Genomic DNA, 57,671 nt, shown 5'->3' with positions numbered 1-57,671 from the left:
CGCTCCCACCTGCCGGCAAATTGCGCAAAGATTTTCCGGACAATCACCAGCGGGGCGACGGCGGCTTCACGAGCCCGCGCATGTACAACACTATCGAGGATAGCCAGAGCTGTAGAGTTTCGGCGAAGCAAGCCTGAGAATCTTATCAAGACCAAGAATTTGCTGTCGAATGGGAGAGTCATCAACATGAATCTAATTTACGACATGAGTGAGGAAGACTTCGAGGCTTGGTGCGCCAACATGGCGGCCAGCAATCCCGAGGATATCGAATGATGAAGCTGAAGGGTTCGTTCCAGATCAAAATCGCGCGAAGATTTTACCGCCCTAGTTAGCCGAGCAGGTCCGGCCTCACCAACGCATGAATTTCCGTTGCGCTCGTCGAAAAAGAGAGGACGAACGATTGCACTATCCACGAATTTATTTTCGATGCAATGAAGCTGCGAGATCAGCCCTCATATGACTAGCTGCCGCGACGAATTGAGCAAGACCCGTCCTTGGATATTAGCTCTTCATCGGTACCAGGATGAGCGCATCGATCTCTGATCTCCTTGAGGTCATTGAAAAAGCCCAACACTGAAGCTCGGCTTGCGTTGTCAACCAGCCTCAGTTTCCAGATCATCGTGGCTTTATCAATCAGGAACGTGCATCCAATCAGCGTCGAGACATCGGAAGCAACCGCGTCGCCATTCAAAATCCGAAAACCACGCTCATCCGCTTGAGCCTTCTCGAAGCTAGGGAGCCGCCCGTGCCGTCGTTTGAAGAGCTCCATGCCAGCCGTTTTCTGCCGTCTGGAAGCGCTTGCCAGGCTTCGTCTCTGTTAGCAGCCGAGCGGCAAAGCGAAAGAGCCAGGTCCTCGATCTCCAAGGCGAGTGCAAGAAACGCTAGCCGACCGAGCGGCTTAAACAAATCCCTATAGAACAACACCCCAATGATCTCATTGACATGAACAACGTAGAAATATCTATTCGATGTGGATCTCGCAAAAAGCCCAACCGCTTCTAGTACCGTAGTATCCGAACTCAACAATTCGTTTGGCTCCAAGTGTTCCATAACCTCGTCAACAGTATGGGCGTCCGAATTCTCAATTCGAGCATAGTTCTCAAACCAGACTATGCCTTTAGCGCTCCCATTCGAATTTACGACCCTCGACGGGTTATTGAACGGGTCAAGGTCGGGATCACAGTACATTTCCAAGAGGTCGTCGTCGGTACTCCCGGTAGGGATGTCTGGGCCGAGCTGTGAACAGATCGAGCGCACTGTAAGAGCCGACGAGACTTCTTCAAAGATTTGCCAGTTCATGGCACGCTTGGTCTCGTTTTCCATAGATCTAACACTCGAGGCTAGTGCTCGGGAAAGGCAGAAACTGTTCGCGACAAAAGGTCAGCGAGCGGACATGGCAGTGCTCGCTGAAAGATTTCGCTCAACTCTCTATAGTACCAGATTGTACCCTGGCGCTTCCCGGTAAATCGGTCCCACAAAGCCTCGCCGATCTGTTGGTAATCACTCAATATCGCCTCTGCGTTATCCACCTTATCGGCCAGTGAAACCAGTAAAGAGGTCGCAGGCTTGTTTGGTAAAGCTCTCAAGTATGCTTCCTTTCGCGCCCGCCACTCGGGTTTTGGCTCGACCCACGAATCTGTGCAGTCCGAAACGATCCTAGCGACATCATCACCGAACCTTTTGCAGATGATTGCTAACGTGGGTTCGCCTCCTTGATCTTCTGCAGCATCATGCAGCAGACCCGCGATAGCTTGGACCTCAGTTCCACCAGCCGACAACACACGGCTTGAGACGCTCATTAGATGAGCGATGTACGGGACGCCGCTACCCTTTCTAATCTGGTCACGGTGAAGACTAGCCCGATCTATTCACGAGAGCACGGTCGTTCTTGACGTCTGACGGGGGCTGGCGGCTGGCGTGGGTGACCGTCCGGCCTTTTCTCACCGGGTTCTACATCAAGCTGTTTTGTAGGCGATGGAGGAGTGGGGCGGGTGAGCGGGCGCAGGCCCGGTCGGTTACGGACCGAGCGGGAGCAGCGCGCCGGGCAAGCCGCGGATCAGGTCGGCTTCGGGACATGCCGCGGCAAACGCAAGGCGAATGCGGCTCGTGGTCTCGACCACACGGGCAGCGAGTTTCAAGAGACGAAGACGCAGCGTCGCGAACTCGGCAGTGGCCAATTCCCGGGCTTTGGGAATGGCGTCGCGCACGGTCAGCATCAGCCAATAAGCGGCCGTATGGAGCACGAGACGGACCTGGTTGGCGAGCGCCGAACGGCAGCTGGTGCGGTCGGAGGCGAGCTGTGTCTTATGCAGCTTGATCAGATTCTCTGCTTGGCCGCGCGCGCAATACAGGCTGTCGTAGATCCACTCGGCCGAGCCGACATCGAGGCTGGTGACGACGAAACGGATGTCGAGGCCGAGCATCGTCGCCTCAATACGGGCGACGGTGCGCCGTTCGCGATCCCAGGACTTTGCCTTGTGGCGGGTCTCGGTATAGCCACGCAGAACCGGCAGGTTCTCGATGGCGCGTCGGGTGCGGATGTCGTCGGCGACCTCGTCGACTTTTCTGGCGAGAGGCTTGGTGCCGGACAGACCGAAGATGTAGTCGATGCCGTTGGTCTCGCACCACGCCATGGCCTCCGGCCGGGCATAGTGCCCGTCGCCACGGAACGTAATTCGCGTGTTGTGCCATCGCGTGCGGATATGCCGTACCAGGCGGCGCAGATGGGCACGCACCTCGACGCCGCCCGGCGTCTTGCCGGGCCGCAGCACGACGGCCACGGGCCGGCTCTTCTCCGTGTCGTAGACGTGGATCGGCAGAAAGCAGCGTTCGTCATAATGAGCGTTGAACAGCGAGAGCTGCTGATGGCCGTGGACGACGTCGCAGGTATCATCGATGTCGAGCGTGACGGATGCCGGCTCGTGGGGGTAGCTATCCATCCATGCGTCGACCAAAATGTAGGTCAGTCGGATCACGTCGCGCAGGCGCGGAGCATTCTCCAGCCGCGACAGCGTCGGCTGGGAACACAGATCCCGGCCCGTGTCCGGTAGGCGACCGCAGGCCAGCTTGAATGCCGGATCGGACCGCAGATGATCGAGGTCGTCGGCGTCCTCGTAGCCGCAGCAGATCGCGAACATGCGCGCGCGGAACATATCGACCAGGCTGTGCACGACCCGCGTCGGATCGCGCCGATCCGGGAACACCCGGGCCAGATTGTCGGCCAAGCCGAGACGCCGCTCGGCCATCGCCAGAAGCATCACGCCCCCGTTCGAGGTTAGGCGCCCACCATCGAAGGCAGCTGTGACTTTCTTGGCGTGAATGGCTGGAAACGAGAAGGGCGGAATCGTATCGTCGGTCATGGCGGGCGTGGCGTTCGCGGTTGGAGGTGATGGGGTTGGCTTCACAACCGAATCCTACGCCGTATCAGCGCTTTACACCACGCTCGCCAGCCTCTCGGGCGCCTCTTACGAATAAGACAGGCTAGCGGCAAAAACCAGAGCGTCGTCGAATGCTTTAGATAGTGGCATCTGGGCTCCACTTCCTGTTGAGTTCTAGGGCGACGTGACCTGTTCGAAACACCGTCGATACTCGAATTAGGCCGTACCTCTCGGTTAATTTCCCATTCTGCGACTATTCTTCTCCAAAAAACGTTGCATCGGTTTTGCGGCCATCAATGATAGAAAATCCTTTGTTTGAAGGTCTATCCGCAGTCCACCCGATATAGAGGTCCACGCCTTCACGGTTAATAGGGCCAACCAGGCGGGTCGCAGCGGCTCCGACAAATCCCAATGCGGCGCCAAATCTCGCAAAATCCTCAAACCCTGTGTCTTTCGGGTCGAAGGAGTGAACCATCATAATCGCCACCTGGGCGTGGTAGCGTCGCGCCTCGTACAGCGCTGATGCGGTACGGTGCAGAAGCTGATAGCGTAGGTTCTCACGGTCAGATACTTTGATGCCTAGGGTTTGTGAGAGGCGCGTGAGGCGAGCCGCCTTCTTAGAATTGGGCATAGCCTCGCGAAGCCATTCACTTACTAGTGGGCCGAAGCTCTCGTTTACTTTTCCCTCAACGGCCATAATAGCTAATTCATTCGGCAGTCGGAGAACGGCTAACACATCGGTTTGTGATGGCGTCGAACCGTCTCCGAGCTCAATGGTTCGCTCTAAGAAAGCATCCACGAGTTCGGCTTCTGCAAAACGAGACGCCTGGTCCGGTGGACACCGACCCAGGGTAACACGGACCATTTCTGGCAAACCATGTAGTTCCGGACGATCCTTTGCCGAAAACCAGCCTTCAGCGACAAGCTTGGCAGAGCGTCCGTCTCGCCAGTGAGCCGCAGAGCCAAGATACGGAATAACGTCCTCCGGACTTCTCATCGGCAGATGTAGTTGGGAAATCCCACGCATGGCGCCTACCCTCTGGCGCGCGTTAACTTGGTCTGGCTTGCCTTCGCGCATCGTCCTGCTCCTTACATGCAGGCATTTGCCCTTTAGTGTGATGTAGAGACAGCCTTACGTCCTCGCGACCACGACGCAGCCGCTAGCAAGCGCGGCGTTGAAAACTTCCCTTCATTCGTGGGTTTGCCAAAATCTCATCCGCCACGCTGAACGGGCTGACAAGACACCATTCCATACGCGGGGCTGGCTCGGGCAGACGATCCGTGACGAGGGCATAAGCGACACGTCCCGGCCCCTCACCGTAAGCGCCGCGTTCTTCAAATTTGCTCAACCGGTTCATTTTCCCAGCCCCACACTCCCGGACGGACGCTGGCTAAAAATAGCGCAGTCTCAATTTGATCAGGATCGACGGGCCTCTTCAATCCTTCCGAAAGCCGCGCCGCAAGCGCGGTGGCTTCCTTCACGTAGACGGAATAGGCCGACGCGGCCTTATCGTAGCTCTTGCCGCTTCCCAAACAAGCTTTCGTGCTCTCGAAGCCTAAAGAAGCAATGCCCGTCCCGGCGACGAGCGTTTTGATGACGTTGGCGTCGAAGATGAGTGCCGGACCTTCCTGAAAGCTCACACCAGCGAAGTAGACAATCTTACTAGTCGTCGCGAAGCCAACGCCCTCAGACTTGATCGCTTCGAGTCCTTCGGCGGCAGATCGCGGTCGCGAACGCAATTCTTCTAATTCGAGCGCCAGGTCCCCCGCGCGATCGAATAGTCGCACAAAGTCTAAATACTTGCCGCCTGGCCGGCCACCCCGGGGAAAGCCCCAGACCACAGATGCGATCACGGCCCGCGCCAGGCTAACCTCAGCGATTTCAACCACGTGCTTTCGTTTGAAAAAATTCACCCGCTGCACTGCAATCGTCCAGCACTTGATTGAGTAGCTCTGAATTCCCGAGTGCTCGGCCGTGCTTGTCCCAAACGACGGGATTGTGCTTCGAGCCAAATTCTAGGACCTGCTCGCGAGTAGGGACGCTGATGCCACTCATTTGATCACACGAAAGCTTTCAATCACTCCCCTTCAAAGCCAAAGTCCGCAATCCGCAAGCTTGCAGCATTGTCGCGTATCACGCTCTCGACATCCTCCGGGAAACCCTCAGTGGTTTCTGCATCGATATCGAGCGTCAGCGTCACTCGGGTGCCTCGAACGCGATCCAATTCGCTCAGGATTGACTGGGCGATGCTGCTAACCTGGGGTGTCGGCCGGTTGGGATCGAGCACGATTTTCGCGTAGAAGCGGCGGGGACGCCGCGGGGCGGATTGAGGCGGGGTCTGTACAATGATCTCCGGCCTAGGCCCGACGGCCGTCTTGCCGTCCTCGGATCCCACTGAACGGGGCGGTTGAAGGTGCTCGGTCAATTGTGCATCAGCGGCCTCGCGACTGACCAATACCGCATCCGAGTTGAGATCGACGCTAACCAACTGGGCGAGCCTTAGGCCGACATACTCCCCCTTAGCGTCGTCAAACCGATCCGCGATGGCGTATTTGGCGTCTGAGCGCGCCAACGCCTCGCTGATGGCCTTCGCAAGTACCTGCGGCTCGCGCAGCTTTGAGAGATAGGGGAACTGGGCGAACCAATCGCGCAACTGCCGAACCCCGACGTGCCGCTGGTTCGACTGCCACACCCTTGCCGAGGTCATTGTCCAGGACGCCGAGGCGCGCGACGATCAGGCCGTCGTCGTCACATTTTTTCCAGGCCAGTTGGGCCAATGGCGCCGGATCGCTGCCGCGATTAGTCAATGCCACGGGTTCGAGATCAAAACCACGCGCTGCGTTCGAGCTTCCTGGCTGAGGGTCCTGGGGCAACAGCAAGTGCCTCCATCCGCGACGCACGGCATTTACGACGGCGGCATCCTGCTCGGCGAGCTTCTTTTTGGCGTCATCCTCCTGTGCGGGTGGCAGCTGCAAAATGCCTCGTGCATCCCGAACGATGGAGGCCCACGCGAGCTTCTTGCGGACAATATTCTGGATGTCTTCGAGCGCAGCCTGGTCGGCGGCCAGGAAAGCGAGCCGGTTGCGATTGCGACGCTGACCGGGACCCTTGTGTTCAACAATGTCGGCGGCAAGCTTCATGGCAGGCGTATCTTCGTCACGCCCCCGCTGCCATGCAGACGGCGGCAGCAGCACGAGCGCGGCTTCGTAGGCATCGTCTATGCCGAGAGGATCGTCCGGAGCGCCGTGCACACGCAGGAAGCCGGTGCCCTTGTGCCGCTCCTCTCCGCGGATCAGGGTGATTATCTCGGCTTCAACGTCTGCGCCGGATAGTCCTTTGGCACGGTCCTCCGCTTCCTGGTTGAGGGATGCGATCGGCGAGAACCAATAATTCTCGCCGGCGCTGTAGAGATAGGCCGCATTCTCGCCAAGCCGGCGCAGGGCCTCGGAGAACTGGGACGGTTGCTCGCCTGGGACGGCGCAGGCCAACCGGAGACGCGCCACTTCCATTCCCTTGTTGGTTGATCCGTGGGGCGCGGTCGCCATGAACAACGCGGTCGCCGCGCGCGTCACGGCCTTGTTCTTGCCGATGGAGGGGGACCGCGCCTCAATCTGCGCGGGCTTTGAAAGATCGCCCGCAACTTCCTTCGAAAGCACAGCATCATAGCCGCTCGGAAGCGGCACAAGCGCGTTCGTCCGCACCCTGTCGTCGATCAGCGGCACATCGCCCGGCAGGATCATCGGCGCCGCATGGCCGTCTCGCCAAAGCCGGTAGACGATCTGCGCCATCATCTTGAGTACGCCGCGGGTCTTCTGGAATTTTTCGAGCCCGCCCCAATCGCCCTGCAACGTCAGGAACAGTTCAGGGTGGACAGGGTAAGCGGCCAGAAGCTGCGCCTCGTAGGCTCGGTCGCGCACGCCGCTCGGAAACTCGCCCGCGTTGTTTTTGTAATAGCTCGTGAACGCCTTCACGGCCTGCTCGCGCGCCTTCTCGCCGTCGGGGTCTAACTCCTGGAACAGGCGGCGGCGGATGATCTCGAACGTTTCGGTCCCCTGCGCCGGGGCCCAGGCGGATTGCACGCGACCGAACACTTTTTCCAGCGCCAACAGGGCCTCTCGACCGCGCAGATTACCGACCTCGGCGGCGCTCTCAGGGAGCGAGCCCACCACCAAGACGCCAGGCACCGCAGCGGCGGCCTCGGTGAGCGACTGCAAGAACGAGACGAAACCATCGTAGGGAACACCTTCGAGGTTACGAGCGTAGGCGACCACTTCGTCCAACAGGATGAGGCAGGGTGCAGCCTGTTTCAAAATCGCGATCATGGCCTCGGAGCCAGGATTAGTCCGCGCCTCGTCCGATGACTTGATGGTCTCATAGGCTTTCCAGCCCCCGAGCTTCACCGCGATTACGCCCCAGAGGCTCTTCACCGTTCGAGCGCCTTCAACCGTGAACGGCTGGTTGGCGCCGGCAGCCGTTCCGACGAACACCACAGGCTTCGAACGCTTCGGCAGCGTTGTCACGCCCGCGTCCTTGAAGATGTCGGCAAGGCCCGGCAAAGTCTCTGGGTTTGCGGCGCTCGCAAGGTGGTAAAGTGCCAACATGGTGTGGGTCTTACCGCCGCCGAACGAAGTCTGTAATCCAATGACGGGATCGCCCCCTTTGCCCGCCATCCGCTCGATTGCGCTTTGCAGAACCTTTCTCAGGCCACCAGTGATGTAAGTGATGCGGTAGAACTCGCGGGGGTCGCGATAGGTCTCTGCCCCCTCGCCGCGGCTCACGGTCGAGAGGTCGGCCGCAAACTCGGCTTCCTGGAAACGGGCGGCCATGACGTCAGCATGGGGCGGCGCCACCTCCCGCCAAGGCTTCCACGTGTATTTGCTGTCAGCAAGATCAAGCGTCTGCTGCGCCGGGGCAGCGATCGTCTTGGCGGCAACCTCGGTCGAGACACCCATGGCCTCGGCCATCGCTTTGGTCTGATCATCGAGCAATGCCTTGATACCGGCGGCCGACTTGGGTTCGATCGCCTCGACGACGGCCTGGATCGAGCGGAGATAGGAGATCGCGTCGGTGTCCAATATCGTTCCGCCGGCATGCGCCGCGTCGTTGCGCGCAGCGAGAGCCAGCGAGACGTGATTGCGCACGATCGGCTTCAGCCCGTCACGGAAAGCGGTCTGCCAGTTGTCGACCATGGTCTTCAACAGCGCGTAGGCGTCCAGGGGCTTCGACAGGTCAGTGCCGGCGGCTACCGAAAGGCTCTGCTGCCAATTGCCGCGATAGGCATCGCGCATGCGCCGCTCGACATAGGGCTGCAGCACCTTGGTCAGCATCAGAAGTGCTTGATTGATGCGCTGGTTCGATCCGAAGCCACTCATGGTATTCCCCCAGATCAATTCGAGAAGAGATCGCTGCGGTTGCCTGTCTCGGCCAACTCAACGGCGCGCTTCTCAATCACATCCCACTCCTGGTGCAGCTGATTGTAGACACGCCCCTCGGTAGCCCACTGCCTCTGCTCGCAGATGTCGTACAGCCGGCGTGCGAGCGCATGGGCGGGATCGGCCAGCGCCCCAAGGCGATTGTAGAGCGCGGCGGCAGATTCGATGCCACCGTCTTCCGCGGTTAGGCGCTTTACAAGGTGCTGGCAGGCTTCCCAGATCGTGCCATTCTTGGCCGCGTCCCAAACTTCAGGCAGCTCACTCCGGGTGAGGAGCCGGGCAGACCCACCGCTGGCCTCGAAGAAGCCAGATACAACCATGGCACCGAGCGAAATGTTGATAGCGTTGGTCATGTTGATCGCCTCGCCAGAGCGGCCTTTATCGAACCCCTTGGCCGCAAACCAATCAAGAGCAAAGCGGGTCTCACTGTCGTAGTCGGCGTCCGCATGGGAGGTAATTTCTTCGCGGACCTGATTGATGAGCTTCAGAGCATCCTTGACGAGCATCAGCGTCCCGTCGGTGTTGAGCACACTTGCGTGTCGCGTGAAGACACCGATGCCCGGGCCAATGGCAGCCTGTTGTATATCTGTCGGTCCGACGCCCGCTCGACCGATTTCGGCGAGTGCCTCCGGCATCTCGCGACGCAGCGCACGCAGAAAATCGGCGCGGGTGATGATCGAGACTTCAGGGGTGCGCCGTCGACAGATCAGGACGATGGAGGAAGCGAGGGCATTCATGTCTTTCTTTAGGGCATTCGTTGCTTCCGTGCGCATCGGCCATGTGCCATCGACTGCTAGTCCGCTATCGGTAACTGCCTGAAGAAACGTGGCCCATCCGGCCGATGTAACACCATCAGCCGCGATCTCGGATTGCTTGAAAGCATAAAAAATTGACGTGGGTGTATCCGTCGTTGCTTTCGCAATGCTACTGAGAGCCAGCTTCATGCCGTCCATAAAGAACGCTTCAGCTCGATCCGCGGCACTTAATTGAGCCCAACTCTCGTCAGACTGCCCAATAGCTCGGCGGGCGCGATAAGGAGTTGCTACCAACTCCTCCTTCTTGGGGGTAGTTACCCGCCTGAACAAATCAGGATGGATCGTCGAAAGAGTGCGCCGCAGCCAGACATAAAAAAAATCTGATAAATCTGAATAACCGATGTTGTCGTAGTACGGCGGGTCGGTCGAGATTACGACATGTTCGGGGTACTGATTGTCCTGGGCGCCGGCCTCGCGGATCGAACCGACCGAACCAATACCGAGATTGTCGAGGTTCTCGGCTACAGACACCGCGGTCCCCCCAATATCTCCGCCAGCACCGGCAAGCGGGTTGGTCTCAGCAAAAGACCAGACCATCGGCATGGCCTGTCGTCCCATAGCGCCGGCCAAGCGGCCCATACCTGGCTCCCAGATCGTGAGCGAACACGATCGAGTGGTCGCCTTGCTAACCGCAAACCCCAAATAAGTGGCTACGGCATCGGCGTAGGCTAAGGGGCCGAGGCCACCCTCCGCGAGACGCCTGGCGTCGTCAACGTACTCACCGGACCAATGCATCTTGGCTTCGGTGAGCACTTGCTCCCTTGCTGTCGTCACAAGATCCGAGAAAGTGGTTAGTGCCACAGCTGCCGCGAAGTGAAGAGGTCTTTCCACTGCGACATGCCATAGTTCGGGGTCTTGAAGTCCCGTGGATTGTTCGGGAGGTCTTGCTCCAACTCGGGCAAGTCGGGTGGCGGAGCTTGCGCGATCTTCACGTGTTTCTCATCGGGAGGAAGATAGACACGCCCGGTCTGGCCCTCCGCCACGATGGCCATAAGTCGTACACCGATGCGCCCGGCCTTTCCTTCGGTCCGGATGTGCGTGAAGGGCATCGGCGCGCCCGTCAGCAGACATACGCCGCCCCTGCGATTGACCGTTCCTTCCTTCGCCGCTTCAATATCCGTTTTGCTGGGCTTGTCGTCGATCTCGAACGTCCACGTCATTTTGGCACGGTCGACCACTGGGCGGACGATCACCTCCTTGCCAGCCTTTGCCGAGAGCATAAACGACGAGGCGAGCGGCACGTGCGCGCCTTTCGCGCGTGGATCGGGGCTCGACACTGTTCGCGCCCAGAGCCATGCGACTACAGTGGCGTCCGTCTTGCCGTCCGACAGCTTGACCCTCGGATATAGGTGACCGATCCTTTTCTCGGCCTCAGCCCGCATCCATCGACCGTAGTAACGAACATCGTCAGCGAGGCCTTGCGCTCCCTTCCATTGGTGCAGCTCGTTGACCTCTGGGTTTACTGGCTTGCGCCCCGCGAACTTCGGCGGGAACTCAATAAGCGCCTTGCCGATCAGCACGGCCACGGGGTTCAAGTCCGATCCCATAGCCTTGAGCCCAAGCCGCTGCGCTTCGAGCGGGATCGAGCCGCCGCCCGAAAACGGGTCGTAGACCGCCGGGGCGTTTTTCTGCAGGTAGTCAATGATTGCCTTCGGCTTCATCTGCGCCAAAGTCGGCAGGATCTCACCTCGCCCCCGCGCTACAGATCGGGCGATCTCATAGCGAGCCTCCGTAAGGATTGTCTCATTGGTGGACGCCTCCCACGGCACTAGACGCTCAATCAGCCGGTGCAGCCGATCACGCTCGGCCTTTTGGAGCTCGGCGGTCGGAAACTCTTCCGGGCACGCACTCGGGTCATCGACGAACTGCGCGAACAGCACCGCCCGGCATGCCGCCAGCGGCCGCCGCGCCCACCACAGATGCAACGTCGATGGATGGCCATGTCGGATTGACTTTTCTCGCGCACTTTCCCGGTTGATGGCCTCCAGCGGGATCGAAACTTCAATCAGCTTTTTGCGGGTAACCGCTGCAGTCATCGAGTCTGTCCTTCGTGCGGTCTTGGTGATCGGTAGCGAATGCACCGTCCGACTGCAATCAATGGTAAAATCGTGCGTTCTCGTCTCAGCATGGGGAGGTCCCACGCCCTACCAGCTTGTCGAGGTGAAAGATCGTAGCGCAGGCATCCCTGACCGGCGCACCATCGAATGGCTTGCGTACGTAGACAGGCTCATTCGCGAACCCGCCTACCGTGATAGGAACGATCGCCAAAACGAAATTATCTTCGGCATTCAACGCCACAATCATCTCATTGGTCGTGACGGTTATCGTATCGCCGGTTTCGATGCGGCCCTTGACCTCGAGGAAATGCAAGTGCCCGGTGACGGGGTCGCGGCTCTCGATATCGTAACCGATCTTTGCGGCTGAGACGTCCCGCGGCTCTCGGCCCAGCGCGCGTTCGGCCGCGAATACCGCCTGCATCGCGAGCCGCTCCACTTCGGCGCGCGCCAGCGCATCTTCGGCGAAGCCCGTGAAAGGTTGACTTGACCTCGGTCGCAGCAATCCTATTGGCACGACTAACGCCGCGCCCTTCACCTGCGGTGGCAGAGCCTGGATGTCACGTTCCTCGACGAGCTGGCGCAGCCGGCGGTCTAACCGCTCGGTTAGTGTTTGGGCATAGGCGCGCGCGTTGCCGGAATTGAGGCGACCACCCTTGCCGGCCTGCTCCTTCAGGGCAAGTTCCTCGGCACGACCATCCCAATAGTTGATCTCGCGCTTGAGCCGCGCCTTGACCTCGCCCTCGACTCGATCGACCTCTGCAAGCCTGCGCTCCCGCGTCTCCCTGAGATGCTGCGGAACGAGATCAGCGATAGCAAAGTGCATCGCCACCTTTTCGATGTCGCCCTTGAGCCAATCGGCGTCCAGTAGCTCATGCGCTGTGGCTGTCTCTTCAGGCAGGAGAGAGCGAAAATCGAGATAAGGCGCAGGACCCGCATCCTGAGCGTTGCCCTGGCTATCGAGCATCACGAACTGCATCCGGCGCGACACCACGCTTGGCTGCCCATTCCGGCCCGGCCGCCCGTCACGGATCGTGTGCTCCAGCGTCACCAGAACACGGGGAGCAACGCCAAATTCATCGGCCTCGTTCACAAGGATGGCGCCCTGCTTCAGGACATCCCCGGCGTCCTCCAGCGTGACGGCAATCGTCATATCGAGCAGCCCTTGACCCGGGGTGATGATCGCTGCCTGCGGCTTGTGTGTGTCGCGATGAGCCTTGTCGAAGCAAACACGCTCGTAACGTTCAGCGATGGGAACAACGCCACCGGCGAACCGCTGCCGGTCACGCAGGCGTCCCGGTACGCGCGTGATCTCGTAACGTCCGGCTTCCCGTCTTCTTAGTTGCCCGCCAAGCCGCACGAAAGCCTTCTCGAAAAAGGCACGGATGTAGTACGGCTGCAGCCGCCGCGCCGCAGCACGCTCCATCTTCTCCCTGATCTCTATAACAGTGAGTGGATCAAGCCCTTCGGAGGTCAGCTTGCGCTCCCGGATCAAGGTCTCGATCTTCTTCTGGTCGACCACACCATCCACGGCGGTAAGAAGTCTCTGCTTGTGCTTGGGGTCATCGCCATAAAGTACGGCTTCCATCAGCAGCTCGCGCAGTGGCTTGTCCTGGAATAGCTCGCCAAGCACATCATAGACGCTGTCGCGACCTCCCAGGGCATCACGCGCTCGTTCCAGCTTCTCGAGCAGTCGGGCATATACCTCGCCTTCTCGCGTGTCGGCAGAAACCAAATTCCAGAGATGGCAGACTTCCGTTTGGCCGATTCGGTGGATGCGGCCGAAACGTTGTTCCAGACGGTTCGGGTTCCAAGGCAGGTCGTAGTTCACCATCAGGTGAGCGCCGCGTTGCAGATTGACACCCTCTCCGGCGGCATCGTTTGCGACTAGGATACGGACCTCGGGGTCGTCGTTGAAGGCTGCAATGTTGGCCTTCCTCACATCACGTGGCACCCCGCCATGGATGACAGCCACAGCTTCGGATTTGCCAATACGTTGCCTGATTTTGTCGGCCAGATATTCCAGCGTGTCGCGCGGTTCGGTGAAGATCAAAAGCTTGCGGCGTTGGCCGGTCGCCTCATCCACCATCGGTGGCTTATCAAGGATTTCACCGAGCTGACGCCATTTGGCATCCTGGCCTGATTTGCGCAGTTGATCAGCCAGCTTTTCGAGATCACGAAGAACGATCAGTTCCGCTTCAAGTTCGGGGATGGTCTGGGCCGCAGTAGCACGATCCGCAATCTGCTGCTCGGCCTCCTCCAGCTCGGCACCACCTGCCTCGTCCAGGTCACGATCTTCGTCGTCATCATAGAGGGCCGGCAGCTGCTCCTGGTTCGGCAACTTGCCACCGCGGGCAATGATGCGCTCTTCGGCCAATCGAGCTTCGAGGCGTTCACGACGGCGCAGCAGCGAGCGATAGATCGCAGCCGGCGAAGATGCGAGCCGCCGCTGCAATATTTGCAACGCGAACCCGACGTTATTTTTCCGCTTGTCATCACCGAGATTGTTGAGGTTGCGCATCTCGTTGCGCACATATTGCGTGACTGCGGCATAGAGCTGGGCTTCAAGATCAGACAGCTGATACTGAATCGTGGACGCCTTGCGCTCCGGGAACAACGGCGCTCCGTCGAATTTTTTCAATTCCTCTTTTGTGAGGCGGCGCATCAGATCAGACACGTCGATCTTGCGGGCGCCTTCCCGTTGACGTCCCTCGAAACGGTCAGCGTCAAGTAACCCCATGAACAGCTGGAAATCTGCGTCGCTACCATTGTGCGGCGTCGCCGACATAAGCAGGAAGTGGCGCGTCCGGCCGCCGACCAACTGCCCGAGCTTGTAACGCTTGGTGTACTTGACCTCGTTGCCGAACAGGCTCGCAGACATGCGATGGGCTTCGTCGCAGATAATAAGGTCCCAATCTGGCGCGGCCTGCAGTTTCGCCTGCAGCGTCTCCGACCGGGAAGCCATGTCCAGCCGCATGATGAGGTGATTGCGCTCGACGAAGGGGTTGCCGGTGACCGAGGTCTCGATCTGCTCTCGCGAAACGATATCGAAGGTAAGATCGAATTTTTCCTTCAACTCGTCCTGCCACTGCTCGACAAGACTGCCCGGCGCGATGATGAGACAGCGCTCCAGATCGCCGCGAATGATCAATTCCTTGATCAGAAGTCCAGCCATGATGGTTTTGCCGGCGCCAGGATCATCGGCAAGCAGGAACCGCAAAGGCTGACGGGGTAGCATTTCGCCATAGACGGCCGTGATCTGGTGCGGCAGCGGCTCGATCCGCGAGCTGTGGACAGCAAGGTAGGGATCGAATAGATGCGCTAGCCGAATGCGCTGCGCTTCAGATGCGATCCGATAGGCCTCTCCGTCGCCGTCGAAACTGAATGCACGGCTCTCCTGGACCAGTTCGAGACGAGGCTCGACGTCACGGAAGAGCAGCACCTCAGCTGGACCATCGGGGCCACGATAAACCACGTTTAGGGCATCAGAGCCGATCCACTCGGTGCGCACGATCTCTACGGGCGAGGCACCGGCCAGACCGCGCACCTTCGCGCCTGCAATAACTTGGTTCAAGGAAAGCATGGAGACCGGCTAGCACAATTTTCGTAGCAAAAACATCACTCCCTTAGATGCATGAACGAAATCTACACTCCCTGAAGTTGCCGTCCAGAGCTATGCCGGCTTCCAGCCCGCTTAAAACCCAAGCGGTCTCCAGCACTCGCAACCAATTTCGCGAAGTGTTCTCTTTGCCTCGGCCGGAGAGAAGCATCGTCACCGTGTGCCGGCGACCCCGCTACGCCGTCTGCAGGCGATCTTCCAGCCCCGACCGATGGCGCTACGGCCCGCCCATGGCCCGGTGTTTCCGAATGGGCGTGTCATCCTTTATCCACGCCCAATGATTGAACTACACAGGATACCGCCTACATCTGCTGCATAAGGCAGGGGGGCTGATTGGTTCAGCAAATCGGGCAGTGCTGTATCTGTGGAGCGAAGGGTGTGCCGCTCTCCTTCGAGCACGTGCCTCCTCGCGCAGCATTCAACGACCAACGCGTCTTCGAGACGAACATCCAGAAGATGTTGGCAGGTGAGTGGGACGGAAAGCCTCAGCCGCCTCAGGGCAAGTGGGTACAGGCTGGCGCGGGCAAACACACTCTCTGCGAAAAGTGCAACAACGATACTGGCAGCTGGTATGGCTCCGCGTATGTCGCGATGGCACGGCAAGCGCTAGAACTCGTTACGAGGTCAGGCGGCACTGCCTCGCTTGCGTATCCCTATCGCATCTTCCCGCTTCGAGTGTTGAAGCAAGTGATGGCCATGTTCTGCAGCGCCTGTGGTCCATCACTTCAAGAACGGTTTCCAGACATTCCGCGGTTCGTACTCCATAGGGAGCGGCGGTACATGCCGCACGATCTGAGGGTGTTTGCCTATCTGATCGACCCGAGCAAGTCTGTCGGCAATCGGCAAGCACCGATGTCGGGGGTGTTGATCAACGGTAAGCAGCACGTGTTTGCGGAAATCGCTTTCGCGCCCTTAGGGTTTGTGCTGACTGGTGATGTCGATCCGATCAACTTCAGTTTGTTGGACATCACGCCCTTCGGACATTCAGCCTTTCACCATCGAGAGACCGCGTTTCTCAAGCTGCCTGTGGTGCAGATCAGCACGTGGCTGCCGGGCGACTTCCGCTCGAAAGAGCAGGTTGCCCGCGATGTTGCGTCGAATGAAGTGATGGGTCGGGTTGATCTCAATGTCTTCTGAAAAAATCCCGGCGCATCCGACTGCCTCTGTGTTGGGGCGACCTCGACCCGGCCGGAGCCGAGCGGCCAGAGGAGTTGGGCTGCTTAGGCGGCCAGCTCTGGGTGCATCTTGCCGGCCCGATCAGTGTTTTTGCATCTGCTCACTAACCAGCGTAATGGAGCGTTTACCTTCGCTAAACCAATATGAGCGCCGCGACAGGGGTGATTTGGATGACGACGCTGTACACCATTGGCTACGAAGGCACCGACATCGACCGCTTTGTGGCCACGCTGAAGAGCGTCAAGGTGCAGCTCTTGGCCGATGTCCGCGCCGTGCCGATCTCCCGGAAGAAGGGGTTCTCGAAGAACAAGCTCCGCGATCGCGTTGAGCGGGAGGGCATTCGGTACGTTCACCTCGCGGCACTCGGCGACCCGAAGCCCGGCCGGGATGCCGCAAGGGCGGGCCACTTCGACCAATTTCGGAAGATTTACGGTAAGCACCTCGCTCAGTGCGGGCCGCAGCAAAGCCTCCAAGAGCTGGCCAAGCTGGTGGACGAGCAGACCACCTGCCTGATGTGCTTCGAGCGTGATCCCAGTGAATGCCACAGGTTGATTGTTGCAACGGCACTACCGACTCAGGTCACTATGTTCCACCTCTACGGTGATGAACCTGATCGCTATGTCCGTAACGCCGCAAAGCTCCCGAGCAGTCGTTCTGGTCAAGGCGCTGCCGCAGCCCAGTAGAACCTACGGGGAGACCGTCTGCTGTGCCGGCGTGACCGCTGACGGCCATTGGAAACGGCTCTTCCCTATACGCTTCCGGCACCTTCGCGGCGACAGCAGTTTCTCCCGATGGAATTGGGTGAAGTTCTCCTACCGGCCACCGACACGGGACAAGCGAAGCGAGAGCTGTCACGTCTACGAGGATAGCATCGCCATCGACGGCCAATTGCCGCAAGACGAGCGGACGCGGCTGCTTACACCGCTCATCACCGGCTCAGCCAAGGAGGCAATGGCCCTCGGAAGATCGCTAACTCTCATCCGGCCTCGAAACACGAAGTTCATCGCCAAACGCAAGTCAGCGGCTGATCTTGTGGAGGAACGAGAGGCATACAAGGCTGCCGCTCAGCAAACATCGATTTTCGACAAGGAGCTGGCTGAGCTTGAGCCGTCTCCCTTCGATTTCAGATTTCAGTTCGAGGACGACGACGGCCGCCACGACTACCAGAACGGGGACTGGGAAACACATGCGATGTTCTGGCGCTGGCAAGCCGAGTACGGCGAGGCAGGTGCGCTGGATCGCATGCGAGCTGTCTACGACGAACAGTATCCCAGCAAAGGCATGGCTTTCGCACTCGGAAACCAAGCCAAGAGGCCGCAGACCTGGCAATTGCTGGGCGTCATCCGGTTGGATGAGATGACCCAGCCTGATCTCTTCGGATAGTCAGGCCGCGACGGATAGTCAGGCCCGACATTGATTAACACATTGATTAACGACGGAAGCTATCTACCGGAAAACCGCGTAAGCTATTGAAATAGTTGGTGCCGCAAGAGGGATTCGAACCCCCGACCCCGTCATTACGAATGACGTGCTCTACCGACTGAGCTATTGCGGCGAACCCTGCCGGGCTCGGACGATGCCGGTCCCGATACGCGCGCTCCTGATATCGGGCATGGCCCGAATTGGCAAGAACAAGCCGGGTGCGAAATGCGGCTTAGGCGCCCCAGCGGGACCAGAATCCGCGCCAGCCGCCGGCCTGGGCCTTGGGCGTGCCGATTTGTTCCGTAAATTCATCGCTCGGGCCCTCGTCATCGATCCCGGGATCATCCGGGGCGCGGACGATCGGGATGACGGCGGGGATCGGGACGGGTGCGGGCTTGCCGAGGTCGGCACGGGTCCGGAACACCGGCGTTGCCGCCGCCGGCGATGATTCGGCCGGCTCGGGGGCCGGCGTGACCGGCTCCGCAGACGTCATCGCAGGCTCTTCCTTCGGCTCTTCCTTGGCCGCCGGAGGCGAATTGTCCTGCTCCGCCGGGACCGATGCAGCCGGAGCCGGTTCCATCAGGGTGTCATTCGCAGGCGCCGTCACCCGCTTCGGCGGCGGGGCCGCCAGCATGGCTTCCTCGAAGGCCGAGGATTCGATCAAGTCGCCCTTGTCGGAAGGAAGGCTCGCGACCGGCGTCTGCCACTGGAAGGCGTCGAGGCGGCCGGTGACCGGGGAAACCGGGCGCCAGCGATCGCTGACATAGCCGTCGGCGGTCCAGGCCGGATCGTGGCGAGCGCGCACCGCGCGCAAGGTCCAGGCGCGGGCGCGGCCGCCGTCGCCGTGCTCGGTGCGCTCGATCTCGGCCATCAGCAGTGCGACCCGCTGGGTCGGATCGTTGACATAAGGCGCCAGCACCGCCCGTGCGCGGCTGAATTCGGAGGCATCGATCGCGGCGCGTGCGAGCGCGAGCTGGCCTTCAATATGGCCGGCCTTGTCGGCAGGCGTCTTGGCCGCAAGCGTCTCGACCCGCTGCAAGCGCTGCCGCGCGGAATCGCCGAGCTTCACATGTGCATAGGCCTCGGCGAGATCCGGATGCGGATTGGCGAGCCAGGCGGCCTCGACCAGCTTCATGGCGCGGCGCACCTGATGCGCCTCGCTCTCGAACTTTGCGGCGAGCACCGCAGCCGGCACCAGGGTCGGTGCGAGCTTGATCGCCTCCATCACGCTCTCGCGTGCGACGTCGCGATCCATCGTTTGCAATTCCAGCGCGCGTGCGGTGAGCAGCACGCCGCGCTGGCGACGATAGGCCGGCTTGTCGATCAGGCCCGCGGACAGGTTCGAATCGAGGATCGCCAGCGCGCCGCTCCAGTCGCCGCGCGCGCAGCGGAAGCCGAGCACCGCATGCGAGGCCCAGGTCGACGACGGCGACAGCTTGATCGCTTCCTCCGCGATCATGACGGCGCCGACCGCATCGTCGGCGCGCTGCGCCTCGATGAACAGGCCGCGCAGGCCGAGCAGCCGCGTATCCTCGCGCTCGGCCATGGCACGGAAGGCGCGCTGCGCCTCGTCGCGATTGCCTTCGAGCTGCGCCGACTGCGCATGCAAGAGAAGCGCGAGCGGATCGTTCGGCGCATGCCGCCGCGCCGTCTCGGCATGACGGCGGGCGAGCGCGGTATCGCCATGGCCGATCGCGAGCAGGCCGTGGGTGATGGCGTGGCGGCCGCGCGCGTGGCGCTTTTCGTGACTGCGGCGGCGCAAACGCCCCGGCGTCCGCCAGATCGTCGTCAGGATGCTCCAGACCAGCACGACTGCCGCGGCAAAGAGGCCAAGCAAGAACACGAATCTGGGCAACGTCGTTGAGGCGCGGAAGCCGCCCGCCGTCAGGACGAGATCGCCGGGCTGATCGGCAACCCAGGCCGCGCCGGCCGCCGCCAGCGCAATCAAGACGAGGAAAAGGACGATGCGAAGCATGGCGATCCCTATACGCGCTGATTGTTGCGCGAAGCTTTATTGAGCAGGCTTGACGAGATCCGCCATGGCATCGTCGGCGAATTTGCGGGAGGCGGCGAGCGCGGCATCGCGGGCATTGGCCTTGTCGAGCCAGGCCTGCGCCGGCGCGCGATCGGCATCGGGCAGCGTCTTCAACTCGCGCCGCGCCTCGACGAAATCATTGCGGAGCGCAGCAGCCGTCACCCGCGCCACGATGGCGCCGCGATCATTGCCGACCCCGTCGGTCCGTTCGATGCGGACGAGCTTTGACGCTCCGGCCTGGAGGCGCTCGACGATGCCGCCGCCGCTGGACTGGGCATCCGCCGGCGGCGACAGCTTTGACACGATGTTGAGGAGCTCGCGGCTCAGCGCGACGGGGGTCGGGATGCCCGACGATGCAAAGGTGTCGAGTGGCTTCAGCATCTCGGGCTTGGCCGCCAGCGACCGCGCCGCGGCGAGCTGCGCCTCATAGGGATCGCCATGGCGCACGGCGACGTCGAGCAGGGCCGCCGCCACCACATGGCGCAGCGGCTTGTCGTCCATCGTCCTGGCGTCGGCGATCTTCTCGCCCTGCTGCGCAAGCTCGGCCCGCTCCGTCTTGCCGGCGCGCTCGAGCTGCGCGATGCGGTCGTTGAGAGCGGCAAGATCAGGCGAAGCGGCGCCCGGCGCAGATTTCGCATCGTTCAGAGCGCTCGCGGTCTTGTCGGACTGTGCGCGCAGATTGGCGATGTCGCTGCGCAGGCTGCCCACGGATTTTTCCAGCGCATCGATCCGCGCCACCATGGCCGGATCGGCGGCGGGCTTGCCAGCCTTGGCTTCGACCGCGGCAACGCGACCGTTCAGAGCGTCGACTGTCGCGCTCGTCACTTGTGGCGCGGCAGGCGGCGCCTGCACGGCGGGCCAGCCCAGCATCCAGCCGACCGCGATCACGACGGCCGCCGCCACCGCACCGGAGAGCGGTGCAATGACCCAGGGCGAAACCGGAGGCGACGCGGGAGCGGGCGCAACCGCGGCCTGCGCCTCGGCGCGCTCCGGCTCGGCGTCAGCCTGCTCGGATTTTGCCTGCTTGGGCTCGGTGTGCTCGCTCACCGGCGGAGCCTCGGGCTCGCCCGCCACCTCCTGCGGCTGGGTCGAGACATCGGTCGCCTCGAGGTCGATGGTCGGCGGGGGGCGCTTGGCACGACCGGACTCGGGGGCCAATCCTGCGTCTTCAGGCTTGTCGTCGGCCATCGTGACGGTTCCTCACACTTCCATACCTTGCACAGATCCCTGGCGTAGATCTTGGGCAGACCCGATCGCGTCGGATTCGGCCCGACCTCTTACGCCAAACGGGTCTGCAAAGCACGCTCCAAGGTGTCAAATAAGGCATTTTCGTCCGGTTTCGCGGCCACCAGAACCTGCGACGCACCGGCATCGCGCAGCACGCTTGCGACCGTCTCGGACAGGCAGCATTGTGGGATCGCCAGCGCCGAGATTTCGACGCCTTCGTCCCGCGCTGCATCCAGGAAGGCTCGCGCGCTGCGCCGGGAGTAATGAAGCACCGCCTCGATCCCATGCGCGGCAAAACCCTCGCAGACATCGCGCGGGAGAACCTTGACCGGCGCCATGCGATAGGTGGTCTGCGTCACCACGTTGAAGCCTTCGGTGCCGAGTTCGCCGCCGAGATCGCGCGACAGATCCGCGCCGGCGAGATAAAGCAGCGTGCTTTTCTTTTTCAGCACCTTGTCGCGCGCACTCCGGACGACCGTGTCGCGCAGGGCCGCGGAATCGCCGCCGGCGATAATCACCTCGGCAAAGCCGGCGTCTCGCGCGGCAGTCGCGGTGTGCTCGCCGACCGCGAACAGCGGCAGCTTCAACAGGCCGAGATCCTGCAATTGCGGCGCGACGGCACGGATCGCATTGGCCGATGTGACGATGATGGCGCTATAGTTCGCCTCGCTCTCGTCGTGGAAAGCGACCGGCTCGAATTTGAGCATCGGCGCGAGCAGCACCACGTGTCCCCGCGCGCGCAAATTGTCCGCCGTCGCCTCATTGTCGGGATGCGGCCGTGTGACAAGAATGGACATCGCTCGTGTTCCCGAACCGCGTGACGGTGACGCATTCGCAAAGACGGCCGCGCGTGACGATTGCGCAAGCCGACCCCGGAATGCTACCGGACGTACCAGAACTCTGCTTTCCGGATGAGCGCAAGGGCGCAAATTGGATAACAATTCGCCAATGCTGGTATTGGGCATCGAAACCACCTGCGACGAGACCGCCGCGGCCGTGATCGAGCGCGCGCCTGACGGCAGCGGCAAGATCCTGTCCAACATCGTGCGGTCGCAGGTCGATGAGCATGCCCCATTCGGCGGCGTGGTGCCGGAGATTGCCGCCCGCGCGCATGTCGACCTGCTCGACGGCATCATCGACCGCGCCATGCGCGAGGCCGGCATCGGCTTCGCCCAGCTCAATGGCGTCGCGGCGGCCGCGGGACCCGGCCTGATCGGCGGCGTCATCGTCGGGCTCACCACCGCGAAGGCGATCGCGTTGGTGCACGACACGCCACTGGTCGCGGTGAACCATCTGGAGGCGCATGCGCTGACGCCACGGCTGACCGACGGAATCGAATTCCCGTACTGCCTGTTCCTCGCCTCCGGCGGCCACACCCAGATCGTCGCGGTCACCGGCGTCGGCCAATATGTGCGGCTCGGCACCACCGTCGACGACGCCATCGGCGAAGCCTTCGACAAGGTCGCGAAGATGCTGGGCCTGCCCTATCCCGGCGGCCCGCAGGTCGAGCGCGCGGCGGCCGGCGGCGATGCCGCGCGCTTTGCCTTTCCGCGGCCGATGCAGGGCAGGCCGGATGCCAACTTCTCCCTGTCGGGATTGAAGACCGCGGTGCGCAACGAAGCGAGCCGGATCGCCGAGATCACGCCGCAGGACATCAGCGATCTCTGCGCAAGCTTCCAGGCCGCCGTGCTGGAGGCGACGGCCGACCGGCTAAGTGTCGGCTTGAGACTTTTCCGCGAACAGTTCGGCGCGCCGCGCGCGCTCGTGGCCGCCGGCGGCGTCGCCGCCAATCAGGCGATCCGCGGCGCGCTGCATGACGTCGCTCGGCAGGCCAAGACGCAACTGATCATGCCGCCGCCCGCGCTCTGCACCGACAACGGCGCGATGATCGCCTGGGCCGGCGCCGAGCGCCTCGCGCTGGGAATGACCGACACGATGGAAGCCCAGCCCCGCGCACGCTGGCTGCTCGACGCGAATGCGACGGCGCCCGCGGGCTACGGCAAGACGCGAGCGGGATTCTAAATGGAGAGGCGTCTCCACGAGCTCCACTTCACCTCGCCCCGCTTGCGGGGAGAGGTCGGATTGCATCGTAGATGCAATCCGGGTGAGGGGGACTCTCCGCGAATCCAGCTGCCACCTCCCTTGCGGAGACTCTCCCTCACCCCAACCCTCTCCCCGCAAGCGGGGAGAGGGAGCGGAGGGAGCGAGCGATGACCGCGTTCCACTCCGTTGCGGTGATCGGAGCGGGCGCCTGGGGCACGGCGCTGGCGATGGTGGCAGCGCGGGCCGGGCGGAGCGTGACGCTCTGGGCGCGCAATGCCGAGCATGCGACGCGCATCGCGTCGACCCGCGACAATCCGCGGCTGCCCGGCGTGCGGCTTGCGCCGGAAATCGTCGTGACGAGCGAGCTGGCGCTCGCCGCGCGCGCGGACATGCTGCTGATCGCAACGCCGGCGCAGCATCTGCGCGGCGCCGTCAACATGCTGGCCTCGCACATCGCAAGACCGACACCGGTCGTCGCCTGCGCCAAGGGCATCGAGCACGGCACCCACAAATTCATGACCGAGGTGATCGCCGAAGCCGCGCAGCACGCGCAGCCGGCGATCCTGTCGGGCCCGAGCTTTGCCGACGACGTCGCGCGCGGCCTGCCGACGGCGGTGACGCTGGCGGCGAAGGAGGAAGAGCTGGCCAGCAGCCTCGTGCAGGCGTTGGGCTCGCCGACGTTCCGGCCCTATCACTCCACCGACGTCCGCGGCGTCGAGATCGGTGGCGCCGCCAAGAACGTGCTGGCGATCGCCGCCGGCATCGTGGTCGGCCGCAACCTCGGGGCCTCCGCGCTCGCCGCGCTGACCACGCGCGGCTTCAGCGAGCTGGCACGGCTCGGCCGCGCCTGCGGCGCGCGCCCGGAAACGCTCTCGGGCCTCTCCGGCCTTGGCGACCTGCTCCTGAGTTGTTCAACCGCGCAATCGCGCAATTTCGCGCTCGGCATTGCGCTCGGCCGCGGCGAGGCGGCGCCGGCGGGCAAGCTTGCGGAAGGCGCATTCACCGCGCCGGTGCTGGTCGAGCTCGCGGCCGCACGGAACGTCGACATGCCGGTCTCGCAGGCCGTCGCTGCCATCCTCGACAACAAATTGACGATCGACGCAGCGATCGAGGGGCTGCTGACGCGGCCGTTCAAGGCAGAAGAATAACATCTTCCGTCATGCCCGCGCTTGTCGCGGGCATCGACGTCTTGGTATTGAACACGGAAGCAGAGACGTGGATGGTCGGGCATAGGCGAGCGAAAGCGACGCCGTCCTTCGGACGGCTATGCCCGGCCATGACGAACGGATAGGGCGCGCGATGAACTACTGGCTGGTGAAATCCGAACCGTCGGTGTGGTCCTGGGACCAGCAGGTGGCGAAGGGCGCCAAGGGCGAAGCCTGGACGGGGGTGCGCAATTACACCGCGCGCCAGAACCTCGTCGCCATGAAGAAGGGCGACAAGGCGTTCTTCTATCATTCCAACGAGGGCAAGGAGATCGTCGGCATCGCGGAGATCGTCAAGGAGGCCTATCCGGATCCGACCGACAAGACCGAAAAATTCGTCTGCGTCGACATCAAGGCCGACAAGCCCTTGAAGACGCCGGTGACGATGGCCGCGATCAAGGCCGAGAAGAAGCTCGCCGACATGGCGCTGGTGAAATATTCGCGCCTGTCGGTGCAGCCGGTGACGGCGGAGGAGTGGAAGCTCGTCTGCAAGATGGGCGGGATGTAGGAGTTATCCCATCTACGCTGTCCGACTTACGTCTCCGGCAGCGCAAAGACCTCGCATGGCGCGGCAATGCCGCGCAGCGGATGCGATCCAAGCGCAACGAGAGCCATGTCCGTCTCGGCGGCGAGCGCGCCCGACACCAGCACGGTCTCGCGAAGCGGCTTGCACAATCCCTCGAGCCGGCTGGCGAGATTGACGGCGGGACCGATCGCCGTGAAATCGAGGCGGTTGGCGGCGCCGATATTGCCCCACAGCATCTCGCCGAGATGGAGCGCCGCGCCAAACGAGAGCGGCGGCAGGCCCTGGTTGCGGCGCTCGTCGTTGAGGTGGGCCATCCCCGCCCGGGCCGCGCCTGCGGCGCGCAAGGCCGCATCGCAGGCGCGGCGCGGTGATGCCTCGACCACCGGAAAGATCGCGAGCACGCCGTCGCCGATGAATTTCAGCACCTCGCCGCCAAAGGCGTGAACGCCACCGGCGATGCGGTCGAACCAGGCGTCGAGCGCCGCGATCACCTGGGCCGGCGGCGTGGTTTCCGACAGGATCGTGAAATTGCGCAAGTCCGCATAGAGTAGCGCGGCCTGAATGGTTTCGCCGAGATCGCGCCGCAGCGGTGCCGCCAGCACCCGTTCCGCGCTGCGTTTGCCGAGATAGGCATCCAGCGTCGCCCGCAACGTGGCGCGCGCGGCGAGCACGGCAAGGGGCGTCGCGGCAAATCGCGCAGCCTGGCGCAGTTGTTCGATTTCATCCGCCGTGAACGGACGCGGCCCGATCCAGCCGAGCACCGGTCCATCGGGCCGACCGACGATGTCTTCGTGCACCTCGCCGTCCGCAATGCCGCGGAGCCAGCGGCGACCGGCATCGTTGGGCGGGTCGGGCGCCAATCCGCCTGGTGCAAAGCCGAGCGCTTCGATCACCGTGCCGGTCCCGGCGCGCCACAGCCAGGTCCGCTTCGCGATCAGCGGGTGCGGCACCTCCAGCGTCAGGGCGCCTGCCGCAAGCGGCACGCCGTCGGCGACCAGATGCGCGCCGAGGTCCGCAAGCAGGCGGTCGGCCCCCTGACTATCGGAGGCGGCATCGCCGAGCCAGGCGAGGGTCGGGGCGAGGTGCATGGCCCGATGATGACGAAGCAGGCCCGTCTTTGTCACGGGCAATCCTTGACGGAGCGCAGGGCCGCCGCCATGTCCCGAGGGCAGCCCAAGGGCAGCTCAAGGCAAGACGAGGGATGATCGCCGATGACCGAACCGTTCATAGTGCGACGCGAGACCCAGATCGCAGCCCCGCGTGCCACCGTCTTCGCCTATTGACCGATTCCGAGAAGATCTTGAGCTGGATGGGTTCCGACGCGACGACGGAACCGCATCCCGGCGGGCTCTATCTGCTCAAGGGTATCGGCCCGCGCGGCGCCGCCGCCCGCGGCGCCTTCCGCGAGGTCGTGCCGGTGCATCGTCTGGCCTACACGTTTGGCTGGGAGGGCGGCCAGGAAGTACCACCCGGATCGAGCCTGATCGAGATCGACCTGATCGAGCGCGACGGCGGCACGCTGCTGCGCATGACCCATAGCGGGCTGCCGACCGAGGAACAGGCCGCCGCACACGCGAAGGGTTGGGCGCACTATCTGGAACGACTCACCACCGCAGCCGCGGGCAACGATCCCGGTCCGGATAACGGCGTCTCGACCAAGTCGTAGCTCTTGTGGGGTCGTTACACCGCCGCGGTCGCGACCACCTGCGCCAGAAGCTGCTCGCGCCTCGCCTGCGAGCGCTGGCCCTTCATGGTCGCGGCGAAGCGCTCGAGAATGCCGTCCTCGAAGGCGGTGACGATGGTGTCGTGGACATAGCTCTTGCGGCAGATCGCCGGCGTGTTGGAGAGCTTGTCGGCCGCGGCACGGATCGCGTCCAGCACCTGCTTCTTGCGGCCGCGCTGGCTGGTCGCCGGCGTGATCCGCGACAGCGATTCCACCACGACGGCGGAGGCCATCAGGGTGCGAAAATCCTTCAGCGAAATCTTGATGCCGGCGATCTCGCGCAAAAACGCGTTCACCTGCGTGGTGTTGACCGCGCGCACGATGCCGTAGGCATCGCGATACTGGAACATGCGCTTGCCGGGAACGCCGCGCAGGATGCCGATGGCGCGCACCAGCTTGGCCGCGTCGCACTCCTTCCGCACCGCCTTGCCGCCCTTCGCCTTGAAGGTCAGCACGAAGCAATCGTCTTCCAGTGTCACGTTCGACTTCAGCAGTGTGGTCGCGCCGCGGGTTCCGTTGAGGCGGGCATAGGATTCGTTGCCGGGACGGATCGCGGTGCGCGCGATCAGCTCGATCACGGCCGAGAGCGCGAATTCGCGTGTCGGCTCGTCACCCGACAGGAACGCCGACACCTTGCGCCGGATCTTTGGCAGCGCGCCGACGAGTTTCTCCAGGCGATGCGCCTTGCGGTGCTCGCGGACCTTCTCCCAGTCGGCGTGATAGCGGTATTGCAGCCGGCCCGCGGCATCGCGTCCCACCGCCTGGAGATGCGTGCTCGGATCGGCCGAGTAGCGCACCTCGCGATAGGCCGGCGGCACCGCCATGGCGTGCAGCCGGCGGATGGTGCGGGCGTCGCGGATATGCGCGCCGTTGGGACGGACGAAGGAATAGCCCTTGCCGCACTTGATACGGCGGATGGTCAGCTCGTTCTGGTCGCCGAGCCGCAGGCCCAGCTCCCTGGCCAGCGCCTCGACCGTCGCCGCGGGCGCCGCGTCGAAGACCTTTTTCGGGCTGAGACGCGCTGATGCGGCCGGTTTCGGCCATTGTCCCAGGGCCTTGGCCAGCGCAACAGCTGCAGGATCGGCTGAAGCGGGCCGCATCGTCCCGAGATTCTGCTGATCCATCATAGTGTTACGCCTTAGCCCTGCCTGTTACCGGTCAATGCCGCTGTTCTGATTTTTGTTCCTAGGGGGTCTCTTTGGACCCGGGTTGGCCATTTAGGGTGTTCCGAACCGTATTGCGAGTCCCGAATCGGTGAGAGACGGTTCCCAAATACCTCCGAACGGCGCATGGGGCTCTGCGCGGGCCTGTTCCGGGGATCTGGGTAAAGAGCCGAAAGGCGCCGACCGGCCTGTTTCAGATTTGCGACAGCCGGCCTGCGCACCTTGATCCTTCGCATGGCGGGCCGCTCGCCGAAGGTCCAGCTTGTGCACCTTGTCGGGTCCGGTTAGCCCGACGCATAATCAGCCCAATGATTGATGTCGGCATTGCCTGAGCTTGCCGCATGTGGAGGGAAATATGTCCGAGAAGATTTACGACGTGCCGGCGGAATGGGCAAAGCGCGCCTGGGTCGACCAAGCCAAGTACAAGGAAATGTACGCCCGCTCGATCTCGGACCCGAACGGTTTCTGGGCCGAACAGGCCAAGCGGATCGACTGGATGAAGGCGCCGACGAAAATCGAGAACGTCTCCTTCGCGCCGGGCAACGTCTCGATCAAATGGTTCGAGGACGGCGTCCTCAACGTCGCCCATAACTGCATCGACCGTCATCTGCACAAGCGCGCCAACCAGACCGCAATCATCTGGGAAGGTGACGATCCCTCGCAGTCCCGCCACATCACCTACAAAGAACTCCACGACGAGGTCTGCCGGATGGCCAACATCCTGCGTACCCGCAACGTCAAGAAGGGCGACCGCGTCACCATCTACCTGCCGATGATTCCGGAAGCGGCCTACGCGATGCTGGCCTGTGCGCGGATCGGCGCGATCCACTCCGTGGTGTTCGCGGGCTTCTCGCCCGACAGCCTCGCCCAGCGCATCAACGACTGCCAGTCCAAGGTGATCATCACCGCCGACGAAGGCCTGCGCGGCGGCAAGAAGGTGCCGCTGAAGGCCAATGTCGACGCAGCGCTCGCCAAGGCCGACGCCGTCGACTGGGTCGTCGTGGTCAAGCGCACCGGCGGCAAGATCGACATGAACCCGACCCGCGACCTCTGGTATCACGAGGCGGCGGCGATGGTGACGACGGAATGCCCGGTCGAGCACATGCACGCCGAGGATCCGCTGTTCATCCTCTATACCTCAGGCTCGACCGGCCAGCCCAAGGGCGTGCTGCACACCTCCGCCGGCTATCTCGTCTATGCCGCGATGACGCATCAATACGTCTTCGACTATCACGACGGCGACATCTACTGGTGCACCGCCGACGTCGGCTGGGTCACGGGCCACAGCTACATTCTCTACGGGCCGCTCGCCAACGGCGCGACCACGCTGATGTTCGAGGGCGTGCCGAATTATCCGGACAATTCCCGCTTCTGGAACGTCATCGACAAGCACAAGGTCAATACCTTCTACACCGCGCCGACCGCGATCCGCGCGCTGATGCAGGGTGGCGACGAGCCGGTGAAGAAGACCTCGCGCGCCTCGCTGCGCCTGCTCGGCTCGGTCGGCGAGCCCATCAATCCGGAAGCCTGGGAGTGGTATCACCGCGTCGTCGGCGAGGACCGCTGCCCGATCGTCGATACCTGGTGGCAGACCGAGACCGGCGGCATCCTGATCACGCCGCTGCCGGGCGCCACTAAGCTCAAGCCGGGCTCGGCGACGCAGCCCTTCTTCGGCGTGGTGCCGGAGATCGTCGATGCCGACGGCAAGGTTCTGGAAGGCGAGACCACCGGCAATCTCTGTCTCACCCGGGCATGGCCGGGCATGATGCGCACGGTCTATGGCGATCACGCGCGGTTCGAGCAGACCTATTTCTCGACCTACAAGGGCAAGTATTTTACGGGCGACGGCTGCCGGCGCGACGCCGACGGCTATTACTGGATCACCGGCCGCGTCGACGACGTCATCAACGTCTCCGGCCACCGCATGGGCACCGCGGAGGTCGAGAGCGCGCTGGTTGCGCATGAGAAGGTGTCGGAAGCTGCCGTCGTCGGCTTCCCGCACGACATCAAGGGCCAGGGCATCTACGCCTATGTCACCCTGATGGCCGGCGTCCAGCCGACCGAGGATCTGCGCAAGGAGCTCGTGACCTGGGTGCGCAAGGAGATCGGCCCGATCGCCTCGCCCGACCAGATCCAGTTCGCGCCGGGCCTGCCCAAGACCCGGTCCGGCAAGATCATGCGCCGCATCCTGCGCAAGATCGCCGAGGACGAGCCGGGCAGCCTGGGCGACACCTCGACCCTGGCCGATCCCGCCGTGGTCGACGACCTCGTCAAGAACCGGCAGAACAAGAAGTCGGCGTAAGCCAAGGTCTCGTGCCCCGGACGCAGCGCAGCGCGCACTTCAGCGGTGCGCTGCAGAGCCGGGGCCCGACTGTCCACACGCAAAGAACTGGGTCCCGGCTCTGCGCCTCGTCACTTCGTGCCGCGCCTTGTCCGGGACACGCGACCAAACCTCGCTCCGCACTCTGTCGCCCCCCGAAACAACAGCGGTTCACACCCTCACGCTCTTGTTAGGGCGCTTGCCGGCATGGCCGTATCTTTCCCGCCGAGTGTTGTTTTCCAGTCATTTACTTTATTTCGAACATTTCCTTTGTTCCCCCTGCTGGCTGGCCCTCGGCGGCCGCGCGTAGAAACCATCCGGTTAACAGGCGCGGTAAAGAATGTCCGGGCAAGGCAGCGATTGCCGGGTTCTGCGTAGATTTGGACGACCCGTACGGGGCAAGGGGAAGCATTGATGGCGATGAGGATTGCTGTGGCGCTGGCCGCCACCATCGGGGCAGGGATATTGATGTCAACGGCGGCGGAGGCGCGGCCGGAAATGGTGGGGACGCACCTGGCCGACTATTCGCCGGGCACCATCGTGGTCAAGACCAACGAGCGGCGGCTCTATCTCATTCTCGATGACGGCCACGCCGTGCGCTATCCGGTCGGCGTCGGCAAGTCCGGCAAGCAGTGGGCCGGCACGACCCGTATCGACGGCAAATACCGCAATCCGGCCTGGTCGCCGCCCGCCGAGGTGAAGCGCGACAAGCCTCAGCTTCCCGACGTCATTCCCGGCGGCTCGCCGCGCAACCCGATGGGCGTTGCGGCGATGACGCTCGCCGGCGGCGAATATGCGATCCACGGCACCAACGTGCCGGGCTCGGTCGGCGGCTTCGTCTCCTATGGCTGCATCCGCATGCTCAACGACGACATCACCGATCTCTACAGCCGCGTCTCTGTCGGCACGACGGTGGTCGTGACACGCTGATCACCGGGATCGGAGAGAATTGAAAGAGCCGCGTCCTCGACGCGGCTTTTTTGTTACCAGAAGCGCCACCCCCGCGCGCACCAGCCGTCGCGATGGCCGCCATTGTAGCTGCGCGCATAACCACCCGCGAGCAGCACGGCCGAGACGTTGGCAGTGCGTTTGGTCGCGACGTCGGCAAGAACACGCCCGTACTTGTCGGGGCCGAGATTGGTGATCGTGACGCCGCCCTGGCCGAGCAGGTTGCGCAGCGCGTCGGTGGCGGCTTCAGCCTTGTCCAGTTCCTCCTGGCAGGAGGCTTTCATCTCCGGCGCATCGATGCCGCGCAGGCGCACGCGCACGACGAGATCGCGGCCGCCCTGCTGATGCACGCGCGCGAGAAAAGTGTCGCCGTCGATGGTGCGGATGACGTCGACGGGCTGACGGCTAGCGGAATTGCCGGATTGCTGGAGGATGATCTCGGTATCTTGCGACCGACCGTCGGCTCCATGCGGAACAGGCGCTCCGTGCCGGAAGGTGAGCACGATCGCCGCCGCGACGCCGACCACGAACATCCACGGCAACAGCCCCGCGAAGCGGCGGCCGAATGGCGAACCGCCGAACTGCGGCCGATAGGCATTGGGGCGATCGTGGAAGCGCATCAACTCACGCTAGGACTGAGTCGGGGAAACCGGCAAGGCACGATCGGCACCCGGGCTGATCGGTGATCGCTTGATCGCCCCGATCGTTGCCCGACGAAGAAACGTACCTATGCGCGGCGCGCTGTTCCAAACGCTCTCCGCTCGATACCTCCTGTAGTTGTACGGAGTTTAAGATTCACGCGTTGTTTAGTGATAGGGCGGAGTACTCGGTTTGCGTGTGGGGAGCGGTAAGCATGGCATCGTTCAAGGTTCGCATCGGTACAAAACTGGGATTGACCGCGAGTGCGGGTGTCCTTCTCGTCGGCGGCATGCTCGCCAACCGGCTCATTCGCAACGAGCAGATCGCGGACCTGAGCCGGCTGGTGGTCATCAACACCGCGAACAAGGCCAACGCCCAGGGCGCCGAACTCGCAGTGACCCGGGCACGCCTCGCCATAGCGGAAATCGGATCCGCATCCTCCGCCGACGGTCTCGCCAAACATCTCGAAACATTGCGTGGCTCCATCGCCGGTGCCACGACCGAAATAGACGCCGCATTGGAACGGTCCAAGCGTGCCGAAGCCAAAGAGCTTTGTCGCGAGGTGAAGATCCTGCTCGACGCCTCTCTGAAGGCCGGCAACGATCTCGGCGAGGCTCGTGGCACCGCCGTCGCCGAATTCGCCGCGGCAAGCCAGATCGAGGAGGCCTGGAACAAGGCCCTCGAGACCCTGTTGGCGTCGTCCGCAATCGCCGCATCGCAGAACCGGCTCAACATCGAGGTCGCATTGCGCGAAGCCGACGCCTTGTTCAAGGCGGTCAGCGCGGCCGACTGGCATTTCACGGCGACCGGAGACGCCGTGCAGAAGGACCGCATCGCCGAACGCGCCGACGCCATGATCCGCGTTCTGAAACAGGTCCGTCAGTCCGCCGACGACAAGAAGATCGTCGACGGTGTCGACGCGCTCGCCGCGCTCGCCGGACGCTACAAGGCGGCAACCGGCGCAGCCATCAAGGCGGAGGAAGCCAAGAGGCGCATTTTCGACGAGCGGGTGCTTCCGGCCGCCAAGGAAATCACAACGCGCGTCGACAAGCTGGTCGCCGCCAACAACGAATATATGGCTCTGCGGCAGAGCCAGCTCGTGACCGCGCTGGAGCAGGCGACCCAGGTCAGCCTGGCCGTCGGCGTCCTCGTGATCCTGGTCCTGGCCGGCTCCGCCCTGTTTTCCGTGCTGAGCATCGCCCGGCCGATCCGTCGCATCGGCGACGTGCTGCTGCAACTCGCCGGCGGCAACAAGGCCGTCGAGATTCCCTACACCGCCCGCGGTGACGAAGTCGGCGACAACGCTCGCGCGGCCCGCACGTTCAGGGACAACCTGATCCGCATCGAGCGGATGGAGGCCGATCAGAAGGATCAGGAGGCCGCAGCCGCTGCGCAGCGCAAGCAGGAGATGATCCGGCTGGCCGGTGCGTTCGAGGATGCGGTCGGCGGCATCATCAATTCGGTTTCGGTCGCCTCGCAGCAGCTCGAATCCGCCGCCGGCACGCTGTCGGGGACAGCGGAAGAGACCGAGCAGCTTTCCGGAATGGTGGCCGCGGCCTCCGAAGAAGCCTCTGCCAATGTCGGAGCCGTGGCGTCCGCCGCCGAGGAGATGAGCGCATCGGTCGTCGAGATCGGCCGGCAGGTCCATGATTCCAGCCGCATCGCCGGCGAAGCGGTGCGGCAGGCCGAGCGTACCGACCTCCGGATCAACGAATTGCTCAAGGCCGCGGGCCGGATCGGCGACGTCGTCAAATTGATCACCGCAATCGCGGAGCAGACCAACCTGCTGGCCTTGAATGCCACCATCGAAGCGGCGCGCGCCGGCGAGTCGGGTCGCGGATTTGCCGTGGTGGCGAGTGAGGTCAAGGCGCTCGCAGCCCAGACCGCGCGGGCAACCGACGAGATCGGCGCACAGATCGCCGACATGCAGACGGCGACGGAAGACTCCGTCGGTGCCATCAAGGAGATCGGCACGACCATCTCCAGGATTTCGGACATCTCGACCACCATTGCCGCCACCATCGAGGAGCAGGGGGCTGCGACGGCCGAGATCGCACGCAATGTCAGCGAAGCGGCCAAGGGAACGGTCGAGGTCGCCGACAAGATCGCTCAGGTCAGTCATGGCGCCGGCGCCACCGGTTCGGCGTCGACACAGGTGCTGGCATCCGCGCGCTCACTCTCGACCGAGAGTGGCCGCCTCAAGAACGAGGTCGCGAAATTCCTCGATACGGTGCGGGCCGCCTGAAGACCCGCACCTCCTGCGGCCGGCCCGAGGCCGACCGCAAGCGATCATTCTCACGTGACGAATAATCAACGGCTTTGGGAGACCCCCACGCCGAGCCCCCGCTCGCGCCTGGGTCAAACATATAGACTGGGGGATTGAGCGATGATCATCAGCATTGTCGGCGGTGGCGCGACCGGCATCACGATCTTGCGTCATCTGGCGGAGCTCGCCGCATCAGGGCGAGACAACGGCGCGATCAGCGGAATTCAGCTCTTCGACAAGTCCGGTTTCGATGGCGGCGTTGCCTATCGCACGCAGAGCGACCGCCATCTGCTCAACATGAAGGCGTCGACGATGTCGATCCGTCCGGGCGACGCGGACGAGTTTCTGCGCTGGCTTCGGGCCCGCGGCCTCTCCTGCCACGGCAACAGGCACCTGCCGCGGATGGTCTATCGGGACTACCTCGACGCCGTGCGACTGGCCGCGATCGCGCAATGCCGCAGCGCCGGCGTGCCCGTTCATGTCGAGCATGCCGAAATTGTCCGCATGCGGTTCTCGCCGGATCGCGATGTCCTGCTGACGACCGACCTCAACATCAGGCATATCTCGTCCGTGCTGATCCTCTGCACCGGTCACAACGCGCCCGACGACCATTACGGCCTCGCCGCAATCCCGAACTACATCCGCGACCCCTACGCCCAATTCGCCTTCGCCGATCGCGACGGCGTCGAGGTCGGCATCCTCGGAAGCGGACTCAGCGCGGTCGACACCGCGGCGGCGCTGGCCAAAACCCACCAGTCCGTCAGGATGACCTGCTTCTCCAGAAGCGGCCTGTTTCCGACGGTGCAGCCGGTGACGCTTCCCGCCACCGCAGATGACTTCCGCGACGCCCTGCATCGCTATGTGGCCAGCCGCGAGCGAATCGAAGCGGACGCCTTTGCCGCCCGCCTTTCCGGACTGCTGCTGGAGACCACCGGAATTCGCTGCGATCTGTCTTGCCGCAACGTCGGCGGCGATGCGCTGGCCGATCTCGAGCACAACATCGGGCGAGCGGAGTCCGGCGAGCCCAGCGTCTACTCCTATCTCGTCAGTGTCATCGACGTGATGTGCGATGCCTGGAGCCGGATGCGCGATGTCGAGAAGATGCGCTTCATGGACGTCTACAATTCCGGCTGGCTCCGCAATCGTTCGGCGATGCCGCTGGAGAACGCAATCCGTATCCGCGACCTGATGCGCTCGGGCAGGCTCTCGGCCCACGCCCGGCTGCGCAACGTGACCGGCATCGGCGGCCGATTTCGCGCGATCCTGGGCGAGGGCGATCGTCACGACGTCGATTACGTCATCGACGGGACAGGACCGTCCTACCGGCTGGACTCGAGCCCGCTCTATCAGGACATGCAGCGGCAGGGGCTCATCGCGTTCGACGCACTCGGCGGGATTCGCTGCGGCTACGACGACAGCCGTGTCCACGACCGCCACGGCACAGCTCATCCGAACGTGTACGCGGTCGGTGGCCGCGGTCGACATCAACCTGCGCCGCGCCCAGGAGCACCATTATCTCTAGCGGCCGGGACGAGCCTTGCCCGCATCGTCGACCGATCCGGCTGACGGCTCAGAAGTCGGACGCGATGCCCTTGCGCTCCCAATCGCCGTAGCGGGTCGGCTCGGGTCCCTTCGGCCCCTGCAACTCTTTCGGCGTCGCCTTGGCGTCGTCCTCGGCCTGGACCGCCGCAGCCTGTCGGCGCGCCTCGGCCTCGGCCAGCGCGCGCTGGGCTGCCGGCGACAGCGGCTTGCGATCGGAAACGGGTGGCTGGTCACTCATCGCCAGGTCTTCTAGCGCAGGACGAGCCGCAATGCGACGTCCAATAACGCATTCCTGAAATCGGGCCCAAAGGGCTGAAAAAGCCGGAAGCGATTCTTACATTTGGCATATTCGCGTGCCAGAGATCGCTTTCTCAAGGCATGCGCCCATATCGGCGGAACTGCCGCTCGCTCAGAACCTTGCTTCCGCATGCCATCTCAACGTTTCGCCCCACCATCCGAAGTGCCTGGTCTCGCGGCGCGGCGGATTGCCGCCGACATCGTCGACGGCGTGCTGCACAAGCACCGCACGCTTGACGACCAGCTCGACGGCAGCGGCGCCCATCCCGGACTGAAGACGCTGGCCGACCGCGACCGCGCGCTGATGCGCCGCCTGGTCGCGACCGTGCTGCGCCGGCTCGGCACGCTCGGCCATGTGCTATCCCGCCTGCTCGACAAGGGCATCCCCTCCGAAGCACCGCGCGCGCAGAGCGCGCTGCTGATCGGCGCCGCCCAGATCCTCTGGATGGACGTGCCCGATCATGCCGCCGTCGATCTCTCCGTCCGCCTCGTGCAATCCGACCGGCGCGCCGCGCGCTATGCCGGCCTCGTCAACGCCGTGCTGCGCCGCTGTGCGCGCGAGGGCCAGGCGCTGGTCGAGGAAGTCGCCACGCAATCGCTGGACCTGCCGCCATGGCTGCTGGCGCGCTGGCGCGCACATTATGGCGAGGCCGCCGCAAGAGACATGGCGCTGGCGCTCGGCCATGAGCCGTCACTCGATCTGACCGTGAAGTCGGACGCCGAACAATGGGCGAGCCGCCTGCACGGCGAGACGCTGCCGACGGGGACGGTGCGGATGCTGCTGCACGGCTCGGTGACCATGCTGCCCGGCTTCGCCGAGGGACAGTGGTGGGTGCAGGATGCCGCCGCCGCATTGCCGGCCCGGCTGTTCGGCGACATTAAGGGCAAGTCCATTGCCGATCTCTGCGCCGCCCCCGGCGGCAAGACCGCGCAACTGGCGCACGCCGGCGCGCATGTCACGGCGATCGACCGCTCGCCCGCCCGGGTCGCACGGCTGCGCGAGAATCTGGCGCGGCTGTCGCTCCAGGCCGAGACCGTCGTCGCTGACGCCGCGGAATGGGCCGGCCCCGCCGAAGGTTTTGACGGTATCCTGATCGACGCGCCCTGCACCTCGACCGGCACGATCCGCCGTCATCCCGACGTGGCCTGGCTGCGACAGGAGTCCGACATCGCCGCCCTGACCGCGCTCCAGCAGCGGCTGCTGCGAAAATCGGTCTCGCTGCTCAAGCCGGGCGGGACGCTGGTCTACTGCACCTGCTCGCTGGAACCCGAAGAGGGCGAACAGGCCATCGCCACGCTGCTGGCCGCAGAGCCTGCGCTTCGCCGCGTCCCGATCGAGGCGTTGGAGGTCTCAGGGCTCTCCGAGATCATCACTGCCGAGGGCGACCTGCGCACCCTGCCCAGCCATCTGCCGAACGCCGATCCCAAGCTCGGCGGGCTCGACGGATTCTTTGCAGCCCGGCTCGTTAAATCCTGATTTTGCACTGGTTTTTGCAACCTCGGCGTTGATTCCCACCGTTCAAGGTGGTGTCAGACGGTCGATTTTGGGATTAATAAGGATTCGTCGGAATCCTCCTCTCCCCCTTCAAGGCAAGGCGTGTCGGTCGCTCAACGCAGACGTATCTCGACGCTGGTGATGAACCGCTTCGCGCGGAACATGCTCGCGCGCGCGAGCGGCGGCTCCGTTGCGCTGTCACGGGTCTGGCCCGGCCGCACCGACCGCCTGATCATCGCGCCGCATGATCTGCGCACCGCGGACGCGACCCGCGCCGCCGAGATCTATGCCGGCCGCTTCGTCTTCGCTGGCAAGATCGTCAATTGCCACGGCCGCTCGATCTTCGATCTCGAGCCGCCGTCGGAGGATTGGGAGGTTGCGCTGCTCGGCTTCGGCTGGCTGCGCCATCTGCGCGCCGCCGACACCGCGCTGACGCGCGCCAATGCGCGCGCGCTGGTCGAGGACTGGATCGCCAACCCCGCCAACAAGCGCCGCCCCGTCGCGCGGCGCGCCGACGTGCTCGCGCGGCGCGTGATCTCGCTGCTGTCGCAGGCGCCCCTGGTGCTCAACGACACCGACAACAAATTCTACCGCCGCTATCTGCGCGCGCTGGCCCGCGAGATCCGCTTCCTGCGCTACACCATGGTCAACATCCCGGACGGGGTGCCGAAGCTCCAGGTGCTGATCGCGCTGTGCTACACGACACTCTGCCTCGCCAACCAGGCGCGCCATATCCGCAGCGCCTCGAAAAAACTTTCGGACGAACTGCAGCGGCAGATCCTGCCCGACGGCGGACACATCTCCCGCAATCCGGGCGCGCTGATCGAGCTCCTGATCGACCTCTTGCCGCTGCGGCAGACCTTTGCCGCGCGCAACATCGCGCCGCCGCCGGCGCTGCTCAACGCGATCGACCGCATGATGCCGATGCTGCGCTTCTTCCGGCATGGCGACGGCAATTTCGCGCTGTTCAACGGCATGAGCGCAACGCCCTCGGACCTGCTCGCCACGCTGCTCGCCTATGACGACACCCACGGCGCGCCGATGGCGAACATGCCGCATACCGGCTTCCAGCGCCTCGATGCCGGCCAGACCACACTGATCATCGACACCGGCCCGCCACCGCCGGCCGGCGTCAGCCACGACGCCCATGCCGGCTGCCTGTCGTTCGAATTGTCCTCCGGCATCAGCCGCATCGTCACCAATTGCGGGATGCCGACCACGGGCCGCGACAATTGGCGGCCGTTCGCGCGCAGCACGGCGGCGCATTCGACGCTGACCTATCACGACACCTCTTCATGCCAGTTCGTGGAGATGTCGGCGATGAAGCGGCTGTTGCATGGCTCGCCTGTCACCAGCGGCCCGGTCGAGGTCGAGAGCTATCGCGAGGTCGTTCAGAACGGCACGCTGCTCACGACGTCGCATGACGGCTATCTTGCCAAATTCGGCGCGATCCATCGCCGCGTCCTGATGATCGCCAATGACGGCGCGCGCATCGACGGCGAGGACACGCTGTCGCCGCCGCAAGGCGGACGTTTCAAGGGCGCGGATGCCGATTTCGCGGTCCGCTTCCATCTGCATCCGGCGGTGAAGGCGAGCCGGCTGTCGGATGCCCGCGGCGTCATGCTGGTGCTGCCGAACCGCGACGTCTGGACCTTCGAGGCGCTCGACGACAAGGTCGATCTCGAGGACAGCGTGTTCCTGGCCGGCAATGACGGCCCGCGCCGCACCGCGCAGATCGTGATCCGGCAGGATGCCCGCCAGGTGCCCTCGCTCCGCTGGAGCTTTGTCCGCTCCACCGCTTCGCCCGCTGTCACCAATGCCCGCCGCAACGCCCGCCGCGAGCCGGAACTTCCGCTGTAAATGCGCACGATTCGGCCCCATCTCATCGTTGTGAAAACGGCCGAAAGCTGCTATCGAGCGCTCGCTCGCGCGACTGGCGACCTTGGATGGAGCACCATCGGGAAGCGCGGGACTTAAGACGCCGCGCGCCTGGGCATAGACACTCCTTAAGACAGAGGATCTTGCTCATGACTGACCATCCCCGCCGCGTCACCCGTGCCCTGCTTTCCGTCTCCGACAAGACCGGCCTGATCGAATTCGCCAAGGCGCTTGCCGCCCATGACGTCGAACTGGTTTCGACCGGCGGCACCGCCAAGGCGATCGCCGCGGCCGGCCTCAAGGTGAAGGACGTTTCCGAGCTGACCGGCTTCCCCGAGATGATGGACGGCCGCGTCAAGACGCTGCATCCGAAGGTGCATGGCGGCCTGCTCGCGATCCGCGACAACAAGGACCATGCGGATGCGATGAAGGCGCACGGCATCGCGCCGATCGATCTGCTCGTCGTCAATCTCTATCCGTTCGAGGCGACCGTGGACAAAGGCGCGGGCTTCGAGGATTGCATCGAGAACATCGACATCGGCGGCCCCGCGATGATCCGCGCCGCCGCCAAGAACCATGACGACGTCGCCGTGGTGGTCGAGGCCGAGGACTACAAGGCGGTGCTCGACGAACTCGCCGCCAACAAGGGCGCAACCACGCTGAAGCTGCGCCGGCGGCTTGCCGCGAAGGCCTATGCGCGCACCGCGGCCTACGACGCCGCGATCTCGAACTGGTTCAACCGGCAGCTCGAGATCGACGCACCTGATTTCCGCGCCTTCGGCGGCAAATTGATCCAGTCGCTGCGCTACGGCGAGAACCCGCACCAGACCGCGGCATTCTATGCGACTCCCGACAAGCGCCCGGGCGTCTCGACCGCACGGCAGCTGCAGGGCAAGGAGCTCTCCTACAACAACATCAACGACACCGATGCGGCATACGAGTGCATCGGCGAGTTTGACGCCAAGCGCACCGCGGCCTGCGTCATCGTCAAGCACGCCAATCCCTGCGGCGTCGCTGAGGGCTCCGACCTCGTCAGCGCCTATCGCAAAGCGCTCGCCTGCGATTCGACCTCGGCGTTCGGCGGCATCATCGCGATGAACCGCGCGCTCGACGCCGACACCGCGCGCGAGATCACGAAGATCTTCACCGAGGTGATCATCGCGCCCGACGCCAGCGAGGAAGCGATCGCGATCATCGGCGCGCGCAAGAACCTCCGCCTGCTGCTCGCGGGCAGCCTGCCCGATCCGCGCGCGCCGGGCCTCACCGCCAAGACGGTGGCCGGCGGCCTGCTCGTGCAGAGCCGCGACAACGCCGTGGTCGACGACATGACGTTCAAGGTGGTGACCAAGCGTGCGCCCACGGACGCCGAGATGCGCGACCTCAAGTTCGCGTTCCGGGTGGCCAAGCACGTCAAGTCCAACACCATCATCTACGCCAAGGATCTCGCTACCGTCGGCATCGGCGCGGGCCAGATGAGCCGGGTCGATTCAGCCCGGATCGCGGCGCGCAAGGCGCAGGATGCGGCGGCTGAGCTGAAGCTCGCCGAGCCGCTCACCAAGGGCTCGGTGGTGGCCTCGGATGCGTTCTTCCCGTTCGCCGACGGCATGCTCGCCTGCATCGAGGCCGGCGCTACCGCCGTTGTGCAGCCCGGCGGCTCCATGCGCGACGACGAGGTGATCAAGGCCGCCGACGAGCACGGCATCGCCATGGTGTTCACGGGAACGCGGCATTTCAGGCACTGATTTCGCCGTCATTCCGGGTTCATCGCTCCGCGATGCCCCGGAACGACGGCGGGAAGCTACTCCCGCACCCGCATCAACAGCCCCAGTCCCGCGACGAAGAACACCACCAGCACGGCCATGCCGGCCTTCTGGCTGGCCGTCACCGCCGTGATCATGCCGATCAGCAGTGGGCCGATGAAGGACGTCACTTTCCCGGTCAGCGCGAACAGGCCGAAATACTGCGCGATGCGATCCTTTGGCGCGAGGCGGATCAGCAACGTGCGCGAGGCAGCCTGAAGCGGACCGCCGGCGGCGCCAATCAGGCAGCCCAGCACGAGATAGGCGCGTTCAGCCGCGCTCGAGAACAGGGGAGCGCCCGGCTGGGGGGCCGCGACCTTGACGAACAGCACGCTGTCCTTGTCGACCAGAAGGATCGCCGCCACCGACAGCAGCAGAATCAGCATGCTGCCGGCGATGACGCGCTTCGGCCCGAGATGATCGTCGAGCTTGCCGCCGAGCCAGGCGCCGAACGCGCCGGCGATGGCGAGCATGATTCCGAAGGTGCCGATCTGGATCGTGTGCCAGCCGAAGGTGCCGGCGGCGTAGATGCCGCCGAATGCGAACAGCGACACCAGGCCGTCGGTGTAGATCATGTTGGCGAGCAGGAACGCTGCGAGCGATTTCTGCTGCGGCAAACTCCTGATCGATTGCTTCAGCTCCGACAGGCCTTTGCGTAGCGCCTCGCGCACCGGCCGCTTCGCCGGATAGTCCGGCGTGAACAGGAACATCGGCGTCACGAAGATGATGAACCACACCCCGGTCAGCGGTCCGGCGGCGCGATCACCTTGATGACTGGCCGGATCGAGCCCGAACAGCGGCGTGAAGCCGAGCAGCGTGCGTCCGGTCTCGGGATTCGCAGCGAGCAAGCCGAGCACGATGATCAGGCTCACGATGCCGCCGATGTAACCCGTAGCCCAGCCGGTGCCGGAGAGCCGGCCGATTCGCTCGGGCGGCACCAGGGTCGGCATCATCGCGTTGTTGAAGAGGGTGGCGAATTCCGCGCCGACGCTGGCGAGCGCGACCGCGGTGAGCAGGGGCGGAATGACTGAGGGATCGCCGGGCTTGCCGATCCACAGCGTGCAGGACGCCAGCACCAGCAGCGTGCCGAACCCCGCGATCCATGGTTTCCTGCGGCCCGAGGCATCCGCGATGGCCCCCAGCACCGGCGACATCAGCGCGATGGCGAGGCCCGCAGCCGCCATCGCAAAGCCCCACAGCGATTGGCCTGTGGCAGCATCTGGCGCGATGCTGGTGGCGAAATAGGGCGCGAACACGAAGGTCGTGATCAGCGTGAAATAAGGCTGCGCAGCCCAGTCGAAAAAGATCCAGCTGATGACAGCGGCGCGCGGCGGATAGGTCCGCAGCACGCCGGCCATGCGCGCATCCGGGGCGATCGTCGTCATCACGCAGTCCTCATCACGAACAGTTTTGCCTGTCTTGGGGCAAACCGTATAGCATAAGCGACGCGTGTGAACTGTCCCGAGGACCCGGCGGAAATTTGATGATGTCGTCATTTTCGACCCGGCGGACGTTTTTCGCCTTCCTGGCCACTCTGGCGCTTGGTCTGGCATCTGCGACCGCGCAGGATGCGCGGCGGGGCTATGTCCCGCCGGCGCTCGACACGGTGCATGCCGTTGCAGCCGAGCACGGCATGGTGGTGGCGCAGGAAAAGATATCGGCGCAGGTCGGCGCCGATATCCTGCGACGCGGCGGCAATGCCGTCGATGCCGCGGTCGCGACCGGTTTTGCGATGGCGGTGACCTATCCGCGCGCCGGCAATATCGGCGGCGGCGGCTTCATGATGATCCATTCCGCCGAGCGCAACGAGGACATCGCGATCGACTATCGCGAGACCGCGCCGGCAGCGACCACGCCGCAAATCTTCCTCGGCCCCGACGGCAAGCCCGACATTGCGAAGTCGCGCGATTCCGCGCTCGGCATCGGCGTGCCCGGAACCGTCGCAGGCCTTGCCCTGGCATGGGAGAAATATGGCTCGGGCCAGTTCACGCTGGCGCAATTGCTCGAGCCTGCGATCGCGCTCGCCCGCGACGGCTTCGTCGTCAGCGACGACATCGCCGACACGCTCCCGGGCTGGCACCGGCGGCTGACACGCTGGCCTTCCGCGGCCAGGATCTTCTCGCGCCCCGATGGCGCGCCGCTCAGTGACGGCGACAGGCTGGTGCAGGGCGACCTTGCCGATACGCTGGCGGCCGTCGCCGCGCAGGGACCACGCGGCTTCTATGAGGGCGCGGTCGCGGACAAACTCGCCAAGGCCGTGTCCGAGGCGGGCGGCATCATGACGCCAGCCGATCTGAAGACCTATCAGGCGGTGATCCGCACGCCGGTGCGCGGCACTTATCGCGGCTACGACATCGTGTCGATGCCGCTGCCTTCCTCCGGCGGCGTGGTGCTGGTGGAGACCCTCAATATCCTCGAAGGCTTTCAGCTTGCCGACCTCAAGCAGGGATCGCCGGCATCGCTGCATCTCCTGATCGAGGCCATGAAGCGTGCCTATGCAGACCGCGCGCGCTATCTCTTCGATCCTGCCTTCGTCAACGCACCGATCGAGACCCTCACGGCAAAGGACTACGCCGCCAAGCTGCGCGCGGGCATCTCCACCAGCCGCGCCACGCCGTCGAAGCAGCTGGTCTCCGCCGCCGCCTCGCCGCGCGAGGGCAGCAACACCACGCATTTCTCCGTCGTCGACAGCCGCGGCAACGCCGTCAGCAATACATACACGCTGAACTTCAGCTATGGCGTTGGCCTCGTCGCCGAGGGCACCGGCGTGCTGCTCAACAACGAGCTCGACGATTTCACCGCGGCGGTCGGCGCGTCCAACGCCTACGGCCTTGTCGGCTTCGAGGCCAACCTGCCGGGGCCCGGCAAGCGACCGTTGTCGTCGATGTCGCCGACCATCGTGCTGAAGGACGGCAAGCCGGTGCTGGTGACGGGTTCGCCCGGCGGCAGCCGGATCATCTCCACCGTGCTCCAGGTGATCGTGAACGTGCTCGATTACAAAATGGATGTGGCCGCCGCCGTTGCCACACCGCGGCTGCACCATCAATGGCTGCCGGACGAGGTGCGCGTCGAGCGCGGCTTTCCCGACGATGTCCTGTTCGAGCTGAAGGCGATGGACCATCCCATCGTCGAGCCGATGGGACAGACTTCCGCCAATTCGATCGCGGTGACACCGAATGGCCCCCTCGGCGCACCCGATCCGCGCACACGCGGCGCAGAGGCGGCAGGGCAGTAACTCGTCCGCCGCATGGCACGGAAGCGGGCGCCGGCTTGCGCCCGCTGCTGCGCGTGCTACCACCGCGCAACTTCAAGAAACTGCCGGGGAAACACACATGACCACAGCCGATCCGAACCAGCGCATCGAACGCGCCGAGATCGAGGACACCAGCCTTCTCGCCTTCTATCGCGACATGAACGCGCCGGAGCGGCGGACGTTCTGGGCCTGCGCGGCGGGCTGGGCGCTCGACGGCATGGACTTCATGATCTATCCGCTGGTGATCGGCACCATCATCGCGCTGTGGAAGGTCGATGCGGCCTCGGCGGGTCTCGCCGGCACCGTGACGCTGCTGGCCTCTGCGATCGGCGGCTGGCTCGGCGGCTACCTCTCCGACCATATCGGACGAGTCAGGACGCTCCAGATCACCATCATCTGGTTCTCGTTCTTCTCGCTGGTCTGTGCCGTCGTGCAGAATTTCGACCAGCTCCTGATTGCACGCGCCGTGCTCGGCCTCGGCTTCGGCGGCGAGTGGGCGGCGGGCGCAGTGCTGATGGGCGAGGCGATCCGGCCGCAATATCGCGGGCGCGCCGTCGGCTCGGTGCAATCGGGCTGGGCGGTCGGCTGGGGTCTCGCCGTGCTCTCGCAGGCAATCCTGTTCTCGGTCCTGCCGGCCGAGACGGCCTGGCGCTGGATGTTCGTGATCGGCGCGCTGCCGGCACTGCTGGTGTTCTACATCCGCCGTTCCGTCACCGAGCCGGAGATCGCAGCCGAGGCCCGTGCCAGGCATGCGGAAACGGGCAGTCATCCGAAGCTTTGGGAGATCTTCACCTTCCCGATGGTGAAGACCACGATCCTGGCGTCGCTGATGGCGACGGGTTGCCAGGGCGGCTACTACGCCGTCACCTTCTGGGTGCCGCAGTTCCTGACCAAGGAGCGGCATCTGTCGATCGTCGGCTCGACCGGCTATCTCTCGACGCTGATCATCGGCTCCTTCATCGGCTATCTCACCGGCGCCTGGCTCGCCGACCGGATCGGACGGCGCAATCTGTTCCTGATCTTCTCGCTCGGGGCCATGGCCGTGGTGCTGCTCTATACGCAGCTGCCGCTGACCAACGAGATCCTGTGGGTGCTTGGCTTCCCGCTCGGCTTTTTCGCCTCGGGCTATTTCTCGGGGATCGGCGCGTTCCTGACTGAGCTCTATCCGACGCGGCTGCGCGGCTCCGGCCAGGGCTTTTGCTACAATTTCGGCCGCGGCATCGGCGCGCTGTTTCCGTTCCTCGTCGGTGCGCTGTCGGCGACGACGTCGCTTGCGAACGCAATCGCGATGTTTGCGGTGGTAGCCTACGCGCTGTTCTTCATCGCCGCCTTCGCGCTGCCGGAGACGCGCGGTCGCGTGCTGCACGCGGATTGACTACTCGGCGTCATCCCGGGGCGGCTCGAAGAGCCGAACTATGGTGCGCAATTGCGTACCTGAGGATCTCGAGATTGTGGCGCGAGATTCCGGGTTCGGTGCTGCGCACCGCCCCGGAATGACGGGAGAGTGGGCTTACCGCCCCACCTGGTACGGCCCGCCTTTTTCCAGCGCTCTGGCGTAGGCCGGCCGCGCATGGATGCGCTCCAGGAACGCCATCGCCCTGGGATGGCCCTGCTCCAGCCCGCCGCGCGCTTGCGCGGCTTCGAGCGGAAAGCTCATCTGGATGTCGGCTGCAGTGAACTCGTTGCCGGCGAACCACTCGCTCTTCGCAAGCTCGCCTTCCCAGTAATCCATGTGCTGCTTGAGCTGCGGATTGACCAGCGCGGTAAGCGCCTGGTTCGAGACCTTGCGCACCAGCGGACGAAGCAGCGCCGGCGCACGCTTCGGCATCAGCGTGAACAGCAGCTTGAGCAGCAGCGGCTGCATCGCCGAGCCTTCCGCATAGTGCAGCCAGTAGGTGAAGCGCAGTCGCTCAGGCGTGTTCGGCGGCGGGATCAGCCGGCCGTTGCCGTAGGTGGCGATGAGATATTCGATGATCGCGCCTGACTCGGCGATGGTGTTGCCGTTGTCGGTGATGACGGGCGACTTGCCGAGCGGATGGATCGCGCGCAGCTCCTTCGGCGCGCGCATGTCCGGCTGGCGCTGATAGCGCACGATCTCGTAGGGCACGCCCAACTCCTCGAGCAGCCACAGCACGCGCTGCGAGCGGGAATTGTTGAGGTGATGGACGGTCAGCATCGGCGGGATCCCCAGGCTAGGCGTGGTCGTTGGCCGCGTACGTGCCAGCCCGGGAACGCAATGTCGAGCCATCCGGACGGATATTTTAGCCCGGGTATATTGACGGCAATAATTTACCCGGGTATTAAATGATCAACGTCATCGGGATATGGCAATGATTTCAATGCAAAGGACTTTCACGGCCTTCCAGGGCCAGCGCCGCCTGGCGTCCGGGTCGGCCGGAGAGGTCGCGCTGGTCGTCAAGCGGATCGTGCCCCCGCCGGACGAGCCCATCATCATCTTCGAGGACGCTACGGGCCGATCGATCGACTTCGATCTGCGCGGCGGCGATCGCGAGGTGCTGGCGCGGGTGGCGAAGCTTGTCCCGCCTCCGGTTGAGGAGACCGCACCACCGAGCGAGCCGCGCGGGCGCGGCCGGCCGAAACTCGGCGTGGTCGCGCGCGAGGTAACGCTGCTGCCGCGGCACTGGGAATGGCTCAACGCGCAGCCGGGCGGCGCCTCGGTCGCGCTGCGGAAACTCGTCGACGAGGCACGGCGTGCCAGCGGCGACAAGGACCGAGAGCGGCAGGCGCGCGATGCGGCCTATCACGTCATGTCGACCATGGCGGGCAACCTGCCGCAGTTCGAGGAAGCTTCGCGGGCGCTGTTCGCGGATGACCGGCGGCGCTTCACCGGGCTGATCGCCGACTGGCCCACCGACATCCGCGACCACATCGTCAAGCTCGCCTACAGCGACCGCGCGTAGACCGCGCGGCGCTTTCCCTCAACCCTATCGACGGCCCAAGCCGCGCCTCGCGCGGCAACGGTTTCGCACGCCCTGATGAAAGGCAAATCCATGTCCGCCGTCACGCCGCTCTGGACAACATTCCTCCGCTTCCTCGCGCCCTTGATGCTGAGCAACGCGCTGCAATCGCTGTTCGGCACCGTCAGCAACGTCTATCTCGGCCAGATGATCGGCGTCGACGCGCTCGCGGCGGTCTCGGCATTCTTCCCCGTGATGTTCTTTCTGTTCGCCTTCGTCATGGGCTTGAGCACCGGCGCCACGGTGCTGATCGGCCAGGCGTTTGGCGCCGGTGAACATGGCCGGATCAAAATCGTTGTTGGCACGACGCTCGCGGTCGGCCTGCTGCTCTCGATCTCGCTTGCACTGGTCGGCGGGTTGTTCAGCCGGCCATTGATGATGGCACTTGCGACGCCCACGGACATTCTCGACCAGGCCAGCGCTTATGCGCGCGTCATGCTGCTCACGATGCCGCTCGGTTTCGTCTTCCTGCTGATGACGGCGATGATCCGCGGTGTCGGCGATGGGCTCACGCCTCTGCTGGCGCTGGCGCTGTCGACCGCGATCGGCCTGATCCTGACGCCAATGCTGATCCGCGGCGCGTTCGGATTGCCGGCGGCCGGCATCACCAGCCCGGCATGGGCGGCCGCGATCGCCAACGTTGTGACGCTGATCGTGCTGGCCCTCTATTTGCTGCGGAAGAAACATGCGCTTGCTCCCGATGCCGCGCTGCTGCGTCATCTGCGGCTCAACGGCGCGGTGCTCGGCAAGGTCCTCGGCATCGGATTGCCGAGCGCGATCGGCATGGTGGTGATGGCGATCGCCGAGCTGGTGCTGCTCGGCCTCGTCAACGGCTTTGGCTCCGACGCCACCGCGGCCTATGGCGCCGTCAACCAGGTGATGGGCTATACGCAGTTCACGGCGATGTCGATCTCGATCACAGTCTCGATCCTCGGCGCGCAGGCCGTCGGCGGCGGCGACAGGGACCGGCTCGACGGCATCGTTCGCACAGGCCTCGCGTTCAACCTCGTCCTGACCGGCGGCCTCGTGGCGTTGATGTATCTCGCGCCACGCGCCGTGCTCGGCATCTTCATCACCGATGGCGCCGTGCTCGATCTGGCGAAGGAGTTGCTCATCATCGCCTTGTGGAGCTCGGTGCCGTTCGGCCTGGCAACGGTGTTTTCCGGCGCCATGCGCGCCGCCGGCGTGGCGCTGACGCCGATGCTGCTTTCGATCTTCGCGATTCTCGCGATCGAGCTGCCGGCCGCGGTCATCCTGAGCCGCACGATTGGCCTGAAGGGCGTATGGGCCGCCTATCCGATCGTGTTCTGCGCCATGTTCGTTTTGCAGATGGGCTATTACCTCCTGGTGTGGCGCAAGCGGACGATCCGGCGTCTGATCTGACCCGGATCATCAAGGTATTATGACCATCATTAAACGGTGGACCTGTGGCGCGCGCTGCGCCAGAATGGACGAAAAGCCAGATCAAAAGTCAGGTCAGGGAGAACGATTTTGACCCGCACAGCCCCGCAATTCCTGTTCGATTTCGGTAGCCCGAACGCCTATCTCAGCCATCTGGCGATCCCGGCGATCGAGCAGCGCATCGGCGTCAAATTCGAGTATGTGCCGATCCTGCTCGGCGGCATCTTCAAGTCGACCAACAACAAGTCGCCGGCCGAGACGCTCGCCGGCGTCAAGAACAAGCGTGAATTCCAGGCGGTCGAGACCGAGCGCTTCATCAAGCGCTTCAAGGTTCAGCCCTATGTCTGGAATCCGCACTTCCCCGTCAACACGCTGAACCTGATGCGCGCCGCGATCGCGGCGCAGCTCGAGGGCGTGTTCGAGAAATACGTCGAGGCCGCCTTCCACCACATGTGGCGCGAGCCGAAGAAGATGGACGACCCGGAAATCGCGGCGAAGGCGCTGGCATCCTCCGGCCTCGATGCGCAAAAGCTGTTCGCCCGCGCCCAGGAGCCCGAGGTCAAGGGCAAGCTGATCAAGAACACCGAAGAGGCGGTCGCGCGCGGCGTGTTCGGCTCGCCGACCTTTTTCGTGGGCAACGAGATGTTTTTTGGCAAGGAGCAGCTGCGCGAGGTCGAGGAGATGGTATCGGGAAAGTGATTCCCGCATCTCCCGGAAAGCTAGCAATCTCCCCCGATGCCATCCTGGCCTAGTCGCAATTGCGCACCAGGTCAGAGCGACGTCCAAGAAGCGATAAGAGCAACAACAAGGAAGATCCCATGCGCATCCTCGTGGTCGGCGCCGGCGCCATCGGCGGCTATTTTGGTGGCAGGCTGTTGCAGGCCGGCCGCGACGTCACCTTCCTGGTCCGGCCGCGGCGCGCCGGCGAGCTTGCGAGCGCCGGCCTCGTCATCAAGAGCCCGAACGGCGACGTGACTCTGAAGGCTCCACCGACGGTCGAGGCCGACAAGCTGAAGGACAAGTTCGACGTCGTGCTCCTGAGCTGCAAGGCGTTCGATCTCGACGATGCCATCAAGTCGTTCGCGGCGGCGGTCGGGCCTGATACGGCGATCATTCCGATGCTGAATGGCATGAAGCATCTCGATACGTTGGATGCCAGGTTCGGCAAGGAGCGCGTGCTCGGCGGGCTCTGCGCCATCGCAGCGACCTTGAGCGAGAAGCGCGAGGTGGTGCAGCTCCAGCCGATGCAGGCGATCAGCTACGGCGAGCGCGACGGCAAGCTGTCCGACCGGGTCCAGGCGATCGACGAAGCCTTCAAGAGCGGCATCGTTGGGGCCACCGCCAGCCAGAACATCATGCAGGACATGTGGGAGAAGTGGGTGTTCCTCTCCTCGCTCGCGGCCTCCACCAGCCTGATGCGCGCCTCCGTCGGCAACATCCTCGCCGCCCCCGGCGGCAGGGATTTCCTGCTCGGCATACTCGATGAGACCAGTGAGATTGCCACCGCGTCAGGCTATCAGCCAGGCGGCCCGTTCTTCGAGCGGGTGAAGGGCAACCTCACCACCGAGGGCTCGCCGATGACCGCCTCGATGTTCCGCGACATCAAGGCCGGCCTGCCGGTCGAGGCCGATCACGTCATCGGCGATCTCATTGCACGCGGCGATGCCGCCAAGGTGCCGCTGCCGAAGCTGCGCATCGCCTATACGCATTTGAAGGCGTATGAGAAGCAGCGGGCGGGGTAGCGGCCCGCTACACACTCGGGTGTCGTCCCAGACAAGCGTAAGCGCAGATCCGGGACCCATAACCACGAGAATACATCGTACGCGACGTCGTCACTCCGAGTCCCCGTAACCACATCTTTCTGTGGTTATGGATCCCGGATCTGCGCGCGCTTGGGGCGCGCTTGTCCGGGACGACGGCGGAGTGTGGAGCTACTGCAAATGCGCCAGATAATGCGCGACCGCCGTAATCTCTTCTTCGCTCATCGCGTAGGCGACATCGGCCATCGCGGCGACGCCGCCGCCGACGCGCTGGCCGGCCTTGTAGTCGTGCAGCGCCTTCACGAGATATTCCTCGCGCTGGCCGGCGAGGCGCGCGACGGCCTTGGTGCCCGCGTAAGTGTCCGTGTGGCATGAGGCACAGCGGCGACCGGCCGCGACTTGTGTGCCTTTCTTCGACAGATCGGGATCCTGGTCTTCCGGTCCCTTCGGCGGCGCGAGCTGCGAGAAGTAAGCCCCTAGATTGCGGATGTCCTCGTTGTTGATCTCCTCGACGATCGGCTGCATCTGCTCGTTCTTGCGCGAGCCGGCGCGGAAGAACACCAGCTGCCATTGCAGGAATTGATCGGGCTGGCCCGCGAGCGAGGGGATGTTCTCGGTCTGCGAGATACCGTTCTCGCCGTGACAGCCGGCGCAGACCTCAGCCTTGGCCTTGCCGGCGGCGGTGTCGGCGGCATCGGCCGGGCAGAAGCCCAGCGTGACAAGCGCAATCGCGCTGATTGCGTGCGAGATGAACTGCCGGCGCATGATGGGGATTCCGATCTATCGAGATTGTCATTCCGGGGCGTGCGAAGCACGAGCCCGGAATCCATAACCACCAGTCGTGGTTATGGGTTCCGGACTTGCGCGCAAGGGCGCGCAATCCGGAACGACGGTCATTCACGAAAAAGGCTGCGGCCGCCTCATGCCCACCGCAGCCTTTGATTCGCCCGCGCGCTACTTCTTGCTGTAGCTGATGCGATAGATCGCGCCGGCCCAGTCGTCGGCGACGAGGATCGAACCGTCCTTGGCGAGGATGATGTCGCTGGGACGGCCGAGATAGCCCTGGTCACCCTCGATCCAGCCGGAGGCGAACACCTCCTGCTTGGCATTCTTGCCGTCGGGCCCGACGATCACGCGCATGATGCGGCCGCCCTGGTATTTGTGGCGATTCCAGGAGCCGTGTTCGGCGATCAGGATGTTGTTCTTGTACTCGGCGGGGAATTGATCGCCGGTGTAGAACTTCATGCCGAGCGGAGCGACGTGCGCGCCGAGATTCAGTACGGGCGGCGTGAACTCGGAGCACTTGTGACCCATCGCGAACTTCGGATCGGGCAGGTCACCCTGGTGGCAATAGGGATAGCCGAAATGCTCGCCCATCTTCGAGATCATGTTCAGCTTGTCGCTGGGCAGATCGTCGCTGATCCAGTCGCGCGCGTTTTCGGTGAACCAGTACTTGCCGGTACGCGGATCGACGTCGCCGCCGACCGAGTTGCGAACGCCGAGCGCATAGATTTCGGCGTTGCCGGTCTTGGGATCGACGCGGCGGATCTGCGAGACGCTGGTCGGGGGAACGCCGACGTTGAAGGGCGGTCCGAACGGCAGGTAGAACCAGCCTTCCTTGTCGACTGCGATGTACTTCCAGCCATGCGCGGCATAGGAAGGCATGTCGTCATAGACGACCTTGCCGTCGCCGAGCTTGTCCAGATTGGCTTCCGCGTTGTCGTAGCGGATCAGCTTGTCGACCGCGATGACGTACAGCGCGCCATCCTTGAAGGCGAGACCGGTGGGCATGTTCAGCCCCTTCAGGATGGTCTTGACCTCTTTCTTGCCGTTGTTGTCCTTGATGGCATAGACGTTGCCGAGGCCGAACGAGCCGACGAACAGCGTGCCCTTGTCACCCCAGGCCATCTGCCGCGCGGCGAGAACGCCGGGTGCATAGACCTCGATCTTGAAGCCCGCCGGCAGCTTGATCTTCTTCATCATCGCCGCGAGCTCGGCCTCCGACGCACCGGTCGGCGGACCCGACGGCGGCGCGAGGCCCTTCTGCGCCTCGGTCTCGTCGCCCAGGAACCAATCATCCGGCGGATGGGTCCAGAACTCCTTGGTGCCGGATTCGTATTTCTTCAGCGGCTTGTTCTTGTCCTGCTGTTGCGCATTGCCGGCGCTGGTCCCCGCGAGAAGCGCAACCGCTGCAAGCGCCAGGACGGATTGAAAGACGGATTGATGGAATTTCATCGCGTCACTCCCCTAAGGCAGCCGTCAGGGCTGCACGTTATTTTGTTTTGCTAGTCGAGAGGCGAAGTTTGGAGCCTGTCGAGGCGACAGACGCAAAAAGGTTAGCACATCTGCGAGCGGTGAGAAGCGCGCCGCGTGCACTGCGGTTGCGCTCAATAAAAATTGAGACGGAATCTCTCTGAAGGCGAACGCGGCAGCGAAAACGATCTCGCTGCAACGCGGCATCGACGTGGCGCGTGGCTGATTTTCAGGCAGTAGGAGAGGCGGCCGCACAAAAACGCGAAAACAACCCCATGCACAGTAGACCGGCAAAGACCATGCTGCGCCCGGTGACGCCGGGCAGACGTTTGACGCGTCGAGCAAAACAGCAAAGGCGGCGCTTACGAGGCGACGGGGTAGGGTCCGTCGTCAAACACCGCATCATGATAGCCCTTCGACCCGACCTCGCGCGCCAGCGCGCTGCGAAAATCCTGTCCCGCGCGGAGGCTGTGCACCACATGCGCGAAGTCGAATTCCGGCCGCCACCCCAGCTCGTGCCGCGCACGATCGTTGACGTAGACGCGATCGATCTGCGGAAACAGGCGCCAGCCGTTCGCCGCATAGAGCTGCGCGCAATCCGGATAGAGCTCGCGCACGACACCCGCCGCATCGCGCGCCAGCGCCGCGAGATGGTGCGGCTCGAACGGGCTCGTGGCCGACACGATGTAGCGGGCGAAGCCGAGGTCGGGCGCGCGCTGGACGGCGAGCAGATGGGCGCTCACCGCGTCCGCTATATCCAGCCGGCGATAGAGCAGCTCGTTGGCCTGCGCGTTGTCCAGCGCATAGGCCGACCGCATCGAAGGATCGTCATCGTCCTCCGGAAAGAAGCGCGAGGTCCGCAAGACGACGACCGGCAGCCCGCGCTCGCGAAAGAACAGCTCGCACAAACTCTCCGCCATCAGCTTGGTCGTGCCGTAGATGTTCTTCGGCACCGGCGACAGGTCCTCGGTGACCCACACCGCGGCCTGTCCGGCCTCGGGGCGGAGCTGCGAGCCGAACGCGCTGGTGGTGCTGGTGAAGACGAAGCTGCGCACACCGACGGCCACGGCCGCCTCGAGCAGATTGAGCGTGCCGGTGACGTTGGTGTCGACGAAATCCTGCCTGCCGTGGGTCGCCACATGCGGCTTGTGCAGCGTCGCGGTGTGGATCACGGCGGTGACGCCGTCCATCTGGCGCCGCACGAAGTCCGGATCGACGATCGAGCCGACGGCATCGGTGAAGGGCGATGGCTTCAGGTCGACCCCGCGCACAGCGGACCCGCGCCCGCGGAGCGTGCGGAGAAGGGCCTCCCCAAGATGGCCAGCGCTGCCGGTGATGAGAATTGTCATTGCAGACCCAATACAGCCGCCAGCGGCGTGGAAAACCACGGCCTGACCCGGTTTGGCTGGATGCTCTGGGAAAAATTGGAGCGGGCGAAGGGGCTCGAACCCTCGACCCCGACCTTGGCAAGGTCGTGCTCTACCACTGAGCTACACCCGCATCCTGTGTCGGTCGCGTGACGCGCCGGCAACGGCTGTCGTATGCCAAAAGCGGGAGGGGAATGCAACAGCTACCGGCGGCATAGATTGGTATCTTCGGGCCTATATGGACCCCGAAATTGGCCAAATCGACCGAAAATGCCCCGGAACCGGCGAATCGGCCGCGACGGATTGAAATTCGGCCGCCCCGGCCCAATTTAGGAGCCGACAACGAAGCATATGCATTAGCGACGTGCTAAAGACCCGCCATTCCAGACATGAGACGAGGGAATCCCGTGACGATCATCGACCAGGGTAACGGAGCGGTGGGCCCGGCTGCGGCCGATCTGATCAAGGACACCACCACCCAGACCTTCGTGAAGGACGTCATCGAGGAATCGAAACGCCAGCCGGTGCTGATCGACTTCTGGGCGGAGTGGTGCGGCCCCTGCAAGCAGCTCACCCCCGTGCTGGAAAAGGCGGTCAAGGCGGCCAAGGGCAAGGTCAAGCTGGTCAAGATGAACATCGACCAGCACCCGGCGATCCCGGGCCAGATGGGCATCCAGTCGATCCCGGCCGTGATCGCCTTCGTCAACGGCCAGCCGGCCGACGGCTTCATGGGCGCGGTGCCGGAGAGCCAGCTCAACGCCTTCATCGAAAAGCTGACCAAGGGCGTGACGGCGCCGGGCGAGCCCAATATCGCCGAGATCCTGCAAGAGGCCGAGGCGGTGCTCGCCGAGGGCGACGCCGCCGCCGCGGCGCAGATCTATGCCGAGGTGCTCTCGCACGATTCGACCAACATCGCGGCGCTCGCGGGCCTCGCCAAGTGCTACACCGTCTCGGGCGCGATGGAGCAGGCCAAGCAGACGCTGGCCATGGTGCCGGAATCCAAGCGCAACGACCCCGCCGTGAAGGCCGTGCAGACCGCGATCGATCTCGCCGAGCAGGCGGAGCAGTTGGGGCCGGTGGCGGAGCTGGAACAGAAAGTCGCCGCAAATCCGCTCGATCATCAGGCACGCTTCGATCTCGCGACCGCCCTCAACGCGCAGGGCAACCGGGCAGCCGCGACCGAGCAGCTGCTCGCGATCATCAAGCGCGACCGCAAATGGAACGACGACGGCGCCCGCAAGCAGCTCGTGCAGTTCTTCGAGGCCTGGGGCGGCACGGATGATGCAACCGTCGAGGGGCGCAAGCGCCTGTCGACCATCCTCTTTTCGTAGGCGCGCGGCTATTTTTGGAGCATGATCTTGTCGGAATACCGCTTCGCAATTTGTGCCAACGCGGCCCTCCGGCTCCGGATCATGCTCTAGCGCGCGGGACTTCAGCGGGGACCAGATGCCGATCAACATCGAATATCGCGGGCCCGCCGACCTTCCGGAGATCATTCCGGTATTCCCATTGCCGGGCGCGCTCTTGCTGCCGCGCGGCCAAATGCCGCTCAACATCTTCGAGCCGCGCTATCTCGCGATGGTCGATGATTCCTTCCGCGACGGCCATCGCCTGATCGGCATGATCCAGCCTGACGTGGCGCACTCGCCGAAGAACTCCGACAAGCCGGCGCTGTTCCGCGTCGGCTGCGTCGGCCGCATCACCCAGCTCGCCGAATCCGGCGACGGCCGCTACATCCTCGAGCTCACCGGCGTCTCGCGCTTCAAGGTGGTCGAGGAGCTCGAGGTGCTCACCGCCTACCGGCAGTGCAAGGTGGATTTCTTCACCTATGTCGACGACTTCACCGCGCGGATGGGCGAGGACGAGGTCGATCGCGAGGCGCTGCTGGCTGTGCTCGCGGACTTCTTGAAGGCCAACAATCTCAAGGTCGACTGGGAGGGCGTCGAGAGCGCGCCCAACGAGGCGCTGGTCAACGCGCTGGCGATGATGTCGCCCTACGGCCCCGCGGAAAAGCAGGCCATGCTGGAGGCGCCCGACTTGAAGACCCGCGCCGAGATCCTGATCGCGGTGACCGAGATGGACCTCGCCAAGAAGCGCACCAGCGGCGATCCGCCGTTGCAGTGAGGGCCTGAATTGCTCAGGCAGCGCGAACGGCTGCGCCGGCACCTCGCCGCAGCATCCTGGCGATGTCGGATGCAGGCATCGGCCGGCTGAAATAGTAGCCTTGCGTTTCGAGGCACCCCTCTTCGCAGAGGATATCCAGCTGCTCCTTGGTTTCGACGCCTTCGGCGGTCGTCGTCTTGCCGAGGCTGACTGCGAAACGAACCACTGCGCGCGCGAGATGGCGCGCCTCTGCCCTTGCGCTCGAAAGTTCGTTGACGAAACTGCGATCGATCTTGATCTTGTCGAACGGGAACTTTTGCAGAAAGCTCAGCGATGAATAGCCGGTACCGAAATCGTCGAGGGCGATTCGCACACCGAGCTCGCGCAATTGGCCGAGGACGGCGAAAACGGCTTCGCTGTCATGCATGATCACCGTCTCGGTGACCTCGAGCTCGAGCCTGTGCGGCGCAACTCCCGAACTCGCCAGCGCGCCGATAACGACTGGAACAAGCTCCTTGCTCCTGAACTGAGCGGGAGACAGGTTGACCGCGATCCTGACATGCGCGGGCCATTTGGCGGCTTCGGCACAGGCGGTTCTCAGGACCCATTCTCCCAGCGGCACGATCAAGCCGGTCTCCTCCGCGAGCGGGATGAATTCGCTCGGCATGACCAGACCTTGCTGCGGGTGATGCCAGCGTAGCAAGGCCTCGAAACCATTGACCTTGCCGGTCGCGGGGCTGACGAACGGCTGGTAGTGGAGCTCGAACTGACGGCCGGCAATCGCATCCCGCATGTCGCGCTCCAGGTTGCGTCGCGCATGCATGAGCTCGTCGAGTTCCGGCTCGAAGAAACAGAATGCACCACGTCCACCACTCTTGGCCGAGTAGAGGGCGAGATCCGCGCTCTTCATGATCACGTCGGAATCGTTGCCATCGCGTGGCGCGATGGCGATGCCGATGCTGGTGCCCACCGTGACCCGGTGATCACCAAGATCGAACGGTTCGCAAAGCGCCTTCCTGATGTTCTCGGCAAGGGCGGCGGCCTCCACGGCCGGGTTGGTCACGTAATCGATCACGGCGAACTCGTCGCCGCCCAGCCGGGCGATCAACGCGGTTTCCGTGGTGCATTCGCGCAAACGCGCGGCGACGGCGCGCAACAGGGAATCGCCCGTCGGATGTCCCAGCGTGTCGTTGACTTCCTTGAAGCGGTCGAGATCCAGCATGAGCACGGCCAGATCGAGGCCGCCATTGCGCGTAACCGCAATGGCATGCTCCATCCGCTCCCTGAGCAGCACGCGATTTGGCAGATCTGTCAACGCATCGTGTTGTGCCATATGAGCGATCTTGGCCTCGGACCGGCGCTGCTCGGTGACGTCAAGATGCGTAGCCACCCACCCGCCGCCGGCCATTGGCTGCCGCGTCACGCAGATCAACCGACCATCCGTGAACTCGTCGATTCTGCTCGAGACTGCATCGAACGGCAACGCAGCCAGTTTCGAGAGGAATTGCTTGGCAGCGCCTTCGCTGGTGTCGCTCTTGAGGATGCCGGTCACGA

44 protein-coding genes, 2 tRNA genes, 2 pseudogenes and 1 riboswitch (2 of these 49 cut by a window edge) are annotated in these 57,671 nt (G+C 63.9%); of the genes and pseudogenes, 23 read left to right on the top strand and 25 right to left on the bottom strand.

The window, feature by feature from the left end; genetic code table 11:
- Positions 1-137, top strand: partial view of a hypothetical protein gene (locus tag ACFLEY_RS00545; RefSeq protein WP_211434471.1) — the end only. Its footprint begins 469 nt before the window's first position; only the last 137 of its 606 coding nucleotides appear in the window; the start codon falls outside the window, past its left edge; it ends in the stop codon at positions 135-137.
- Between the two features lie 550 nt (positions 138-687).
- Here the strand turns inward: ACFLEY_RS00545 and ACFLEY_RS00540 are convergent.
- From ACFLEY_RS00540 to ACFLEY_RS00495, 10 genes are all read right to left on the bottom strand, one after another.
- Complete coding sequence (locus tag ACFLEY_RS00540) at positions 688-1,323, bottom strand: hypothetical protein (RefSeq protein ID WP_211434470.1); 636 nt, start codon at positions 1,321-1,323, stop codon at positions 688-690.
- 17 nt (positions 1,324-1,340) lie between these two features.
- Positions 1,341-1,799 carry an HD domain-containing protein gene (locus ACFLEY_RS00535; RefSeq protein WP_249163514.1) on the bottom strand — a complete coding sequence of 153 codons (459 nt, stop codon included), beginning with the start codon at positions 1,797-1,799 and terminating at the stop codon, positions 1,341-1,343.
- A gap of 216 nt (positions 1,800-2,015) precedes the next feature.
- Positions 2,016-3,359 carry an IS1380-like element ISBdi2 family transposase gene (locus ACFLEY_RS00530; protein ID WP_039183842.1) on the bottom strand — a complete coding sequence of 448 codons (1,344 nt, stop codon included), beginning with the start codon at positions 3,357-3,359 and terminating at the stop codon, positions 2,016-2,018.
- 271 nt (positions 3,360-3,630) lie between these two features.
- Positions 3,631-4,455, bottom strand: a complete 825-nt coding sequence (locus ACFLEY_RS00525; protein WP_211433352.1) for a DUF6946 family protein — start codon at positions 4,453-4,455, stop codon at positions 3,631-3,633.
- A 257-nt stretch (positions 4,456-4,712) separates the two neighbouring features.
- On the bottom strand, positions 4,713-5,300 hold the full coding sequence (locus ACFLEY_RS00520; protein WP_211433351.1) for a hypothetical protein: 588 nt from the start codon (positions 5,298-5,300) through the stop codon (positions 4,713-4,715).
- A gap of 155 nt (positions 5,301-5,455) precedes the next feature.
- A complete protein-coding gene (locus ACFLEY_RS00515) occupies positions 5,456-5,950 on the bottom strand; it encodes a hypothetical protein (RefSeq protein ID WP_396604468.1) in 495 nt (164 codons plus the stop codon).
- The gene (locus ACFLEY_RS00510) at positions 5,907-8,750 is read right to left on the bottom strand and encodes a DUF499 domain-containing protein (RefSeq protein WP_396604467.1); all 2,844 of its coding nucleotides are present in this window, start codon (positions 8,748-8,750) and stop codon (positions 5,907-5,909) included. The genes ACFLEY_RS00515 and ACFLEY_RS00510 overlap by 44 nt, the downstream gene beginning before the upstream one ends.
- A gap of 14 nt (positions 8,751-8,764) precedes the next feature.
- Positions 8,765-10,168, bottom strand: coding sequence for a hypothetical protein (locus ACFLEY_RS00505; RefSeq protein WP_211434654.1), 1,404 nt, complete (start codon positions 10,166-10,168; stop codon positions 8,765-8,767).
- Positions 10,169-10,416: 248 nt separating this feature from the next.
- Positions 10,417-11,661 carry a DUF1156 domain-containing protein gene (locus ACFLEY_RS00500; RefSeq protein WP_211433348.1) on the bottom strand — a complete coding sequence of 415 codons (1,245 nt, stop codon included), beginning with the start codon at positions 11,659-11,661 and terminating at the stop codon, positions 10,417-10,419.
- 85 nt (positions 11,662-11,746) lie between these two features.
- On the bottom strand, positions 11,747-15,262 hold the full coding sequence (locus tag ACFLEY_RS00495) for a helicase-related protein (protein WP_060909647.1): 3,516 nt from the start codon (positions 15,260-15,262) through the stop codon (positions 11,747-11,749).
- Between the two features lie 369 nt (positions 15,263-15,631).
- On the opposite strand from ACFLEY_RS00495, the gene ACFLEY_RS00490 reads away from it, so the two are divergent.
- From ACFLEY_RS00490 to ACFLEY_RS00480, 3 genes are all read left to right on the top strand, one after another.
- Complete coding sequence (locus tag ACFLEY_RS00490; RefSeq protein ID WP_129557410.1) at positions 15,632-16,435, top strand: hypothetical protein; 804 nt, start codon at positions 15,632-15,634, stop codon at positions 16,433-16,435.
- 209 nt (positions 16,436-16,644) lie between these two features.
- Positions 16,645-17,157 (top strand): DUF488 family protein, encoded by a 513-nt coding sequence (locus tag ACFLEY_RS00485; protein WP_060912811.1) that lies wholly within the window; start codon positions 16,645-16,647, stop codon positions 17,155-17,157.
- Between the two features lie 118 nt (positions 17,158-17,275).
- Positions 17,276-17,857 carry a hypothetical protein gene (locus ACFLEY_RS00480; protein ID WP_309142061.1) on the top strand — a complete coding sequence of 194 codons (582 nt, stop codon included), beginning with the start codon at positions 17,276-17,278 and terminating at the stop codon, positions 17,855-17,857.
- 96 nt (positions 17,858-17,953) lie between these two features.
- On the opposite strand, the gene ACFLEY_RS00475 is transcribed toward ACFLEY_RS00480, so the two are convergent.
- The 4 genes from ACFLEY_RS00475 to ACFLEY_RS00460 form a co-directional block, all read right to left on the bottom strand.
- Positions 17,954-18,029 (bottom strand) — tRNA-Thr (locus tag ACFLEY_RS00475).
- Between the two features lie 99 nt (positions 18,030-18,128).
- A complete protein-coding gene (locus tag ACFLEY_RS00470) occupies positions 18,129-19,871 on the bottom strand; it encodes a heme biosynthesis protein HemY (protein WP_011083393.1) in 1,743 nt (580 codons plus the stop codon).
- A gap of 36 nt (positions 19,872-19,907) precedes the next feature.
- On the bottom strand, positions 19,908-21,119 hold the full coding sequence (locus tag ACFLEY_RS00465; protein ID WP_060909644.1) for a COG4223 family protein: 1,212 nt from the start codon (positions 21,117-21,119) through the stop codon (positions 19,908-19,910).
- An 89-nt stretch (positions 21,120-21,208) separates the two neighbouring features.
- On the bottom strand, positions 21,209-21,955 hold the full coding sequence (locus tag ACFLEY_RS00460; RefSeq protein ID WP_211433345.1) for a uroporphyrinogen-III synthase: 747 nt from the start codon (positions 21,953-21,955) through the stop codon (positions 21,209-21,211).
- Positions 21,956-22,106: 151 nt separating this feature from the next.
- Here ACFLEY_RS00460 and tsaD point away from each other — a divergent pair, with 151 nt between their 5' ends.
- The 3 genes from tsaD (at position 22,107) to ACFLEY_RS00445 (ending at position 24,914) form a co-directional block, all read left to right on the top strand.
- Entirely contained in the window at positions 22,107-23,180 is a 1,074-nt protein-coding gene (tsaD, locus tag ACFLEY_RS00455; protein ID WP_060909642.1) for a tRNA (adenosine(37)-N6)-threonylcarbamoyltransferase complex transferase subunit TsaD, read from the top strand.
- Positions 23,181-23,368: 188 nt separating this feature from the next.
- Positions 23,369-24,349, top strand: a complete 981-nt coding sequence (locus ACFLEY_RS00450; protein ID WP_060909641.1) for an NAD(P)H-dependent glycerol-3-phosphate dehydrogenase — start codon at positions 23,369-23,371, stop codon at positions 24,347-24,349.
- Between the two features lie 151 nt (positions 24,350-24,500).
- Complete coding sequence (locus ACFLEY_RS00445) at positions 24,501-24,914, top strand: EVE domain-containing protein (RefSeq protein WP_028174950.1); 414 nt, start codon at positions 24,501-24,503, stop codon at positions 24,912-24,914.
- A 26-nt stretch (positions 24,915-24,940) separates the two neighbouring features.
- On the opposite strand, the gene ACFLEY_RS00440 is transcribed toward ACFLEY_RS00445, so the two are convergent.
- Entirely contained in the window at positions 24,941-26,020 is a 1,080-nt protein-coding gene (locus ACFLEY_RS00440; protein ID WP_060912810.1) for an adenylate/guanylate cyclase domain-containing protein, read from the bottom strand.
- Positions 26,021-26,143: 123 nt separating this feature from the next.
- Between ACFLEY_RS00440 and ACFLEY_RS00435 the strand changes: the two are divergent.
- Positions 26,144-26,598, top strand: a pseudogene (locus tag ACFLEY_RS00435) (SRPBCC domain-containing protein).
- A gap of 14 nt (positions 26,599-26,612) precedes the next feature.
- On the opposite strand, the gene ACFLEY_RS00430 reads toward ACFLEY_RS00435, so the two are convergent.
- Positions 26,613-27,782: a DNA topoisomerase IB gene (locus ACFLEY_RS00430; protein WP_060909640.1), complete on the bottom strand. Its 1,170-nt coding sequence runs from the start codon at positions 27,780-27,782 to the stop codon at positions 26,613-26,615.
- Between the two features lie 391 nt (positions 27,783-28,173).
- Between ACFLEY_RS00430 and acs the strand changes: the two genes are divergently transcribed.
- Both acs and ACFLEY_RS00420 read left to right on the top strand, forming a co-directional pair.
- Positions 28,174-30,120, top strand: coding sequence for an acetate--CoA ligase (acs, locus tag ACFLEY_RS00425; protein WP_060909639.1), 1,947 nt, complete (start codon positions 28,174-28,176; stop codon positions 30,118-30,120).
- 432 nt (positions 30,121-30,552) lie between these two features.
- The gene (locus tag ACFLEY_RS00420) at positions 30,553-31,068 is read left to right on the top strand and encodes a L,D-transpeptidase (protein WP_011083403.1); all 516 of its coding nucleotides are present in this window, start codon (positions 30,553-30,555) and stop codon (positions 31,066-31,068) included.
- Positions 31,069-31,121: 53 nt separating this feature from the next.
- Here the strand turns inward: ACFLEY_RS00420 and ACFLEY_RS00415 are convergent, their stop codons facing one another.
- Positions 31,122-31,706, bottom strand: a complete 585-nt coding sequence (locus ACFLEY_RS00415) for a thermonuclease family protein (RefSeq protein WP_039186434.1) — start codon at positions 31,704-31,706, stop codon at positions 31,122-31,124.
- Between the two features lie 233 nt (positions 31,707-31,939).
- Here ACFLEY_RS00415 and ACFLEY_RS00410 point away from each other — a divergent pair, with 233 nt between their 5' ends.
- Together ACFLEY_RS00410 and ACFLEY_RS00405 are read left to right on the top strand one after the other, a co-directional pair.
- Positions 31,940-33,970 (top strand): methyl-accepting chemotaxis protein, encoded by a 2,031-nt coding sequence (locus tag ACFLEY_RS00410; protein WP_211433344.1) that lies wholly within the window; start codon positions 31,940-31,942, stop codon positions 33,968-33,970.
- 141 nt (positions 33,971-34,111) lie between these two features.
- Positions 34,112-35,557: an FAD/NAD(P)-binding protein gene (locus ACFLEY_RS00405; RefSeq protein ID WP_060909637.1), complete on the top strand. Its 1,446-nt coding sequence runs from the start codon at positions 34,112-34,114 to the stop codon at positions 35,555-35,557.
- A gap of 4 nt (positions 35,558-35,561) precedes the next feature.
- Here the strand turns inward: ACFLEY_RS00405 and ACFLEY_RS00400 are convergent, their stop codons facing one another.
- Entirely contained in the window at positions 35,562-35,771 is a 210-nt protein-coding gene (locus ACFLEY_RS00400; RefSeq protein WP_028174957.1) for a DUF1674 domain-containing protein, read from the bottom strand.
- Between the two features lie 189 nt (positions 35,772-35,960).
- On the opposite strand from ACFLEY_RS00400, the gene ACFLEY_RS00395 reads away from it, so the two are divergent.
- From ACFLEY_RS00395 to purH, 3 genes are all read left to right on the top strand, one after another.
- The gene (locus tag ACFLEY_RS00395) at positions 35,961-37,307 is read left to right on the top strand and encodes a transcription antitermination factor NusB (protein WP_060909636.1); all 1,347 of its coding nucleotides are present in this window, start codon (positions 35,961-35,963) and stop codon (positions 37,305-37,307) included.
- Positions 37,308-37,466: 159 nt separating this feature from the next.
- A complete protein-coding gene (locus tag ACFLEY_RS00390; RefSeq protein WP_060912809.1) occupies positions 37,467-39,185 on the top strand; it encodes a heparinase II/III family protein in 1,719 nt (572 codons plus the stop codon).
- Positions 39,186-39,244: 59 nt separating this feature from the next.
- Positions 39,245-39,327: riboswitch (ZMP/ZTP riboswitch) on the top strand.
- Between the two features lie 25 nt (positions 39,328-39,352).
- Positions 39,353-40,945, top strand: a complete 1,593-nt coding sequence (purH, locus tag ACFLEY_RS00385) for a bifunctional phosphoribosylaminoimidazolecarboxamide formyltransferase/IMP cyclohydrolase (protein WP_028174960.1) — start codon at positions 39,353-39,355, stop codon at positions 40,943-40,945.
- Positions 40,946-41,001: 56 nt separating this feature from the next.
- On the opposite strand, the gene ACFLEY_RS00380 is transcribed toward purH, so the two are convergent.
- Positions 41,002-42,387 (bottom strand): MFS transporter, encoded by a 1,386-nt coding sequence (locus ACFLEY_RS00380; RefSeq protein ID WP_060909635.1) that lies wholly within the window; start codon positions 42,385-42,387, stop codon positions 41,002-41,004.
- Between the two features lie 98 nt (positions 42,388-42,485).
- On the opposite strand from ACFLEY_RS00380, the gene ggt reads away from it, so the two are divergent.
- Positions 42,486-44,237 (top strand): gamma-glutamyltransferase, encoded by a 1,752-nt coding sequence (gene ggt / locus ACFLEY_RS00375; protein WP_082755726.1) that lies wholly within the window; start codon positions 42,486-42,488, stop codon positions 44,235-44,237.
- A gap of 97 nt (positions 44,238-44,334) precedes the next feature.
- Entirely contained in the window at positions 44,335-45,630 is a 1,296-nt protein-coding gene (locus ACFLEY_RS00370; RefSeq protein ID WP_060909633.1) for an MFS transporter, read from the top strand.
- Positions 45,631-45,765: 135 nt separating this feature from the next.
- On the opposite strand, the gene ACFLEY_RS00365 is transcribed toward ACFLEY_RS00370, so the two are convergent.
- Positions 45,766-46,431, bottom strand: coding sequence for a glutathione S-transferase family protein (locus ACFLEY_RS00365; protein ID WP_060909632.1), 666 nt, complete (start codon positions 46,429-46,431; stop codon positions 45,766-45,768).
- A 148-nt stretch (positions 46,432-46,579) separates the two neighbouring features.
- On the opposite strand from ACFLEY_RS00365, the gene ACFLEY_RS00360 reads away from it, so the two are divergent.
- The 4 genes from ACFLEY_RS00360 (at position 46,580) to panE (ending at position 50,376) form a co-directional block, all read left to right on the top strand.
- Positions 46,580-47,176 carry a DUF2239 family protein gene (locus ACFLEY_RS00360; RefSeq protein WP_082755725.1) on the top strand — a complete coding sequence of 199 codons (597 nt, stop codon included), beginning with the start codon at positions 46,580-46,582 and terminating at the stop codon, positions 47,174-47,176.
- A gap of 90 nt (positions 47,177-47,266) precedes the next feature.
- The gene (locus tag ACFLEY_RS00355; protein WP_171901167.1) at positions 47,267-48,616 is read left to right on the top strand and encodes an MATE family efflux transporter; all 1,350 of its coding nucleotides are present in this window, start codon (positions 47,267-47,269) and stop codon (positions 48,614-48,616) included.
- A gap of 108 nt (positions 48,617-48,724) precedes the next feature.
- Positions 48,725-49,333, top strand: a complete 609-nt coding sequence (locus ACFLEY_RS00350; protein WP_060909629.1) for a 2-hydroxychromene-2-carboxylate isomerase — start codon at positions 48,725-48,727, stop codon at positions 49,331-49,333.
- Positions 49,334-49,452: 119 nt separating this feature from the next.
- Positions 49,453-50,376, top strand: a complete 924-nt coding sequence (gene panE, locus ACFLEY_RS00345) for a 2-dehydropantoate 2-reductase (protein WP_060909628.1) — start codon at positions 49,453-49,455, stop codon at positions 50,374-50,376.
- Positions 50,377-50,565: 189 nt separating this feature from the next.
- On the opposite strand, the gene ACFLEY_RS00340 is transcribed toward panE, so the two are convergent.
- From ACFLEY_RS00340 to ACFLEY_RS00325, 4 genes are all read right to left on the bottom strand, one after another.
- Complete coding sequence (locus ACFLEY_RS00340; protein WP_028174967.1) at positions 50,566-51,159, bottom strand: cytochrome c; 594 nt, start codon at positions 51,157-51,159, stop codon at positions 50,566-50,568.
- Between the two features lie 189 nt (positions 51,160-51,348).
- Positions 51,349-52,629 carry a sorbosone dehydrogenase family protein gene (locus tag ACFLEY_RS00335; RefSeq protein WP_060909627.1) on the bottom strand — a complete coding sequence of 427 codons (1,281 nt, stop codon included), beginning with the start codon at positions 52,627-52,629 and terminating at the stop codon, positions 51,349-51,351.
- A 380-nt stretch (positions 52,630-53,009) separates the two neighbouring features.
- Positions 53,010-53,996, bottom strand: a complete 987-nt coding sequence (locus ACFLEY_RS00330; RefSeq protein WP_060909626.1) for an NAD(P)-dependent oxidoreductase — start codon at positions 53,994-53,996, stop codon at positions 53,010-53,012.
- A 76-nt stretch (positions 53,997-54,072) separates the two neighbouring features.
- Positions 54,073-54,147: transfer RNA gene (locus tag ACFLEY_RS00325), tRNA-Gly, on the bottom strand.
- Between the two features lie 274 nt (positions 54,148-54,421).
- Here ACFLEY_RS00325 and trxA point away from each other — a divergent pair.
- Together trxA and ACFLEY_RS00315 are read left to right on the top strand one after the other, a co-directional pair.
- Positions 54,422-55,345 carry a thioredoxin gene (trxA, locus tag ACFLEY_RS00320; protein WP_060909622.1) on the top strand — a complete coding sequence of 308 codons (924 nt, stop codon included), beginning with the start codon at positions 54,422-54,424 and terminating at the stop codon, positions 55,343-55,345.
- 115 nt (positions 55,346-55,460) lie between these two features.
- Positions 55,461-56,138, top strand: a complete 678-nt coding sequence (locus ACFLEY_RS00315; RefSeq protein WP_011083424.1) for an LON peptidase substrate-binding domain-containing protein — start codon at positions 55,461-55,463, stop codon at positions 56,136-56,138.
- 13 nt (positions 56,139-56,151) lie between these two features.
- Here ACFLEY_RS00315 and ACFLEY_RS00310 read toward each other — a convergent pair.
- Positions 56,152-57,671 (bottom strand): annotated as a pseudogene (locus ACFLEY_RS00310) (EAL domain-containing protein); it runs 981 nt beyond the window's last position.

Source organism: Bradyrhizobium sp. YCK136 (genome assembly GCF_044570075.1).
Taxonomy (GTDB): domain Bacteria; phylum Pseudomonadota; class Alphaproteobacteria; order Rhizobiales; family Xanthobacteraceae; genus Bradyrhizobium; species Bradyrhizobium diazoefficiens.
This window is presented reverse-complemented; position numbering and strand designations above follow the sequence as displayed.

What these genes read in the sequence shown, in the direction of transcription:
- ACFLEY_RS00470 (WP_011083393.1), bottom strand. Translation starts at nt 19,871, where the DNA reads ATGCTTCGCATCGTCCTTTTCCTCGTCTTGATTGCGCTGGCGGCGGCC.
- ACFLEY_RS00510 (WP_396604467.1), bottom strand. Translation starts at nt 8,750, where the DNA reads ATGAGTGGCTTCGGATCGAACCAGCGCATCAATCAAGCACTTCTGATG.
- ACFLEY_RS00390 (WP_060912809.1), top strand. Translation starts at nt 37,467, where the DNA reads ATGAACCGCTTCGCGCGGAACATGCTCGCGCGCGCGAGCGGCGGCTCC.
- ACFLEY_RS00485 (WP_060912811.1), top strand. Translation starts at nt 16,645, where the DNA reads ATGACGACGCTGTACACCATTGGCTACGAAGGCACCGACATCGACCGC.
- ACFLEY_RS00335 (WP_060909627.1), bottom strand. Translation starts at nt 52,629, where the DNA reads ATGAAATTCCATCAATCCGTCTTTCAATCCGTCCTGGCGCTTGCAGCG.
- ACFLEY_RS00380 (WP_060909635.1), bottom strand. Translation starts at nt 42,387, where the DNA reads ATGACGACGATCGCCCCGGATGCGCGCATGGCCGGCGTGCTGCGGACC.
- ACFLEY_RS00495 (WP_060909647.1), bottom strand. Translation starts at nt 15,262, where the DNA reads ATGCTTTCCTTGAACCAAGTTATTGCAGGCGCGAAGGTGCGCGGTCTG.
- ggt (WP_082755726.1), top strand. Translation starts at nt 42,486, where the DNA reads ATGATGTCGTCATTTTCGACCCGGCGGACGTTTTTCGCCTTCCTGGCC.
- purH (WP_028174960.1), top strand. Translation starts at nt 39,353, where the DNA reads ATGACTGACCATCCCCGCCGCGTCACCCGTGCCCTGCTTTCCGTCTCC.
- ACFLEY_RS00540 (WP_211434470.1), bottom strand. Translation starts at nt 1,323, where the DNA reads ATGGAAAACGAGACCAAGCGTGCCATGAACTGGCAAATCTTTGAAGAA.
- ACFLEY_RS00370 (WP_060909633.1), top strand. Translation starts at nt 44,335, where the DNA reads ATGACCACAGCCGATCCGAACCAGCGCATCGAACGCGCCGAGATCGAG.
- ACFLEY_RS00460 (WP_211433345.1), bottom strand. Translation starts at nt 21,955, where the DNA reads ATGTCCATTCTTGTCACACGGCCGCATCCCGACAATGAGGCGACGGCG.
- panE (WP_060909628.1), top strand. Translation starts at nt 49,453, where the DNA reads ATGCGCATCCTCGTGGTCGGCGCCGGCGCCATCGGCGGCTATTTTGGT.
- ACFLEY_RS00440 (WP_060912810.1), bottom strand. Translation starts at nt 26,020, where the DNA reads ATGCACCTCGCCCCGACCCTCGCCTGGCTCGGCGATGCCGCCTCCGAT.
- ACFLEY_RS00450 (WP_060909641.1), top strand. Translation starts at nt 23,369, where the DNA reads ATGACCGCGTTCCACTCCGTTGCGGTGATCGGAGCGGGCGCCTGGGGC.
- ACFLEY_RS00445 (WP_028174950.1), top strand. Translation starts at nt 24,501, where the DNA reads ATGAACTACTGGCTGGTGAAATCCGAACCGTCGGTGTGGTCCTGGGAC.
- ACFLEY_RS00340 (WP_028174967.1), bottom strand. Translation starts at nt 51,159, where the DNA reads ATGCGCCGGCAGTTCATCTCGCACGCAATCAGCGCGATTGCGCTTGTC.
- ACFLEY_RS00315 (WP_011083424.1), top strand. Translation starts at nt 55,461, where the DNA reads ATGCCGATCAACATCGAATATCGCGGGCCCGCCGACCTTCCGGAGATC.
- tsaD (WP_060909642.1), top strand. Translation starts at nt 22,107, where the DNA reads ATGCTGGTATTGGGCATCGAAACCACCTGCGACGAGACCGCCGCGGCC.
- ACFLEY_RS00410 (WP_211433344.1), top strand. Translation starts at nt 31,940, where the DNA reads ATGGCATCGTTCAAGGTTCGCATCGGTACAAAACTGGGATTGACCGCG.
- acs (WP_060909639.1), top strand. Translation starts at nt 28,174, where the DNA reads ATGTCCGAGAAGATTTACGACGTGCCGGCGGAATGGGCAAAGCGCGCC.
- ACFLEY_RS00400 (WP_028174957.1), bottom strand. Translation starts at nt 35,771, where the DNA reads ATGAGTGACCAGCCACCCGTTTCCGATCGCAAGCCGCTGTCGCCGGCA.
- ACFLEY_RS00360 (WP_082755725.1), top strand. Translation starts at nt 46,580, where the DNA reads ATGGCAATGATTTCAATGCAAAGGACTTTCACGGCCTTCCAGGGCCAG.
- ACFLEY_RS00405 (WP_060909637.1), top strand. Translation starts at nt 34,112, where the DNA reads ATGATCATCAGCATTGTCGGCGGTGGCGCGACCGGCATCACGATCTTG.
- ACFLEY_RS00430 (WP_060909640.1), bottom strand. Translation starts at nt 27,782, where the DNA reads ATGATGGATCAGCAGAATCTCGGGACGATGCGGCCCGCTTCAGCCGAT.
- ACFLEY_RS00525 (WP_211433352.1), bottom strand. Translation starts at nt 4,455, where the DNA reads ATGCGCGAAGGCAAGCCAGACCAAGTTAACGCGCGCCAGAGGGTAGGC.
- ACFLEY_RS00415 (WP_039186434.1), bottom strand. Translation starts at nt 31,706, where the DNA reads ATGCGCTTCCACGATCGCCCCAATGCCTATCGGCCGCAGTTCGGCGGT.
- ACFLEY_RS00500 (WP_211433348.1), bottom strand. Translation starts at nt 11,661, where the DNA reads ATGACTGCAGCGGTTACCCGCAAAAAGCTGATTGAAGTTTCGATCCCG.
- ACFLEY_RS00330 (WP_060909626.1), bottom strand. Translation starts at nt 53,996, where the DNA reads ATGACAATTCTCATCACCGGCAGCGCTGGCCATCTTGGGGAGGCCCTT.
- ACFLEY_RS00395 (WP_060909636.1), top strand. Translation starts at nt 35,961, where the DNA reads ATGCCATCTCAACGTTTCGCCCCACCATCCGAAGTGCCTGGTCTCGCG.
- ACFLEY_RS00530 (WP_039183842.1), bottom strand. Translation starts at nt 3,359, where the DNA reads ATGACCGACGATACGATTCCGCCCTTCTCGTTTCCAGCCATTCACGCC.
- ACFLEY_RS00355 (WP_171901167.1), top strand. Translation starts at nt 47,267, where the DNA reads ATGTCCGCCGTCACGCCGCTCTGGACAACATTCCTCCGCTTCCTCGCG.
- ACFLEY_RS00535 (WP_249163514.1), bottom strand. Translation starts at nt 1,799, where the DNA reads ATGAGCGTCTCAAGCCGTGTGTTGTCGGCTGGTGGAACTGAGGTCCAA.
- ACFLEY_RS00420 (WP_011083403.1), top strand. Translation starts at nt 30,553, where the DNA reads ATGGCGATGAGGATTGCTGTGGCGCTGGCCGCCACCATCGGGGCAGGG.
- ACFLEY_RS00505 (WP_211434654.1), bottom strand. Translation starts at nt 10,168, where the DNA reads ATGCCGATGGTCTGGTCTTTTGCTGAGACCAACCCGCTTGCCGGTGCT.
- ACFLEY_RS00465 (WP_060909644.1), bottom strand. Translation starts at nt 21,119, where the DNA reads ATGGCCGACGACAAGCCTGAAGACGCAGGATTGGCCCCCGAGTCCGGT.
- ACFLEY_RS00365 (WP_060909632.1), bottom strand. Translation starts at nt 46,431, where the DNA reads ATGCTGACCGTCCATCACCTCAACAATTCCCGCTCGCAGCGCGTGCTG.